Source organism: Psychromonas sp. (assembly GCF_041586535.1).
Classification (GTDB): Bacteria; Pseudomonadota; Gammaproteobacteria; order Enterobacterales; family Psychromonadaceae; genus Psychromonas.
Window position 1 is genome coordinate 1 of the sequence record NZ_JBFGZY010000006.1, and the last position, 44,385, is coordinate 44,385.

The following is a 44,385-nucleotide window of genomic DNA, read 5'->3' on the forward strand; positions in this document are numbered from 1 at the left end:
CTTTGTGGCCAGCTAAAGCTGTTCAAAATCGTTCCATACGATTTTGTGCAATTAGAACAACTAGTTACTGCAATCAATGCCTTGCTTTCATCCATTTTTCCTACGCCTAAATAGATCATCTAATTAACGGAATTGGTATAACCGGTACAACCGCTATTTTTATATTTCACATATCTCCAGCGGGAGATTATCCGGATCCTTAAAGAAGGTATATTTTTTGCCGGTATAGGGGTCAATACGCACAGGCTCGACATCAATGGCAAAGGATTGCAGGTGTTTACAAGCCAGATCCATTGAATCCACCACAAAAGCGAGGTGTCTTAAACCCAGTGCTTCAGGGTAACCAGCCCGAGGGGCAAAATCCGGAAAGGAGAATAACTCGATTTGCGTACCGTCGGGGAGCTGCAAATCAAGCTTGTATGAATCACGCTCCTGCCTGTAATTCTCATCAATAATCTTTAACCCTAATACAGTGCTGTAGAAATACTTGGATTTCTGATAATCAGAACAGATGATGGCGCTATGGTGTGTCCCTTTTAGCATCTTTTATTCCTTAATTGTCTTATACAGCTGAAAACCACAGGCTTGATAATTTGCCAACGCGCGCGGATGATCTAGTGAACAAGTATGTACCCAGACCCGCTTCGCATCACATAACTGCCAGGCACTTTTAACCGCCTCTGAGAGCAGATAAGCGCCGAATCCTTTACCGATAAACTTAGGTGCGAGTCCGAAATAGAGTATTTCCACCTCATTATTATCTGCAATTTCAAGTTCAAAATAACCTGCGATTGCCCCCTGGTAATAAGCAACCCAGGTTCGCAGTTGTTCCCGCTCAACATGCGCCTGCCATTGTTCGTCAGAATCACTGAGCTTATCAAACCACTGCCAGTTCTCTCCGACTAAGCTATAAAGGTATTTATTAAAACGAAACTCTTTCACTTGCGCTTCAATAATAGTTAATCCCGTAACTCCAGGCTTTTCAAGCAGCTGTTCGGGGCTGGTCATTTGTAAATAAAAAGTTGTTAAATCATTATTATTCACCTTAACTTGCTCAACACAACCAGGCTGATCAACCGGATCACTACAGCAACTTCCAAAATGCACCGCTTCTAACCAGGCTTTTAACTCTTCTTCCGTGGCCTTTTTATTATTCACGTATTCCCCTTATCACTTAGAAGTATCAGCAGACTAAGATATTAATGTATCATCAATACCTGTCACACCCCACTGATATCATCTAAGCTTGAAACACTATGATTCATGATTACAGCTATAGTAGGGTTGTAGTGGATCAAGCCGCGTAATATAAGAGGCTGTTTATGATAAAGATTTATAATATTGCCGAACCATCATCACAGATTAGTATGGCTCCCACCATTATCCACCCTCTGCAAAGTCTCTCGGATTTACAAAACATCGGGGTGAGCAATATTTATATCAGAATCGATCCTCTGTTAAATATGTACAATCTCAACGGAACGAAAATCGGGCAACTTGATATATTACTTTCAACCGATAACTTAAGTGTCATTCCGGTTTTATCCATTGAAGAGCCGGAGACTATCGAACCTTTAAGCAAACTATTAAAAACGGAAAACAGCTTCGATATTACCCTTATCTCCTCGCAGCCGGGGTTAATTAACCAGGCGCGCGACTTAATGCCGCTTATTCGCGGTGCTGTTGATTATAGCCGTTACGATTTTGCAGCGATAAAAGATCCATTACACTTTATAGCCCAACAAACACATCGCGCAAAAGCAAAAATAGCCCTGTTGCCCGCACAATTTAACAGTAAAAAACAAGTTGAAACCCTGCAAAAGCGGCTAATCACAGCATGGTCAGCAGATAGCGGCACCAGCCTCAGCGAGGCGGTGGCAATGTTATGCTCCGGAGTAAACGGCATCATCAGCGACAATCCCATTCAGCTGCAGCAAGCCATGGGATTGTTTAACCGGCACAGTTTATTAAGAAAGCCGCTTATTATCGGACATCGCGGCACCCCCTCGTTATTACCTGAAAATAGCTTAGAAGGTGCGATTAAAGCCTGTCAGCTTGGGGTGGATGCCATTGAATACGATATCCAGCTCAGTGCAGATAAGCAGATCGTTGCCATGCACGATGAAAATGTAAAAAGAACCACTAACGGCTATGGCCTGATCGAAAAAATGACCCTGGCGGAAATAAAAAACCTGCGTATAACCGACAGAGGGAAAACAACTGAATTTTTAGTCCCAACACTCGAAGAACTTTTTGCTCAATTTGCAAATACGTCATTGATTCACTTCATTGAAATAAAAAGTAATAATCCGGAAATAATACAGCCGTTAAAAGCAGCAATAGAGAAATATCAGCTCGCCGACCGGGTGGTGGTGATCAGTTTTAAAGAGACGCAATTAAGCAGGATGTACGACATGATACCGGAGATCCCGGTCGGTTTTTTAAGCGACTATCAAGCTTCACAGAAGACAGATCAAAATCTGCAGCAGATATTAACGGCAACGCAAAAGTTTTCCAGCACCTTTAATCCTGACTATAAAAATTTAACGGCAGAGACAATGGAAGCGGCTAAACATCGCGGCACCACTTTCTGGACCTGGACCTTTGCAGACCCAAAAAAGGCGCAATATTATTATGCGCGGGGCATGCACGGCCTAACCTGCGACTATGCCCAATGGTTTGCAGATTTCCCGGTGTCTTTAATCCCTGAGCGTAATAGTGAAACCATTAAGGTCGGGCAACCACTGAACTTAACCGTGGTTCTCATCACTCAAGCAGGCAAAAAAATGCCGGCCCAGTCAATTTATACGGTGCTAGAAAGTAGTGCCGAGTACAGTCACAAAGACGGTAGTCTGCTATTTACAACCCCCGGTCAGGCTGCGCTGTTATTATCCCATCGGCATCAGATGTCCGGGGGGGAGTATTATCATATCTATGCAGCACCAATTCTGGTCACAATCATTAATGCATAAATTAACATGCTTGTGCAGTTGGCTCAGGTAATAACAAATTTGTAGATAAACTGACCATGCAGCCTAAAGGCCGCGCCCCAAACCAGTTAGACAAAGAAAAGCTAAAAGATAAGCTTTTACACTCAACCTGAGTTACCTACATAAGCATGTAAATTAATCGCTACAAACCAAGACCTTCTATAATCTCTAAAAATACAGCTTCGCGGTTTTTATTGCTCAGGCGCGGATACAAACGGCACAAACGGATAGCCTGTGCAAACTTATCCTTGCCGATCACACTTAATACCCGGGTAAACAGCTGCTCGTCAAGATAGAAGGTTTTAACCGCATGGGTTACGGCACTGTCTAAATTCACGTAACGGGTACCGTCAAAATCAAAAGCCTGGTTTTCAGTGTCGATAATCAGCTTTTCATTATTTATCCGCAGCTCCCAGCCCTGATAATTAATGCGCGCCTGAATCAGTTCAAACATAAACCATGCACTGCGTTTAAACCCTTCAAAGGCACTGCCTTCCAGCTCAGAGTCTGCCAGCTCCTGCCTAGTCCAGTTCAAGCCGATGCTCAGGGTTTTCTGGTGTTTGACGGTTAAGGCCTGTTTAACCGCATCACGGTAGGCAAATAATGAACTGAATGCGCTGCGCTGGACAATGGTTGCACACTCATTACAGCTCGACAGGCAGAGCGGCGGATGGCTGATTAAACTCTCTTCACTGGCATATCTCGGGAAGTTAATCTCTTTATCTTTAGGTTCGCCGCAAAACCAGCACTGATGGCGGTTATTAAAGGGGATTTCAATCAGGGGATAACGATTCATCGGTGTCCGTTTCAGTATAAAATAGTCGCGCGGGCATGGGGAATAACAGTTGAAAAACAAAAAAGTATTGACCGGAGATCAATACTTTTTTGCAGTGAACGTTTTGCTTAGCTGTTACCAGCCTTTAACAACACCACCCTGGAAAATTTCCAAAGCAGCTTGATACACTTCTTCTGACTGATATGCATTAACAAAGTTTTTTACATTTTCTGCAGTAACATTCTCCTCACGCGCAACGATCAGGTTTACATATGGTGATTCTTTATCTTCTACGAAAAGACCATCTTTTTCCGGTGATAAGTTGATGCTACCGGCGTAGGTAGTGTTGATAATCGCAAGCTCAACATCATCTAATGAACGTGGTAGTTGCGCAGCTTCCAGCTCAACAATTTCGACGTTCTTAGGGCTGCTGACAATATCCAATACCGTTGCAGTCAGATCTGCACCCTCTTTTAATAGCAGCACACCTTGTTGCTGGAGCAGCAGCAATGAGCGACCTAAGTTTGTCGGGTCACTTGGTACAGCAATTTGAGCACCTTCAGGCAGTTCATCAAGTGATGTGATTTTGCTTGAATAACCTGCAATAGGGTAAACAAAGGTATTACCTGCTACTGCAAACTTATAACCGCGATCTTTAACTTGCTGATCCAGATAAGGCTTGTGTTGGAAGGCATTCACATCCAGCGAACCTTCATCAAGTGCCGCATTAGGGGTAATGTAATCAGAAAAAGTCACCAGTTTAACGTCTAAACCATATTTTTCTTTGGCAACTTGTGCTGCAACTTCAGCAACCTGTGCTTCAGAGCCGGCAATCACACCAACGGTGATTTTATTATTATCAACAACAACAGCTTCCTGCTCACCACAAGCGCTTAACAGCAGTGTAGAAGCCAGACCGGCAACAGCAAAAAGATTTTTAAGGTTAAAGCTCATCGTATTTCTCCTTTCAGGGCTTTCCCTGAATTTTAAGTAGTAAAATAGTTGTTATTTATTAACGGTGGTCAACATACTTAACCAAGTGATCACCCACTGATTGAATAATCTGTACCAGTAACACTAAGATAACCACAGTGATCATCATCACCGTGCCATCGAAACGCTGATAACCATAACGGATACCCACATCACCAAGACCGCCGCCGCCTACTGTTCCTGCCATAGCAGAGTAACCAATTAAAGTCACCAGGGTAATAGTAATGGCGTTGATAATCCCGGGCAGGGCTTCCGGTAACAGCACTTTCATGATGATCTGCTTGGGTTTTGCGCCCATTGCCAACGCAGCCTCCACGAGTCCTGAGGGAACTTCCAATAATGCGCCCTCAACCAGACGGGCAATAAAAGGAATTGCACCTATGGTCAGTGGCACAATTGCCGCTGCTGTACCGATCGTGGTACCAACCACAAAACGGGTAAAAGGAATAATTGCCACCAGAAGAATAATAAAAGGGATAGAACGGCCAATATTAACCACCACACCTAATATTTTGTTTAAAACCGGATTTTCCAGCAAACCATTTTTTTTACTTAAATGCAGTAAAACGCCAAGCGGGATACCGACAGCAAAACCGATAAAACCGGAAGCAAAGACCATCGCCAGGGTTTCCCCTAGTGCATCAATCAATAACTGTATAAGGCGCTCATTATGATTCCACCAACTCAATGCCGCATCAACTGACATAACCTAATACCTCTACTTCTACATTGTGGTTTTTAAGAAAAGTAATGGCTTCCAGAGACGCTTCTTCCGGGCCAAAAAACTCCGCCAGCATCAGACCAAATTTAACCCCGCCGACATAATCCATATTGGAGCTGATAATACTGATATCAATAGCAAACTGACGTGCAACCTGGCTGACTAAAGGTGCATCCACGGATGCACCGGTAAATTCTAAACGCACCAGCGGGAAACTATTTTCCACTCGCTCACTCAACAAACGCGCCTGATAATCAGCGGGAATGGTAAGATCCAGCGTTGAGCGAATAAACTGACGTGCTAATTCCGTTTTAGGGTGTGCAAAAATATCCCCCACAGAGCCTTCTTCAACCAGTTTTCCATCTCCAATAATCGCAACTTGTGAGCAGATACCTTTTACCACCGCCATTTCATGGGTAATTAACAAAATGGTTAAGTTTAATTCCTGATTTATCTTGCGCAGCAGTTCCAGAATTGATTGTGTGGTAGCCGGATCCAGCGCGCTGGTTGCCTCATCGCACAATAAAACAATAGGATCTGATGCCAGCGCACGCGCAATGGCGACCCGCTGTTTTTGCCCGCCACTTAAATTAGCCGGATAGCTGTCGCTTTTATCAGCCAGGCCAACCAGCACTAATAAACTGTCAACCTTCTCTTTAATCTTCTTTTTACTTACACCAGCTAACTCAAGCGGCAGCGCTACATTATCAAAAACCGTACGCGATGATAACAGGTTAAAGTGCTGGAAAATCATACCGATTTTACGGCGCATTAAGGTTAACTCTTGATTTGAGAGCAGGGTAAGATCAACACCATCAACTATGATACTGCCACTGGAAGGGCGTTCTAACAAATTAACACAACGAATTAAAGTGCTCTTACCTGCACCGGATGAGCCGATAACACCGAAAATAGTGCCTTGTTCAATATTAACGTTTATGCCGCTGAGTGCATTGATGGCCCGCCCGGCCTGATAAAACACCTTATTAACTTCTTTTATTTGAATCATCAAATTTCCTGAATTTTACTGTGGGGTGACGCATTTTTCTGTTTGCACTATGCGGAAAGCAGATGACAACAAAAAGAGGGTGAACAATAAGCCGTCTAGACGTCCAAGTCAACATTTACTTTACACAGCTCAAATATTCTGAACAGCAGTGTACGTCGGCAGCGAAAAAACGTCCTTATTCTCTACTCAAAAACTGTCGATCATGAAGAGGCAAACACCGTCAAGTAAAATAAGAAAGCAATCAACTTTTGTTATTGTTGCAATTTAGTTAACATAAATTGCTTAATTTTTTTGACTTTTGGGTTTTTTGTACTAAAAAAGCGAGCTGGATCTGAATAATTGGATCAATAATCGAGATTGAATCACCCTGTGCGTAGTATGGGCGATGAAAATACAAGTGACAGGTCTTTTACATAATTAAATGGAGTTTTAACTGTGAGTGAAAATAACGATAACCATCTATCTTCCTTAAGCCGCCGAAATTTTCTAAAAACAACCACCGGACTTGCACTTGCAGGAACAGCTTTAATATCCGGCACAGCCCAGGCTGCAGGTAAGTACCATTCTAATCATGGTGATTTCTGGGAAAATGTCAGTGATAAGTTTACGCTCGACCCTGCCACTACCTATATGAATATCGGCACAACAGGTTCCATGCCGCGTCAAGTACTCGATAACTATAACGAGAATAACCGCATTGTGGCCAGCAACCCGTGGGATATGCAGAATAAATTTGGTAGTTGGCCGCATACCACGGAAATGACCGATGCTATTGCCCCGGGTTTTGGCGCCAATGCAGATGAAATCGTGATCAGCCGCAATACCACAGACGGTATGGTCAGCATTCTCAACGGATTGGATTTTCAGCCGGGTGACGTGATCCTGACCACCCACCATGAACATGTTGCGGCAAATTCCCCCCTATATATTGCTGCAAAACGCAACGGTGTCGAGGTGGTTGAGTTAGAAATTCCGGTTTATACCGGTCATAACAAAATCACAGAAGATGATTTTGTGAAAGTGTTTAAAAAAGCAGTGAAAAAATATAAAAACAGCGTTCGTTTAATTACTTTCTCGCACATCACCTATAAAACAGGTACCACCCTGCCGGCAAAACGTATTTGTCAGGAAGTTGCGATTCCTAACCGTATTCCAACTTTAATTGATGGTGCGCATACGATCGGTATGCTTAATTTGGACTTTCATGATATTGGCTGTGATTTTTATGCGGGTTCAGGGCACAAATGGCAGTGTGGCCCCGGCTCAACAGGCATCCTTTATGTACGCACCCCTTCACGCTTTGATGATAGTGAAGAGAATTACTGGCCGGATCGCGACATGCCATTATGGTTTGTTAACTCATCTTTAGGGCACCTTGAATACTTCTCGGCACAATGGAAACTGCAGTATAAAGGCAATGATAACTTTCCGGCTCTGCAGGCATTAACCGATTCCTGTCTGATCTGGGATGAAATAGGCCGTGATAAGATTGAAGAGCGTGTGTTAACTCTGAGCGCATTGTGCAAAGATGAATTATCTAAAGCCTTTCCCCGTGCTTATTCCTACGCGCCAAATATCCCTGAACTGTCCAGCGGTATCACGACCATCAATCCCTTTGATGATCAGACCGATTTAACCATCTTAAATGAATTCAGGGACAGATTACGTGAGGAATACGGCTACATTATCAGAACCACTGATTTTAAAGTGGCGAAAGATGATGCGCTGGATTCACACGCACTGCGTATCTCCACACACCTTTTCCACAGCAAAGAGGATGTAATAGGTTTGGTTGAAGCCATGCAAGCTATCTATTTATCCATGTAATATTCGACACATCACCGCAACTTAGGTAAGCTCTAAGCTGCGGTTTTTTTTATCCACCGCTAAATGTCTTTTTAAACGCCTCTAAGGAACCCAAAATGCCAGCCAAAAGGATTTGCTTAATATCGCTACTATTCTCGGCTGTACTGACAATATTCAGCAGTCAGGCTAGTGCCAGAGATCTGGCTGAAATTCAACAAGCAGGTGTACTACGGCATATCGGCATTCCTTATGCCAATTTTGTCACCCACTATACACTGGGTGACAAAGTCATTAATAGCGGTATGGATACTGAGCTAATGCAGGCCTTTGCGGCTCATCTGGGGGTAAAATATGAATATGTCCCGGCAACCTGGACCAATGTAATTGGCTTAATATCAGGACGCAATGCACAATATATAGATAATCAAATAATCTATGATGATAAAGAAGAAACGATACAGGGTGACGTAATAGCCAACGGCTTCACAACGCTGGAATGGCGCAAAGAAGTCATTGACTTTTCCGATGATTATTTTCCATCAGCGGTATGGTTGGTATCACGTACGGATTCAGATTTACAACCTATCCGCCCCGGCAACAGTATTTCTGAAGATATTGTTGAGGTAAAATCACTGATTAAAAAACGCGATGTACTGGCACTACAGCATTCCTGCCTGGATCCTGCTCTCTATCAGTTAGAACTGACTGGTGCGAATGTTATTTTGCCTACTCAAGAGCGTAAATTAAATGAAATGATCCCCGCCATCCTTAACCGCGACGCGGAAAGTACTATCCTGGATGTTCCGGATATATTGATTGCACTTGAAAAATGGCCCGGCGAGATTAAAGTGATCGGCCCGATTTCACCGGAGCAGAGAATGGCCGTAGGCTTTCGTAAAGAATCTCCGCAATTGCGCAAAGCTTTTAACGCTTATCTAAAACAGATCCGCGCTGATGGCAGTTACAATAAAATAGTGCAGAAATATTACCCAAGTGTATTCCACTATTACCCGACATTTTTTACCAACGCGGTAACAGCAAATAAAAAATGATCTTACGCAAGTGGTTTAGCAGCAAAGTAGTGATCATCATAGCCGGCAGTTTACTGACGGCCTATCTTATTGTCATTCTTGCAGCAACCAATCTCGGGCAGAACCGGCTGCAGGAATCCCAGCATAACGAGTTAAATCTGAAGGTTGCTAATTATGCCGACGGCCTCAGTTTTTTCTTTGAAGTAAACCAGTATAACGTTTCCAATATTGCCAACGATAAAACCATCCGTACTTTTTTCGCTAATCTGGCTTCCGGCATGTCGATGGAATACGGGCTAGGATCCAGCCTGTTTAATTTAAAACAACTAATCAATAAATTTGCCCAGAATAGCAGTATCAATAATACCCCTATTTACGATCGCGTCGCGCTGGTTGATTTCAGCGAGAGTGTTATCTTCGATACAAAGTCAGGTCAGGCGTTAGACCTAAACCAGATTCCATTTACTGATATGGAGAAAAGCTCACCTGTAAAGACGATTCTCCCCCCCGCACTGGATAGTAATAAAAAAGACGCAAGAATCATCGCTATCCCCGGCCCCGATGGGTTAAAAATAAAACTATTAAAAACAGTTTTTTATCAAAATAATCCCAGTGCGCTGCTGATTGCCGAACTCAATACGCAATTGATTATCCAGCAGTTAAGCTCGCAGGGAGCTGCGGATAATGTCAACCGCCTGCAACTATCAACACCGAACGGCAGTATCCAGGCGTTGGACTCTTTCCAATCAAAATACCGCCAGGCTCAATTTTCACTACCTTACGAAACAGATAATCAAATCTATATTGAATACCCGATCGGCAACACAGAATTTAGTTTGAAAGGCTGGTTCGCACCGGTCAATGAGCAAGATATATTAACATCAGGCTGGTTTGTGGTGGCTATTTCAATATTGGCCTTTCCGGTACTCGCCGGGCTTTATTATCTGATGCGCATCAATAACAGCAATATTGTCCTGCAAACCCAAGTGACCCTGTCGGCCAGGCAGCAGCGTATTCTGGCCAAACAAAACGCCCAGTTACAAAGTGAAATAGCAAAACGTAAACAATCTGAAAAAGAGCTCGCGCACCAGGCTAACCATGATGCCCTGACGGAATTACCCAACAGAAGCTATAGCCAGGAACGGCTCAATCAGGCCATCTTTAGCGCGCAAAGACATAATACCCAGATTCTGGTGATGTTTATTGATTTGGACAATTTCAAACAGATTAACGATACCTTAGGCCATGACGCAGGCGATCAGATCCTCAAGCAGACCAGTACCCGCCTAATTAACTCAGTGCGTAATACCGATACGGTTGCCCGTTTGGGCGGGGATGAATTTTTGCTGATCATCCCTGAAATCACCGGCGAAGATACGGCAAAAATTTTAGCGGGTAAAATTCTTAGCGCCTTTGACAAACCTTTTATCATAGAAAACCAGGAGTTTTTTACCTCCACCAGTATCGGGATGTCACTCTACCCGCAGGACGGCGATAATCCGGACAGTCTGCTGAAAAATGCTGATACCGCCCTGTACCGGGTAAAAGATGCCGGCCGTAACGGTTTCAGTTTTTATGATCCTAGTATGAATATTGATGTGCAGCGTAATCTTTCCTTAAATAGCCGCTTACGCATGGCGATCAGTAATAATGAACTGGAGCTGTACTACCAGCCGATTATTGATCTGAAAACCCGCAAGATAATCGCGGCAGAAGCCCTTATGCGCTGGAATGATGGTGAGTTAGGCTTTATCTCTCCCGAAGAGTTTATTCCTTTAGCTGAGAAAAATGGCTTAATTCACGTGATCGGAGAACAAGCTCTCAGAGATGCTTGTTTTCAGGCTGCAGAGTGGCAGGCAATTACGCCCCTTCAAATCGCGGTTAACTTTTCCAGCGTGCAGTTCCGTTACTGCGATGAGCTGCTGCTAAAAATCACAAATATACTAAAAAACAGCGGATTGCCTGCCAACAGGCTGGAAGTTGAAGTAACAGAAAGCCTTCTAATCGACCAGCATGATGAACTGCTCAATATGCTGGATCAGCTTAAAGCACTGGGCGTTAAAATCTGTATTGATGACTTCGGCACAGGTTATTCAGCACTAAGTTACCTGCAGAAGTTTTCCTTTTCCAAACTTAAAATTGACCGGGCGTTTATCAATAATATGGTCACCAGTCATGCGGATATGGCCCTGGTGACGGCCATTCTGGCGATGGCCAACGCATTAGAATTAAAAGTGGTAGCCGAAGGGATTGAAAATGACTGGCAGGCAAACTTCCTGGAACGACGTCATTGTGAGTACGGTCAGGGGTATCTGTTCAGCAGACCGTTACCTGCTAAGGAATTTACTCAGCTGTTGTTACAAGATCAGAAAAAGGCACGTTTAGAAGTTTTGGAGCATCAAACCTAAGCCAACAGCCAACAGCCAACAGCCAACAGCCAACAGCCAAAGATAGAGTCGGCATCTCTTACAACACGTCAACTGCTAATTTCAAAAAACTGTCAGAAAAAGGATCTAGATTATTGTTATTTTATAGCGTTAGTCTAAACTCCCCCGCAAAAATATATTCGAAGAGGTTATTACATGTCCGATAAAGTATTTATTACTGCCCAACAATTACTTGAAGACTCATTTCGTCTTGCTGCACAAGTCTATGACAGCGGTTTCCGTCCGCAGTTTATTGTTGGCATCTGGCGTGGGGGCGCGCCCATCGGTATTGCCGTACAGGAATATTTTGATTATAAAAAAGTAGATACGGACCACATTGCCGTGCGTACCTCTTCTTATTACGGTATTGGCCAGCAAAGCAAGACGATAAAAGTACATGGTCTGCATTACATTATTGAAAATGCCAATGCTGATGACGGCCTGCTGATTGTCGATGATGTATTTGATTCCGGCCGCAGTGTCGTGGCACTGGTTGAGAGGCTGACTTCAGAGATGCGTTTAAATATGCCCAAAGACGTGCGCATCGCAACGCCATATTACAAGCCTAAAAATAAAGCGGTTTCCATGGTACCGGATTATTTCATCCATGAATCAGAAGAATGGCTAGTATTCCCGCATGAAGTATCGGGTTTATCCGTTGATGAGATTATTTCAGGGAAAGGTGATTTTAAAAACATTAAGCATTTATTCGCTGAATAAAGTAAAATCAAGCACCTTTCGGCATTGCCTAAGGTGCTTCATTGTTTACTGATGTACCCTGCTGTTTTATCCAATATATCCGGATAAAGCTGAAAAAATATCTCTGTTAATCTGTCATAATGCGCAACCAGTGCTTCACCGGTGAAGGCCAATGGTGCCATTCTGGGACTGCGTAATGCCATACGCTCCAGGCCATAACCAATATTCTCAATTTCTGCGTAGGACTCAAGCCACTTTTGCTGCCAGATCAATGTTGATACTCTACTGAAACGCGGCGGCAGTGTATTTGTTTCACGAGCTGATTCAGATTCAACCTGTAACTCTGCCTGCCGGCAAAAGCGCGCTAAAGATAAATCATGAAATTGCTGCCAGTATCTGGCCAGACAATGATCCCAGAACATATCCAGCGCAATCGGAGCATAGCGGCGCAACTCTCTGCTGAACAATGGCTTGGCTAATTTCACCAGCTCATGCTGATCCGTATAACTGTCAACAAAACGATGCAGACGAATACCCTGGACAATATCGGCATTAAATTGACCGAGCGGATTGCCTTTAACAAAATCACCCAACAAATTACCTAAAAAACTGCTGTTGTTATGTTGTGCAATATGCAGGTGTGCCAGAAAATTCATAATAAAACCCATGCAGCATGAAAGCAGCTGCTTAGTATACCTGAAAGAGTCAAGCAGCTAAACGAAGGAAAAGTAGTGAGAAGAATTTCGACAAATATAAGCGGAAAATTAACGAGTTAAAACAATCTAGATCCTGTACTCCTGCGCGCCTCAAGGACAAGCTACCGCGGCAGATTGAGCGACCTTGGCTATAATCATATCTAGCGCCTGTAAGTCTGTACTTATCTGAACACAATTTTGCTTATACCAATTCCGTTAATTAGATGATCTATTTAGGCGTAGGAAAAATGGATGAAAGCCAGGCATTGATTGCAGTAACTAGTTGTTCTAATTCTAAAATCAATAACAAAGACTAAAACGTAGTTTTATGTCTAGCTAGCATTCATTTTAACAAGCATAAATGAATAGATAATTATCGGATTTGGTATTATCACGATCAGGGGGGAAAGGAGCCATCATGACAGATCAAAAATATATTGTTGCGCTGGATCAGGGCACAACAAGCTCCCGCGCCCTGATTCTTGACCATGATACGAATATTGTCGCTGTCGCTCAACGCGAATTTAAACAGATTTACCCTCAGGCTGGTTGGGTGGAGCATGATCCCCTTGAAATTTATGCCTCACAACGTTCTGTTTTAGTGGAAACTTTAGCCAAAGCGGGCGTCCGCAGTGATCAAATTTCTGCTATTGGTATTACCAATCAGCGCGAAACCACCATCGTCTGGAATAAACAATCAGGTAAACCGGTTTACAATGCCATCGTCTGGCAATGCCGGCGCACGGCAGATATGTGTAAAGCATTAAAACAACAACCCGGACTGGAAGAGTATATACGCGAAAATACCGGTTTGCTGCTGGATCCTTATTTCTCCGCCAGCAAGATAAAATGGATTTTAGACAATGTAAAAGGTGCCCGTGAAGATGCGCAGGCCGGTAAATTACTCTTCGGGACCGTCGACAGCTGGCTGGTCTGGAAAATGACTCAGGAGCATATACATATTACCGACTATACCAATGCATCCCGTACCATGCTGTTTAATATCAACACGTTAAAATGGGATGAAAAACTACTGCAGGTGTTTTCTATTCCGCCTTCGATGATGCCTGAAGTACGCAGCTCTTCAGAGGTTTACGGCAAAATGAAGATCGGTGGTAATGTCGGTACAGGCATCCCTATTACCGGTATTGCCGGCGATCAGCAGGCAGCGTTATTCGGCCAGATGTGCGTCAGCAAGGGGCAGGCGAAAAACACCTATGGAACCGGGTGTTTTTTATTGATGAATACGGGGAAAGAGAAGGTAAGGTCAAAAAATGGCCTGTTGACCACCCTCGCCTGCGGTGAACGGGGTGAGATATCCTACGCCCTGGAAGGGGCGATATTTATGGCCGGTGCTTCCATTCAATGGTTACGCGACGAGATGAAATTATTAGCCGACGCAAAAGATTCGGAATATTTTGCCACCAGGGTTGATTCATCAAACGGTGTATATGTGGTTCCTGCATTTACCGGTTTGGGGGCGCCCTACTGGGAGCCTTATGCAAGAGGGATTATTGTCGGCCTAACCCGGGGAGTGAACAGCAACCATATTATCCGGGCGACCCTGGAAAGTATCGCCTACCAGACCCGGGATGTACTGGATGCGATGCAGTCTGATTCGGGCATAAAATTGGATTCATTACGCGTAGACGGCGGCGCGGTCAGCAATAATTTTTTAATGCAGTTCCAGTCTGACGTGTTAAATACCAGCGTACTGCGTCCCGCAGTAAGCGAAGTCACCGCATTGGGTGCGGCCTACCTCGCCGGGCTTGCTGTCGGTTACTGGAATAATCTGGATGAATTAAGCGGTAAAGCCGTTATTGAACATATTTTTCAACCTGAACAGGATCCTGCTAAACGTCAAAAACGTTACCGGGGCTGGCTGCGGGCGGTAAAATGCACACAGGCCTGGGCGGCGTTACACGACCCGGATGATGATTAGCCGGGCAGCAAACAGCGGACCATGATCAGCAGCAACTAGCGTTCTTTATTACCTTTTAATCAGTCTCCGGGAAACAACTTCGACGGTCGGATTATAAACCCCCTGCGCGGCTGATAAAGCAAGCTGCAGCGCTTTTTCGGCAATCACTTCTAACTGCTGCGGCAGCGACTGCACTTTAATCGGTAAAAAATCCAGCAGACGATTATCGCCAAAGGTTGCCAGCACGATTTTTTTCTGTAAATCCGGATGCGCTAATAAACATTCCAAAACCCCTTCAAACAACGCATAAGAGGTAATTAAAACAGCATCGGGAAAACTGCCCTGTTCCACCCACTGCCCCGCTAAATGCTGCCCCTGCTGCAGACTGAAGTTCTCACCATAGGCATAGTTAATTTCAAGCGCACCTTTATGGTTTGCTACTGCCGCATTAAAACCTGACTCCCGCTCTTTGGAAACCCCTAACTGCGGCACAGCGCCCAGCAAGCCGATACTGCTGATATTTTTCTCCAGCAGGGACTCGCATAATCGGTAAGCGCCCTCCAGATCTTCGCTAATTACACTACTGAAAAATTCATCATCCATACAGCGGTCGATCGCCACCACCGGCACCCCCTTCGCCTGAATATTACGGTAGAATTCATGATCACCGGGTAATGCACTGGCAACAATTAGTACATCAATGCTGCGCCGGATAAGATTCTCCGCAACGCTCATTTCCGTTTCAATCTGATCATCAGAGCAGCTGATAATTAACTGAAAACCGGATTTTCGCGCATCCCGTTCTAATAGTTTGGCCAGTTTTGCATAGCTGGAGTTTTCCAAATCAGGAATAATCAAGCCAAAAGTACGGCTGTTACCGGCGCGCAGAGAACTCGCCGCATAATTAGCTTTATAGTTATATTTATCCACCACCGCCATTACTTTCAGGCAGGTTTTTTCACTGATCCTATATTTATCCGCTTTTCCATTAATGACATAACTGGCAGTGGTGCGCGAGACACCGGCAAGCTTGGCTATTTCTTCTAATTTCATCAAAAATCCAATTCAAAAGGCAATTATCGAGATCCTTATCACAATATCAATAAGCGGCCAATAAATAAACACTGGCAAGTGGTTGCAATTTTAGATGAAACGGTTCAGCATAGCAACTGAATCGTTTCAGCTAAAAGATAAAGCAACAGTTAAGCAGTTATCAGGCAATTCAAAATCAAATAAAGGTCTAAAATGAAGGAAATGCCCAGCGGATCACGCAGGCAACTAACAACAGATATGAGCAACTGATTTTTAAACCATTAAATTGCACAACATCGAGCGGCTACTAAGCTCAAATAGCTGAACATTTTTAACCAGAGTCGTCTGCATTATGAATGCGCGACAGTAACTAACATTAGTAAGGTGCTCTGCATGTTATCAATTACCAACAACGATATTATTCTCTCGCAAGCTGCAGATAATAAACAAGATGCCATTAAATCTATCGCCAACAGTTTAGGTGACAAGGGGTATGTAGAAAGCGGTTATGTGGATGGCATGCTTGCGCGTGAAACACAAAACAGTACTTTTTTAGGTAATGGCATCGCCATCCCGCACGGCACAAAAGAGTCGAGTGATCAAATAAAACAAACCGGTGTTATTCTGCACCACTTCCCACAGGGAGTAAATTGGGGTAATGATGATACTGTTTATCTTGCAATCGGTATCGCGGCAAAATCAGATGAGCATTTACAAATTTTAAAAATGCTCACCACAGTGCTTTCTGCAGAGGGCGTTGAAGAGCAGTTAAGAGATGCAACCAATGCGGATACCATCGTTGATTTAATCACGGGTAAAGTACAAACCGAAATGCTCTTGACCGCAGACTTAATCGAACTGAACTCTCCAGCAGCAGATTTAAGTCAACTGACAGCAGCAGCTGCTGCTTTATTAAAAAATCAGCATGCGGTCAGTGAAACCTTTGTAAAAACAACGCTTGCTGACCAGCCTACTCATTTAGGACAAGGTCTGTGGTTAAGCGCAACTAATCAAGGCGTTAATAAAACAGCCCTTTCTTTTGTCACTGCTTCACAGGCAGCTGCCAATCAGGATAAACCTGTCAAAGGGTTAATATGCTTAGCAAGTAACAGTCAACTACATTTAAAAACCCTGGATCTGCTGGTTGAGCTGATGGCGCAACAGAAAATAGCATCTATTTTCACTTCCAACCGGCAGCAAATCATTAACTTGCTGACCAAAGAAACCGTTGATGGCAGTCAGGTAACCTTAACCATTAAAAATCCTCATGGTCTGCACGCCCGCCCCGGCGCAATGCTGGTTAATACGGCGAAAAAGTTTGCAGCAACAATTCAAATGGCCCGTGCCGACACGCCGGATAATGTTGTGAATGCCAAGAGTTTAATGAAGGTCATGACCTTAGGAGTCAAGTTTAAAGACCAGTTACAGTTTACCGCACAAGGTGCAGATGCCGATGCAGCGCTTGCCGCGATCGCTCAGGCAATTGAAGAAGGTTTAGGAGAAGCAATTCGATGAATAAAAATCTAAAGGTTGTCACTGTCACCTTAAATCCGGCTTTGGATCTTACCGGCTCACTTGAGCTGTTACAGACCGGTACGGTGAACTTAATTGAAACCGGCAGTCTGCACCCTGCAGGTAAAGGGATTAACGTTGCCAAAGTACTTGCTGAACTTGGGGCCGATGTCACCGTTACCGGGCTGCTGGGCGAAAATAATCAGGCTGCCTTTGTGCAGTTATTTGATTCGTTGGAGATTAATGATCAATTCATCCGCGTTCAGGGTGATACGCGCATTAATGTAAAAATTGTTGAAAAATCCGGTCAGGTAAGCGATCTCAACTTCCCCGGGGTAACCATTACGCAAGCTGAAATAGTTAAATTTGAGCAGACTTTATTTGCACTTGCAGAAACGCACGAGATCTTTGTTATTGCCGGAAGCCTGCCGAAAGGTGTGACGCCAGAAAAATGTGCGGACTGGGTTGCAGCACTGCAGAAAGCAGGTAAAAAAGTATTTTTTGACAGCAGCAACAAAGCACTGGCAGCGGGCGTCAATGCGCACCCTTACCTTATTAAACCCAATGATGAAGAGCTGAGCGCTTTACTTAACCTGTCATTAACCAGCAATGAGCAGATAAAAGACGCTGCGCAGCAGCTGCATCAACAGGGCTGTGAAAATGTGGTTATCTCTTTAGGCGAAAAAGGCGTACTTTGGCTGGATCAGGCAGGTTGGCTTAAATCAACACCGCCTAAAATGCAGGTAGTCAGCACCGTTGGCGCGGGCGATACCTTAGTTGCCGGCCTTTGTTGGGGAGAACTCAATCAATGGGATAAAGCACAACGTTTAAGTTTTGCCACCGCATTAGCTGCCCTTGCTGTGGGCCAGGTCGGGGTAGGCGTTGAAGATATTACCCAAGTTGAAGATCTGCAAAAAAGTATTCAAATCAGTCAGGTCTGATTAAGACCTGCTATTAACTTTATAAATGAATGGTTCGTGAGGATTTAAGAAGATGAAATTAGCCATAGTAACCGCATGCCCGAGCGGCATTGCCAACAGCATCATTGCTGCGGGCTTAATTGAAAAAGCGGTCAAAGAATTAAACTGGGAAGCAGCGATCGAATGTCAGTCTACGGTCAAACCTGCTGAAACTTTAACTCAACAACAGATCGATCAAGCCGACTGCATTATTGTGGCGGCAAATACAGAGGTGGATGTTGAACGTTTTGCAGGTAAAAAAGTATATCAGTCGGATATAACAGCCTGCCTGGAAAATACCAAAAGCTACCTGGAAAACGCAGTTAATAATGCGAAATTACTCGCACCATCAGCACAAGGGAAGACTACTATGCAATCAACTAAAAAAATTGTTGCTATTACAGCCTGTCCAACAGGTGTAGCACACACCTTTATGGCCGCAACCGCTCTAGAAAATAAGGCTAAAAAGCTTGGTTATGAAATCAAGGTTGAAACGCGCGGCTCAGTTGGGGCAAAAAACCAGCTGACGGCAGAAGAGATCAGTGCTGCTGATGTGGTTATTATTGCTGCCGATATTAGCGTTGATTTAGCCCGCTTTGACGGCAAAAAACTGTATAAAACCAGTACCGGTCTGGCACTTAAAAAAACTGAACAGGAGATCAACAAAGCGTTTTCTGATGCGGCTGTTTATCGCCACTCCGGCGGTGCTGCGGAAAGCAAAGATGAGAAACAGGTCAAAGGATCCTCTGCTATCTATAAACACCTTATGTCCGGTGTTTCACACATGTTACCAGTAGTTGTTGCCGGTGGTTTGTTAATTGCCTTATCTTTCGTATTTGGTATCGAAGCCTTTAAAGAAGAAGGCACCATGGCTGCAGCATTAATGAGCATCGGCGGCGCTTCCGCTTTTGCGCTGATGATTCCGGTATTATCCGGTTTTATCGCCTTCTCGATTGCTGACCGACCAGGCCTTGCACCCGGCTTAATCGGCGGCATGCTGGCAAGTTCAACGGGCGCTGGTTTCCTTGGTGGTATTATTGCCGGTTTCCTGGCAGGTTACACGGCAAAATTTGTTGCTGAGAAATTCCCGTTACCGGATTCTATGGCGGCGCTTAAACCAATCTTAATTATTCCGCTTATCGCCAGCTTAGTGACAGGTTTGGTAATGATCTACATCGTGGGTACACCAGTGGCAGCAATCATGGCCGGCCTGACTGACTTCCTGCAAAGCATGGGCTCAGCAAATGCCATCCTGTTAGGTATTCTGCTTGGTGCGATGATGTGTTTCGACCTGGGTGGTCCGGTTAACAAAACAGCATATACCTTTGGTGTGGGTCTGTTAGCATCACAAACTTATGCGCCGATGGCTGCGATTATGGCTGCAGGTATGGTGCCGGCGTTAGGTATGGGTCTGGCAACATTCCTGGCAAAATCTAAATTTATTCCAAGCGAAGCCGAAGCGGGTAAAGCCTCATTTGTACTGGGTCTGTGTTTCATCTCTGAAGGTGCGATTCCTTTCGCGGCGCATGATCCACTACGCGTAATCCCTTGTTGTATGGCCGGTGGCGCATTAACAGGTGCTCTTTCTATGCTCTTTGGTGCACAACTACTAGCACCTCACGGTGGTCTGTTCGTATTGCTTATTCCTGGCGCGATTAGCCCGGTATTCCTGTATTTACTGGCGATTGCCGCAGGTACAGCAGTAACAGGTATCAGTTACGCTATTGTTAAGAAAAGCGACCGTGAACAAGCTGTTGCAGCTTAATTGGACGCTATAAACAGCAACTAGCTAGAGCATAAAACCCGGCAACTATGCTGGGTTTTTTTAACGCTAAATATCGCTGCTGCAAAAAAAGCAGAACGTTTTTCAAGCAATTTATACCAATTCCGATAATTAGATGATCTATTTAGGCGTAGGAAAAATGGATGAAAGCAAGGCATTGATTGCAGTAACTAGTTGTTCTAATTGCAAAATCAATAACAAAGACTAAAACGTAGTTTTATGTCTAGCTAGCATAAATTTTAACAAGCATAAATGAATAGATAATTATCGGATTTGGTATTATACACTAAAAAGGTAAATAATATGAAAATAGCAATGGCCTGTGACCACGCTGGTTTCAGTTTAAAAGAAGAGATAAAACTCTTATTAGAAAATGCCGGACATACTGTTATCGATTTTGGCGCCAATAGTTTGGAGGCCTGCGATCTGTCCGATCATATCTATCCGGCAGCCTTGGCAGTGGCCAAAGGCGAGGCAGAACGCGGTATTTTTATTGATGGCGTCGGTTACGGCAGCGCATTAATCGCCAATAAAATTTACGGTTTATACGCGGCAGTCTGTCAGGACCCCTTCTGCGCACAGTTAGCCCGCTCTCATTCCAATACCAATATTCTCTGCATTGGCGCAAAAATCATTGGTTCAGGTATTGCGACAGAGATTGTAAGCACTTGGATGACAACGGAATTTCTCAGTGGTGAAGATAAATATGTAAAGCGGGTTAATAAAGTGATGGAGATATCAGAAAAGCACCTGAAAAAACTGTAGGCTGAATTTCGTGCAGCTTGGCCCGTTGACCTTTCCCATTCAAACCTTTTTAACCTGAAAGCGTTCAGGGTAAGGTTAGGGACTCCAGCATGCAGCAAGGGGACGCCCTTACTTGCCAGTTTACTTACATATACCGGCCTCTAAAAGGTCATCCGGCCAACGTATATCCGGGATAATTAAAGAATCAGGTCATAAGTTGATCGATGTCTCAAAATCAAGTTATCCGGCAGCAATTTTAGTTTTTGGCATTTTCATTGCCTAGTCTTTACACTATATTGTAATACAATAACTCAATAGTATAACGGTAACCATTCGAGTCAACCTTGATCAACACCGGACACTGGCTCTGCCCTGTATAAAGCACGATAAAATTTCTGCAAAAATGAACCAAAAGGTCAGCAGACCCTAAAGCTCTGCACAAACTTGGAAGATAATCGAATTCGATAAAGGATAGAAAATGATAACTCTCAGCGAATACATTATTAAAAAGCAGCATGAATTTCCGGAAGCGACCGGTGAATTAACGTCACTGTTAGGGTCGATTCAGTTAGCAGCAAAAGTTGTTAACAGAGAAATAAATAAAGCAGGTTTAGTGGACATTATCGGTACGACAGGTGTTGAAAATGTCCAGGGAGAAGTTCAGCAAAAAATGGATTTATACGCTAACGATGTCTTTAAATCAGCCTTAAAAGCACGCGGTGAAGTCTGCGGAGTTGCTTCCGAGGAAGAGGATGAATTCGTTACCTTTGATGATCAGGAGGGGATGAACAATAAATATGTGGTGTTAATGGATCCGCTCGACGGCTCTTCAAATATTGACGTCAATGTATCTGTCGGGACTATATTCTCCATTTACCGCCGGGTCAGTAAGATTGGTGAGAAGGTCATTTTAGATGACTTTCTGCAGACAGGAGACAAACAAGTTGCAGCCGGTTATGTAATATACGGTTCATCGACCATGCTGGTTTATACCACCGGATTTGGCACACACGGTTTTACCTGTGATCCCTCTCTGGGAGTGTTCTATCTTTCACATGAAAACATGCAGATTCCGGATGATGGTGCGATGTACTCGATCAATGAGGGGAATTACCTTAAGTTCCCACTGGGTGTCAAAAAATACTTAAAGTACTGCCAGGAAATAGACAGCGCGACAAAACGCCCTTATACCTCTCGTTATATCGGTTCTCTGGTTTCAGATGTGCACAGAAATTTACTTAAAGGCGGTATTTATATCTACCCTTCTACGGCCTCTTCACCACAAGGGAAGCTAAGAATATTATACGAATGTAACCCGATGGCGTTTTTGGTAGAACAAGCTGGCGGCAGAGCAACTGATGGTTTTAGACGCATTATGGAGATCGATCCGACAGAGCTGCACCAGCGTGTCCCGTTCTTCTGCGGTAGTCCAAACATGATGGATAAAGTAGAAGAGATGATGGCAGAATTTTCCCCGGAAGCTAACTATTTCCAGCCAGTTTAAAGAGCCGCCAGTCAATCTCTGCAGGCAGATAATCCTGAGATCAAAAACCGCTTTATAAGCGGTTTTTATTTTTCTGACAGGGGGAGAATTTAGTTAATATAAGCGGCTTTATTAATGCTATTATTAACAGCTAAATGATACCGGACTTAAGAACAAGGAAAGAAAATGGAAGCTGAATTACTGGAAATAAAAAACTTCCTGTTACAGTACCCCCCTTTTAGTGATCTGCCTGACGATGTTATCGATCATGTCACGCAATCTGTTGAGATTTCTTACTTCCGGCAAAACACGCCAATTATTCATTTTGGCGATCATATTCAGGATCTGTATTTGATCCGCAGCGGCATTGTCGAGGTCTTCCGCCATAATGGTGAACTATATAACCGTCTCACTCAGGGCGGTTTATTCGGACAGATGGGTTTATTAATCAAGAATCGCGTGCGCTTTCCCGTTACAGCAATCGAAGACACCTTAGTTTATTGTATTCCTGACGCGGTATTTCAGGAATTGTATAATAATTACGATAACTTCGCGGATTTTGTAGAAATAGAAAATAACGCCCGTCTCAGACAAGCTGTTTCAAGTAAAAAAGAAGAAAATGATCTGACCACTTCAAAAGTCAAAGCACTGCTCACCCGTGATGCCCCTTTTATTGATCAAAATTCATCGATACAACAAACCGCTATTAAAATGGCCGAAGAAAATATCTCCTCTATTTTAATTATCGATCCTGATCTTTTAAATGATAATGAGGAGGATATCAGTCCCGTTGTCGGCATTATTACTGACCGGGATCTGTGTACCCGGGTACTGGCCGAAGGTATTGATGCCAGTGCCCCGGTGAGCAGCGTTATGACCCATGAGGTTGTTTCTCTGGATCACAATGCTTATGTCTATGAAGCGATGCTGACCATGCTGCGCTATAACGTCCATCATATGCCCATCTTAAAAGATAAAAAAACCATCGGTATTCTCGAGGCGACGGATATTGTCCGTTACGAATCACAGAATTCTTTACTGCTGGTAAGCAGCCTTTTCCAGCAGCCGAGCATTGCTGATCTGGCGATTGTATCTCATGAAGTGAAAGATAGCTTTGTGCGTATGGTTAATGAAGATGCCAACTCGCATATGGTTGGCACGGCAATGTCTGTTATCGGGCGCAGTTTCACCCAGCGTATTATTGAATTAGCCGAAGAGCAGCTTGGTGCCGCGCCGATCCCTTTCTGTTTTATTGCGCTGGGCTCAATGGGGCGGGATGAACAGTTAATTGTCACCGACCAGGACAACGCCCTTATTTTAGACGACAGCTACGATGAGCAAAAACATGGTGAGTACTTTAAATCACTGGCAGAAATAGTCTGTGACGGTCTGGATCAATGTGGTTACAGTTATTGTACCGGGGAGATTATGGCAAGCAATCCGCAGTGGCGCATGACATTGCGTGAATGGGAAACCTGCTTCGCCGACTGGATAGATAATCCCAATCCCCAGGCCCTGTTAAATACCTCTATCTTTTTTGACCTTGATGGCGTTTATGGCCGCCTGAAATGGGCGGAGCAGCTTAACGGTTTTATTGTTCGCAGGGCACGTAAAAATAACCGCTTTCTTGCCTGCTTAGCGCGTAATTCCTTAAACAGAACTCCGCCACTTGGTTTTTTTAAAAGTTTTGTAATGGAAAATGATGGCCGCCATAAAAACTCCATTAACCTCAAACGCCGCGGGACGGCACCGCTTGCTGATCTGATTCGTGTTCATGCACTTGCAGTAGGTTCACGCGCCAAAAACTCTTTTGAGCGTCTCGATGATATTATCGATGCCGCCATTTTACCTAAAGGGCGGGCTCAGGATCTGCGTGATGCCATGGAGTTCATATCAATGGTGCGTATTCGCCATCAGGCTGACGATGTTGAACAGGGTAACGATCCGGACAATAATATTGAACCGGAAAACCTTTCGGACTTTGAAAAACGCAATTTAAAAGATGCTTTTCAGATTTTAAGCAATGCCCAGAACTTTTTGAAATTCCGCTATCAAGCCAATACTCACTTTAAGTAAGCTAATGATAAAAAAACTCTTCCAAACGCCAAGTATTGACTGGGTTAAGCGCTACGAGAGAAAGCACTCTGAGGCGACACACCCTTTACTGAAGGCCTTTTACGCGACGCCGCTGGCAACGGCGGAAACGCCTATTGATGAAATCAGGTTTGTCGCTCTGGATTTCGAAACCACCGGGCTTAATGCCAAAAAAGACGGCATTATCACCATTGGCCTGGTACCTTTTACCTTAAAGCGTATTTACATGAAGGACGCCCGGCACTGGATCGTCAGGCCCAGGCAGGCACTCGATGAAGAGTCTGTTGTCATTCACAATATTACCCACAACGATATTATTAATGCACCGGATCTGTCTAAAGTCATCGAACCTGTGCTGAATGCACTGGCCGGATCTATTATCGTGGTTCATTACCGTAAAATAGAACGAGAATTTCTTGATAGAGCATTAAAGGAGATAATAAATGAAGGTATTTGCTTTCCGGTGATTGATACTCTGCAGTTGGAGCTGCAAATTCAGCAGCGCTTATGCGGAGGATTGTGGAACCAGCTTAAAGGCAGAAAACCCCAGTCAGTGAGACTCGGGCAGGCGCGAAAAAGATACGGCCTGCCTGCCTATACACCTCATCACGCCTTGACCGATGCAATTGCTACAGCGGAATTATTACAAGCACAAATCGCCTACTATTATGATGCCAAACAACCGGTTCGCGATTTCTGGTTATAGTCTCAGGCAATCACCAAAGTGCTAAGGTTAAAAATTCTCTTACTCTTCGGTGATACTGCCGATCTCCAGCATCGGTGCTGCGGCAATGTTTTCAGCATTCATCATCGCCGATAAACGCTGTACCGAGGAGAGTAATAAACTCTGCTCCCAGTCTTTCAGCTCTCTGAATTGGTCAATAAAATTATCCTGCAGAGGCTGTGGCGCCTTATCCAAAACAGCATAACCTGCCGCCGTCAGGTGCGGGTGTACTTTGCGCTTATCTTCGACACTGCGGATACGCTGCACATAACCGTTACGCTCTAGCCTGTCGAGAATAGTGGTAGCGGTGGCCTGGCTCATATTGGTATGTTTCGACAGCGCCCTGATAGTTACCTCGCCGAGTTCTTCTATTGCACGCATCAAGATCAGTTGCGGCCCGGTTAAGCCGACCTCTTTACTGAGTTTTTTTGAATGCAGATCAATAGCGCGAATGATTTGCCGGATCGACAATAAAACTTCTTCGTGTTTTTCCAAATTATTTATTTCCCAAATAGGTCTGCTAAGCAGCTTCGAACATAGCGCAGTTATTTCGACTTGACAAGTATTGACAACGCTGATTATTTTGACGCGATTAAAATAATAAGTACCCTAAATATAAATCAGTACTGGCAATGCCATAGCTAATGAATATAAATGCTATTTTTCGACTGTTTTTATTTTATCCGCTTGATTTTGGCATTTTCACTAACGGATATGCTAGAATGCGCACCACTTTCACGATGAGAGTTACTATCAACACGAAACTATATTTTAGCAGCTAATGCGAATTTACTTCGTAGTAATGATTTTTAATCTCATTTATACCCATGATACATCAAGATGCAAAGTCAAAGTATTTTGAAGTAATTCCAAACTATCTTCAGAGAGGAAAAATGGCAAAAAATATTGATAAATACAGTATCGACAGCACCGACTACACCGTCGGTCAAGATAATGTACAAAGATGGGGTTTTGATGTTCATAACCCGGTTTTTGGTATAAGTGTTGCTTTGATCGCATTGTTTTTAATTGCAGCCCTGACAGTCGATCCTGATATCGCAAAAAGTACTCTGGATGGTATAAAATGGCAGATTATCGGTGCATTCGACTGGTTATTCATCTGGTCAGGTAATATTTTTGTATTGTTTTGTTTGGCACTGATAGTTTCTCCTTTCGGGAAACTACGCATAGGCGGCCATGACGTGGTAGCCGAATACTCTTTTATCTCCTGGCTTTCCATGCTGTTTGCTGCGGGCATGGGTATTGGTCTGATGTTCTGGAGCGTTGCCGAGCCTGTTGCTTATTTTACCGGCTGGTATGAAACGCCCCTCGCTGTGGAAGCAAATACACCGGAAGCAGCCAAGCTTGCGCTGGGTGCGACCATGTTCCATTGGGGCCTGCATCCCTGGGCAATTTACGCTGTGGTAGCCTTGTCACTGGCATTCTTTCATTACAATAAAGGCTTGCCTCTTTCCTTACGCTCTATCTTTTACCCGATTCTTGGAGATCGCACCTGGGGCTGGGCCGGACATCTTGTCGATATTTTAGCAGTCCTAGCGACTTTATTTGGCCTGGCGACCTCATTAGGTTTGGGTGCGCAGCAGGCTGCCAGCGGGATTCATCACGTGTTTGGTATTGATGCCGATATCGGACTGCAGATTATAGTGATTGTGGGTGTTACCTTACTTGCCGTCATATCAGTAGTTCGCGGTATTGAGGGTGGCGTAAAAGTGATCAGTAATATCAATATGATGGTCGCATTCCTGCTGCTCATTTTCGTTGCGCTGATAGCCTATGCGATAACATTAGGATCTATTCCGACAACCTTAATGGCCTATATTGAAAATATTATTCCTTTAAGCAACCCGCATGACCGTCCCGATGAGGCCTGGTTTCAGGGGTGGACAGTATTTTATTGGGCCTGGTGGATTTCATGGTCACCATTTGTAGGGATGTTTATTGCCCGCGTTTCCAAAGGCCGCACTATCCGCCAGTTTATTGTCGCTGTATTGCTTGTTCCGACGGCTGTAACACTAATTTGGATGTCAGTCTTTGGTGGTCTGGCCATAGATCAGGTAATTAACAATATCGGCGAGCTGGGTGCAAAAGGCTTAACTGAAGTGCCACTGGCAATGTTCCAAATGTTTGATGTCTTGCCTTATGGTACGGTTTTATCAATTATGGCTGTGGTATTGGTCCTGGTCTTTTTTATTACCTCTTCTGACTCCGGCTCCTTAGTCATTGACAGTATTACCTCCGGCGGAAAAGTGGATGTACCGGTACCGCAGCGTATCTTCTGGGCTTCGATCGAAGGAGCAATTGCCATCGCGCTACTCTGGATCGGAGGCACTCAGGCAATTCAAGCGCTGCAGGCGGCGGTAATATCTACCGCTCTGCCTTTTACCATCATCTTACTGCTAATGTGTGTGAGTCTGGTCTTAGGTTTGCGCACTGAGCTTGCCAAACAGTAAGTTAACAATGTAATAAACCGCAAATGAAAGCTCCGCTTTTTATAAGTGGGGCTTTCCGCTGACAGTAGTCAGCCGTATCCCCTGTAAATTCTGCGCATACAGTGCCCCTGATAAGCTGCTGTCCCAGTCAATTATGTTTTAATTTCAGAAACGGTGTAATACCAATCAGATTAATTATCTGATTGGTATAATATTCCTCTATTTTTTCTGATAAGTTTACTTTGCATCGGCACTAACTTTAATATCAACTAAAATATTCCTAAAGGTCATCTCATTCAAGGAATAGAAATATGAATAAACTGTTCTTGTGTCTCATTTTAAGTCTCTTATTACACACTTTTTCAGCTGCACAAGCCTCCGCAGAGACTAATAGATCAAACCGCCCTCTTGCTGCACAGGCAGGCTGGGAGTTGTCCTTAGGACTTAACCTTGCTTATAGTGACGGCCAGTCACAATTAAATACTGACGATGCTAATGCGATTACTGATGATCTGCACAATAACGGACAGGCGATCAACAACACTTTATTATTTCCTTCAGCCCGTTTGTTATATACATTTAAGGGGTTACAAACACAGGTATTTATTGCCGATAGCCGTGAACAGGTTTCCACGGCAGAGCTGCAATATGAACTGGGGTTCACCCATCTGCTTGATAATCGCAGTAAACTGACCGTCGCTTATTTTCCGCAATTGCCACTGTTTAATGACACCTGGGAAGATCCCTATTTAACCGGCATAGCCAGGACTAAAACGGATGAAAATACACAAGGTGGCAGACTTTCCTGGGAGCGTATTGGCGGTGGCCCGATTACCTTAAAATATGCTTTTGCACTGACCGAGGTAGACAATGAACAAAGCGGCCAAAGTGCCGGATTAGGGGATGCACAGTTGAAGCAGCTGCAGCGCGACAGTGTGCACCAGCGTATCGCGGTGGAAACAAGGTTTTCTGTCGCTTCAGGTATTTTTGTAAAACCGGCACTGCAGTATACAAAGAGATCAGCTGATGGTAAGGCGCACAGTTTTGATCAATACGGACTGCAATTGGCTATACAGGCATTCAGAGGCCGACATACCTTAATTACAACCCTCAGTGGCAGCAGTAAAAAATTTGCAGCGCTGAATCCATTATTTGGCAAAAAGCAAGATAGCGTAACGGTCAGTCTTTTTTCTGTCTATAGCTACGACCAGGCTTTTAACTGGCTGCCATTAAGTTTTAATATTCTGGCCGGTTATAACAACGAGGACTCATCGATCGACTTTTATGATAAAAATGGTGTATTTATAGCAACCGGCCTGACCTATAAATTTTAAAAGAGAAGCAACGATTAACCCTTTAATCACCTCCGCAATCCCTCCTTTTTCAGCCTCGATTATTAATCTAGGCTTGAACTGCATCAGCGATTAAACAAGCATTTTTACACCTTTAATCTATCCTTGAATAAAGGTGTCACATTTTTTCGCAGTGTTGCGTAGGAGAATAAAGATGGGTTTTCCTGAAATTAAAAAAGATTCTTTTTCAGCATCTCAGCATAATTTAATTAACTATGAAGATACTTATAAACAATTCAACTGGCAGCAGGCTGAGCAGCGTATTGCGGGTGATAAAAATGCGTTAAATATCGCTTATGAAGCACTGGATCGCCATGTTATTGAAGGGTTTGGTGAACAAATTGCCATTCGTTGGCTAAGCAAACAAGGGCTTGCTGTGGATATTAGTTATGCACAATTACAGGAGCAAACCAGCCGTTTCGCCAATATTCTGCAACGCTTTGGGGTTCAGACCGGTGATACTGTGTTTGGTTTATGCAGTCGGGTGCCGCAATTATATATCGCATTATTAGGCACGCTTAAATTCGGCGCAGTATTCTCCCCCCTGTTTTCAGCGTTCGGCCCGGAGCCTATTCGTTCGCGCATGGAGATAGGTGAAGCACGTGTTTTAATTACCAGTGAAGCGCTGTATCTGAAAAAGATCAAACCCTGGCGGGAGCAATTGACCAGCTTAAAATGGGTGTTGCTGTATAACGTCAGCGCCCCGCTGCCTGAAGGTTGTTATGATCTTGATGCCCTGCTAAAAGAAAGCGGCGCAGACTTTCCTACCCGTTGGTGCGATCCTGAACAACTCGCACTGTTACACTTTACCTCTGGTACGACAGGCAAACCTAAGGGTGCAATGCATGCCCACCAGGCGGTGGTATATCACAATATTTCCGGATTTTATGCTCTGGATCTGCACCCCGGAGACCGTTACTGGTGTACCGCAGACCCGGGGTGGGTGACGGGTACCTCCTACGGCATTATTGCGCCTTTATGCAACCGCGTTACCATGATCATCGATGAAGCTGAATTTGATCCTAACCACTGGTATCAATTACTGAGTGAAGAAAAAATCAATGTCTGGTATACCGCCCCCACCGCTATCCGCATGCTCATGAAAGCAGGCGGCGAGCTGGCTGCTGACTACGATCTCAGTCAGTTGCGCTTTATTGCCAGTGTTGGAGAGCCGCTTAATCCTGAAGCGGTAGTATGGGGACAAAAAGTATTTAACATGCCATTTCACGATAACTGGTGGCAGAGCGAAACCGGCGGGATCATGATCGCCAATTTTGCCACCAGCAACGTCCGCCCAGGTTCAATGGGCAAACCCTTACCCGGTATTGAAGTCGCCATTATGCAGCACGGTGAAGACGGGCAAAGTAAAGTCAATACAGAGGCAAACCAGATTGGTGAGCTGGCTTTAAAAAAAGGCTGGCCATCCATGTTCCGTGGTTACCTGCATGAAGAGCAGCGTTACCGGAAATGCTTTATCGGTGACTGGTATTTAACCGGCGATCTGGCCATGCGTGACGCTGATGGTTATTACTGGTTTGTCGGCCGGGCCGATGATGTGATTAAAAGCTCAGGACATTTGATCGGTCCTTTTGAAGTAGAAAGTGTATTAATGGAGCACCCTGCCGTCGCCGAGGTAGGTGTAATCGGTTTGCCCGACGAGGTAGCAGGCGAAATAGTGAAAGCCTATGTTGCCCTCAAGCCGGGGTATGAAGGTGATCAAAGTTTAGCGAAAACCTTATTGGGTCATGCGCGCAAACGTTTAGGTCCGGCCGTCGCACCAAGAGAGATTGTTTTTCGAAAAAACTTACCGAAAACGCGCAGCGGCAAGATCATGCGCCGCTTATTAAAAGCACGCGAACTCGGATTACCGGAAGGTGATATTTCCACTCTTGAAAGTGATGAAGCCTAAAGGTCAACAGACCCTACAGCCGGGGAGATAATCTTATGAGCAATAACAAACTGCATATTAACCGTCTTCATCTGCATTTCCTACTCAAGCAGATGATCCGCATCAGCCGCTTCGAAGAGCGTTGTGTCAGCCTCTACAATCAGGAAAAAATTCGCGGTTTTCTGCATTTGTATAATGGTGAAGAGGCGATTGCGGTTGGTGTTATGCAGGCATTAACAGATCAGGATGCCATCTTGTCTACTTATCGGGAACATGGTCACGCGCTCGCCAGAGGGCTCAGTATGAATGCCATTATGGCGGAGATGTTTGGTAAAGCCAGCGGCTGCAGTGGAGGACGAGGCGGATCCATGCACCTGTTTGACAGTAGTCTGCGCTTTTATGGCGGTAATGCCATTGTCGCCGGCGCGTTGCCTCTTGCGGTCGGTCTCGCATTAGCCGATAAGATGCAGCAGCGCAAAACGGTAATCTGCTGCTTTTTCGGCGAGGGTGCGGTCGCCGAAGGGGAATTTCACGAGAGTCTCAACCTGGCCAAATTATGGCAGCTGCCGATCTTATTTGTCTGTGAAAATAATCTTTATGCCATGGGTACAGCCATCGAATTTGAAGAATCCAACCCCAAAATTCATTTAAAAGCAGCAAGTTATGGTTTATCTGCACAGGTTGTTGATGGTATGAACGTGATTGACGTTGAAGCGGCTGCAAAGCTCGCCTGCAGCGCGATACGTAACGGTGCGGGACCGCATTTTTTAGAGTGCCAGACTTACCGTTTTCGCGGGCATTCAATGTTTGATACCCAGCTTTATCGCAATAATGCTGAAATAGAACAATGGAAGAAAAAAGGTCCCCTTACCCAGTTAAGCCACTGGCTAACAGGCAATCATCAAATCGAACCTGAAGAGCTGCAGGCTATCGAAAGCGCGGTCGAGAAAGAGATAGATGAAGCGGTACGCAGCGCAGATGCCGCAGAGATAGAGCCCGTCGAAAGTTTACTGAAACACGTATATAAAGAGGTTTCTCATGGATAAAATAACTTTCAGAGAAGCATTTAAAGCCGCCATGGTTGAAGCTTTAAATGAAGATCCACGGGTCTTTCTGATGGGGGAAGACGTCGGCAGATATGGCGGTTGTTATGCTGTTTCTAACGGTTTGATCGACACCTTCGGCGCACAGCGTATTATTGATACCCCCCTGGCTGAATCCGGCTTTGTCGGTGCAGGCATAGGTGCTGCGATGGGGGGGATGAAACCCATTGTCGAAATAATGACGGTAAATTTCAGCCTGCTGGCGTTAGATCAAATCCTCAACAACGCTGCCACCCTGCGCCATATGTCCGGCGGACAGATATCCGTCCCGCTGGTGATCCGCATGGCCTGCGGAGCGGGAAAGCAACTGGCGGCACAACATTCACACAGTTTTGAAGGCTTATATGCACATATTCCCGGATTAAAAGTGCTTTATCCCGGCACCATAGGTGATGCCCGCTATATGTTAAAAATGGCCCTGGATGATCCGGATCCGGTGATTATTTTTGAGCATGTCATGCTTTATAATCAGGAGGGTGAACTGCCCGAAAAAAATAGCATTGCGCCGATGGAACAGGCAGTGATCCGCAGGCCCGGTAGGGATTTATCTATTATTACCTGGGGAGGCTGTTTATATAAAGCACTGCAAGCAGCAGAACAACTGGCGGCTCTGGGCATCGATGCGGAAGTTGTTGATTTGCGCTGTCTGCGCCCGCTAGACAGAGCTACCCTTTTAGATTCAGTGCAGCGTACCCACAAAGCAATCATTGTTGACGAATCATGGAAAAGCGGCGGTATGTCAGCAGAAATAAGCGCCACCCTCGCAGAGTTTGGATTGTGGTATTTAGATGCCCCTGTTCAGCGCATCTGCACCGCTGAAGTGCCAATACCTTATGCACAACATTTGGAGCAGGCAAGCTTGCCGCAAGTCACCCAAATTGTCACCGCCGCACAACAGATGATGGCATCATCCGAATCAGCTGTAAGGGAGTAGTTATGAGCGACAATCAACATGACTTAACCATGCCCTCCTTTGGCTCTGATATGCGTAAGGGTACATTGGTTCAGTGGCGGGTAAAAGAAGGCGACAGCATTAATCGTGGTGATGTCATTGCTGTAATCGAGACTTATAAAGGCGCCATTGAGTTAGACGTTTTTGAAGACACCCGGGTTTTAAGCCTGTTGGTTAAGGAGGGTGATGAGATCGCCGTTGGTGAGCCTATTGCCAGATTGGGTTCGCTTGACCACAGTGATAAAAAAGACGCACCGGAAATAAATATTGCCGACCAGGAAGAGGCGGACAATCCCCCTGCGACAGCAGATATTAACGAAACAGAGAGCAGGGAAACAGCGCAACCATCCACCGTAAATATTCCCGAGCAAGCGCGCGCTGATCAAACCGGGCCTCCCGCTGAAGATATTAGCGCGGCTGAGCCTATTCCGGCACTTGCACCTGCCCTTCAGGGCAGCAGTAAATTAGCCGTGCCGAAAGGCTTTGTTTTAGCCACACCTGCCGCACGTTTTTTTGCCAGAGAACAGCAGTTATCTTTAACAGCACTGTTTCCTCATCATACAAAAAAAATTATCACCCTGGCTATGGTGGAAGAAGCAATAAAAGCAGCACCGCCAACTCAACAGGCGGATAAAGCCAACCAGACTCCCGGCTCAGCAGAAATCCCTACCGCCGCAACTAAAGGTTTTGACAAAAATGCCATGCGTCAGGCAATCAGTGCGACGGTAAGTCGTTCCAAACAGCAGATACCGCATTATTACCTGCGCCAGCGTTTAGATATCAGTGCATTGGAAGAGTATTTGTTAAAGGTCAACGCATCTTTAGCCGTAGAGCAGCGCTTACTCTTGGCTGCCCCTTTATTATCTGCCATTGCACGTACCCTAATCAATAATCCGCAGCTCAACGGCGAATATAGCGAAGATCATTTTGTTTCATGTGAAACAGTCAATTTAGCCAATGCGGTCAATTTACGTGGTGGCGGATTGATCATGCCGGTGATCCGGGATGCGCAAAGGCTTTCACCTGCAGCGATCATGGAGCATCTTAAACAGCAGGTAACCCGGGCACGCAATAACAGTCTGCTCTTTTCTGAATTAAGTGGCGGCAGCTTTACCGTAACCAGCATTGGAGAACGAGGCGCTGAGCAGATGTTCGCCGTTATTTTTCCGCCACAGGTGGCGATTATTGCTCTGGGCAGTGCCCATCAGGAAGCGTTGGTTGTTAATGGTGAAATACAGATACGCTCAGTCATTGAAGCCTCCCTGGCAGCCGATCACAGAGTCAGTGACGGGCGCACTGGGGCGCGTTTTCTTTACCAGTTGAACCAACTACTGCAGAAGCCGGCAGCCTTATGGAAAACAGCTACTCCATCAGGGCAGCCTGAGCATAATGAAACAGATTAACCAACACAACCGGAGGGTTTATGGACAGTGACGCAGTAAAAGCAGTCATCCTGAAAGAGTTAAGCAATATCGCCCCTGAAATAGAATCAGATGAAGTGCCCGCAGATCAGGATATGCGCGAAGCACTGGAGCTCGACTCTATGGATTTCCTTAATTTAATCATTGCCGTTTCCAAGCGCACCGGGGTAGCTATTCCTGAGGCGGACTATGCCAAAGTTCTTACTCTGGATGCAATGATCGCCTATCTGATGCGGGGTGACTGAGTTTTGTTTTACAGCCTGTATAATTTTAATGATGACCATATTCACAGCGCAGGCGCAGCAGTGAAATCTCTTAAGCCCCTCTACAATGGAGCGTTATATTATGATTATCGGCGTCCCGAAAGAGATTAAAAATAACGAATACCGCGTCGGTATGGTACCCGCCAGTGTGCGTGAATTAACTCTTCATGGGCATCAGGTTATTGTAGAGCACAATGCGGGAACCGGTATTGGTTTTTGTGATCAGGACTATATAGATGCTGGTGCTTCGATCTGCACAAATGCAGCGAAAATATACGCAGCTGCTGAAATGATAGTTAAAGTCAAAGAGCCCCAGGTGAATGAACGGGCATGGCTGCGCGCAGGACAAATTTTGTTTGCCTATCTGCATCTGGCGCCGGATCTAACTCAAACTGAAGATCTGATTAAATCAAAAGCTGTCTGTATCGCCTATGAAACAGTAACAGACAACCAGGGGGGACTGCCGCTTTTGGCGCCGATGTCGGAAGTGGCCGGCCGTATGGCGATTCAAGCCGGTGCCCAGGCACTGGAGAAATCCCATGCCGGTCGCGGTATCTTATTAGGCGGTGTGGCAGGCGTTCCTTCAGCCCGGGTTGTGATTATTGGCGGAGGTATAGTCGGTAACAATGCGGCACAAATCGCCGTTGGTATGGGCGCTGATGTGGTTATTCTGGATCGTAATATCCATGTATTACGCCGTCTTGATGCGCAGTTTGGCAATAGAATTAAAACCCTTTATTCCAACACAGAAGCACTTGAAAAACAGGTCATTGAAGCCGATCTGGTAATTGGCGCAGTACTCATTGCCGGTGCCGCTGCACCTAAATTGGTAACGGCTGAGCATATTAAAAAAATGAAAGCAGGCGCGGCGGTGGTTGATGTAGCGATTGATCAGGGAGGTTGTATAAGCACTTCAAAAGTAACTACCCATGCACAGCCAACCTTTATCGTGGATGGCGTGGTGCATTACTGCGTTGCCAATATGCCCGGTGCAGTCCCGATTACATCAACCTTTGCGTTAAATAATGCAACCCTGCCTTTTATTATCAAACTTGCCGATAAGGGTTATAAACAGGCGTTATTAAGTGATCCGCACTTTTTAAATGGCCTGAATATCATTAACGGCCAGGTAACCTGTGCCAATGTTGCTCAAAACCTGGGATTTAACTACGTAGATCCGAAAATAGCCTTAACATCAAGTTTGTTTTGACAATAAATAGTTCAGCTTAGCTGTTACCAATTAAGATTTGATTAGCTTCATTAGTTTCTGCGACCATAATTGGCTGCGGCAGCGATAACGATGATTATTCCTATTTAAGAATTTACCATGCCTCTCCTGCTGCACCAAAAGTAACTGTTTGGTTAGACGGTGAAGTTGCTTTATCCGGCGTTGATTATCAGCAGAGTTCCAGTGCTATTAAAGTAAAAGCAGTCTCTTGAGACTGCTTTTTTATTGTTGTTTATTGATCGCTATTTTCCCCCTGCGCCTGCTTAAGCGCGGATAAAACCTGCTCACTGCTTAAAATAGTTGCTAAAGGTATCCCTTGGGGGGCGCCCGGCCCATAAACAATATTAAAGGGCACGCCGTAACGGTTAAATGACTGTAAATAGGCTGTCACGGTATCAGAACGGACGGTCCAGTCGCCCTTCATTAACAAAATGTTTTCCGCCTGCAGGGCACTGTTCACCGGATCTTGCTGCAGCACGCCGATTTTATTAGCCTTACAGGTAATACACCAATCCGCGGTGACATCCACAAAAACCGTTTTACCCAATGCAACCTGTTGTGCAATTGACTGCGCATCCAGCGCTTGCCAGTGCAGATTATCAGCGAGCGGAGCTGCCCAGTTTTTGCTTGTTAAACTGCCCGCCAGAAAGCCCACTGCAGTGGTTGCCACTAGAGAGATTAAGATGATCAAGAATACGCGTTTGCCGTATTTTCTGACGGTTAATGTGAACAGCAATAGCAGCAGAATGACAACAATCATAATAGTCACTGGCATACCGATAAAATTAGCCAGTAAACTCAGCAGCCACAAACTGGTCGCCAATATCATTAAAGCGAACAATAATTTAACCGTGCCCATCCATTTACCCGGTTTAGGCAGTAACAAAACGCCGGAAGGAAAAAGGGAAATTAACAACCAGGGCAGCGCCATGCCCAGACCCAGAGCGGTAAAAATAGCAAACAGCTCAGGCAGCGTTCCACCCAGGGCAAACGCAACAGCTGTCCCTAAAAATGGCGCACTGCATGGCGTTGCCAGCAGAGTGGCAAACATTCCCTGCAGATAATGACCAAAATGAGATTGATCCCCTTTAGTGGCCAACCAGGTTTGTGCGCCAGCAGGAAGTTGAATTTCGAAAAGACCGAGCATATTCGCGGCGAATAAGGCTGTTATCACCACCATCACGGCAATAAAATAAGGATTTTGGAATTGAATTCCCCAGCCTAAAGCCTGGCCCGATAGTTTTAAAGCCATTAAAAAAACGGCCAATAACCAGAATGAAGTTAATATACCGGCCGAAGAAGCTAAAAAATGTGTTCTGATTTGGCGGCGCTCAATCCCCCGAGCGGATAAAATAGAGCTTAACTTCATGCCTAACACCGGCAAAACACAGGGCATTATATTAAGAATCAGACCGCCCAATAAAGCAATTAAAAACATTGAGACCAAACCGCCTGCTGCCGGAACGCTGATAATTTGATCCGAGGTTGTAGTGGTCAACTCTACGGCAAGGTCTTTATCCAGAATAGTGGCACGTATGCTTTTATGCGTTAAATTGACTTCACCGGACCAGCTTGAAACCTTAATGGTTGCCGTCATGGTATTATTCAGAGTGTTTATTTCAGGAGCCGAAAAAGTAATATAAGCGAATTCGGGATCACCTGAATCGATAAACAGATCCGGTGTAGACCAGCCGAATTGATTAGTGACCTGCACTACCAACTGCTGCTGTGCCTGATCCCAGGAGGAAGACACCTGCTTAATCACGGTGTTATTTTTCTGCTCAGACAGTTGCTGCTCAGTAATCACAAGCGGGATAGCTCCCTTTGCCCGGGCAAATTTAAAGGCCACGTCCGGATCAATAATCAGGTTGCCGGGATCAAAAAAGAGATTAATTTCATAATCACTTAAAACACAAATCGTGGTGCATGAAGCGAGGGTTAATACGCCTTTCAACAAAGCAGGTCGATTGATATCCTGTAACTCTATAATCAGCGGAAAATTAACTTCCCCCTTATAACCAAGGGTTTCGACACCCAATACAGGATAACGCCGCGGAGCCGGCCATAACCAGTTAACCTCTTTTATGTTGTGTGAATCTGCAATATTAAAGGTCGGCGCCACGCCGCCTTCGCCGGGAGAGCGCCAATAGGTTTTCCAGTCACCGGAGAGTTTAACCTGCAACAATGCATTAATACTTTGCGCCTCTTTATTCACTTCTCCGGTTAAAGCCGCTAATACACTTACAGGAGGATGATTCACGTCGCTTAACCAACCTGTCGATGTCTTCTCCTGAACAGGCGAAAAAAAAGCAGAGGCAGCAGCGCTGAATAGACACATAAGCAGTGATAAACAGATTAAAGATCGGCGCAGGATTAATTTTGGCAATTGCAGTTCTCCAGAGAATAAAAATACCGGCAAGCATAAGAGTTAAGTAATACAATATGGGGTGCCCGGTAATTTTTATTTTAACATCGAACTCCCTGCCGGCGCATTAAAAGATCAGCACAATAATGCGGCCTAAAATAAACAACCGGGGTGAAAAGAGAAGATCTTCATCTGCACTTGCAGCACAGATAAATAACACAAAGATCTCCTTAAGATCCTTGCTTATTAATGACGCTTCTATATAATCCACCCACCCTGACCACGTGTCTGGCGTGTACATTATGTTTAGCTGATTTAAGCTTGTGCTTATTTAAGGCAAAAATTTTAATGTCCCGAAAGAAGCATCTCTGATTGACTTTTAGTCGATCAATACATAGAATTCGCTCTCTTTTTAATCGGCTGACTGTTTTTCTTTATTATTTATGATTTGCTCAAGAAGTGATTTATCAATAATAAGCTAAAAATATTAGCTACTGTACCGAACTTAACAAGAAGTGGAAAAGAGCATGAAACGTACTTTTCAACCAAGTAACATCAAGCGTAAGCGTTCACACGGTTTCCGAACTCGTATGGCGACTAAAAATGGTCGCGCAGTACTAGCTCGTCGTCGTGCTAAAGGCCGCGCAAGCTTAAGCGCATAATCTACCAGACGTGGTGAATTATTCGTTCTCTCGGGAGTTGCGTCTGCTAACTCCCGAAGATTTTCAACCTGTTTTTAAAAATGCTATCCCGGCAGTTTCCCCCTATCTGACTCTTCTAGCTAGAAAAAATACTTTAGATCACCCCCGCATCGGCATGGCTATCCCTAAAAAACACATTAAACGTGCTGTAGGGCGTAACCGTATTCGTCGCATTGTTAGAGAGCAATTTCGCCACCAACAACACCAACTCCCTGCAATCGATATTGTTGTCATTGCTAAAGCGGGTATTGCAGATTTATCAAATCAAGAAATTAATAAAATATTGGATAAATTATGGCGAAAATTAGTGCAGCGCTGCAATGGGTAGTCATTAAATTCATTCGCGGTTATCAAGTATTTATTAGCCCGATGATAGGTCCACGTTGCCGTTTTACGCCGACCTGTTCACAATATGCGATCGAAGCGATAATATTACACGGAATAATAAAAGGTTGTTGGCTCGCGGCCTCGCGTATTATAAAATGCCAGCCTTTAAGTGAGGGTGGTTACGATCCTGTGCCTACTTGTTGTGCTAACAAAAATAAACCTAAATAAATAGAGAATAAGAAACGTTATGGAATCCCAACGCAATTTACTGTTACTTGCCCTACTGTTTGTGAGCTTTCTGCTTTTTCAAGCATGGGTCGAGGAAAAAAATCCCGAAGTGGCTCCGCAAGTGCAAACGGAACAAACTAATCCATCTGTTCCGGCTTCAGTTGCCAGTGCAGATTTAAGTGACGGTGTCCCGAATTCATCTCCATCAGGCACTAATGAAGCGCCAAATCAACTACCTGCAACTAAATCAATTACTCTGGAAAATGATCAGTTACGCTTAGCCATCTCTCTGGTTGGTGGTGATATCATTTCAGCTGATTTACTGCAGCACGATGACGAGCTTGATTCCGGCAACCCTTTCCGTCTATTGGATAGCGGTGATGGTTTTACCTATATCGCACAAAGCGGTTTGATTGGACAAGGTCCGGATGCTAATAAAAACGGCCGTCCTTTATATACTGCAAGCAGCACAGAAACAGTATTAGCCGGCGGTGAAAATGCCGTATCGACAGCACTGCGTTTTGTAGATGGCGATGGTAATGTTTTCACTAAAACCTTTACCCTTAAGCGCGGTGATTACGTTGTTAACGTTGCTTACAAAATTGAAAACAAAACAGCAAACCCAATCAATGTTCAGATGTATGGTCAGTTAAGAGAATCCATATCTGAATCATCTGGCAGTATGGTGATGCCGGTATATCGTGGCGGTGCTTTCTCATCAGGCGATACGCGTTACCAGAAATACAGCTTTGATGATATGAAAGATGCATCATTAAACAAAAGCACCGAGGGTGGTTGGGTTGCCATGTTACAGCATTATTTTGTATCGGCGTGGATCCCGGCTCCGACAGATAATAATGTTCTTTACAGTAACATTATTCAAAATAAAGATGCAGCTATTGGCTTTAAAGCACCGCTTAAAACCGTTGCTCCACAAAGTGCCGCCGAGCTTGAAGCGAATTTGTGGATTGGTCCTAAAATACAAAAAGATATGGCCGTTGTTGCCGAGCACCTTGACTTAACCGTTGATTACGGATGGTTATGGTTTATTGCTCAGCCGCTATTTAAACTGCTGCTGTTCTTCCAGGGTATTGTTGGCAACTGGGGCATCGCGATTATCCTGATCACCTTTACGGTAAAAGGTGCTCTTTATCCGCTTACCAAAGCACAGTATACCTCTATGGCTAAAATGCGTCTGCTGCAGCCTAAGATTCAGGCATTACGTGAACGTTTCGGAGACGACCGTCAGAAAACTTCTCAGGCAATGATGGAGTTGTACAAGAAAGAGAAAGTAAATCCGCTGGGTGGTTGCTTCCCTATCCTGTTACAGATGCCTATTTTCATCGCCTTGTACTGGTCATTGATGGAATCTGTTGAACTTCGCCATGCACCGTTTATGTTATGGATTCAGGATCTTTCGGTACAAGACCCTTATTACATCATGCCGATTCTAATGGGTGTGAGCATGTTCTTTATCCAGAAAATGTCTCCAACAACCGTACAGGATCCGATGCAGCAGAAAGTAATGCAGTTTATGCCGGTTATTTTCACCTTCTTCTTCCTGTGGTTCCCTGCAGGTCTGGTACTTTACTGGCTAATGAGTAATATCGTTACCTTGATCCAGCAAACGATGATTTACCGCAGCTTTGAAAGTAAAGGCCTGAGTGCGAAGAAAGTCGTAGCTGAAAATAAAAAATAATGTAGTTAAGCTATAACCATTGCTAAAAAGGCGACTATAATAGGTCGCCTTTTTTTATCTGATAATTTAAATTTTTGGGGTGCTCATTATGATCCAGGCGACTGATACAATTGTTGCTCAAGCAACCGCACCGGGCCGTGCAGGCGTTGGTATTATCCGGGTTTCAGGTCCGCATGTAGAGACAGTAGCAAAAGTTATTTTAGGCAAACTACCTAAACTGCGCTTTGCCGAATACCTCCCCTTTCACGACCAGCATCAGGAAGTGCTGGATCAAGGCATTGCGCTGCTGTTTAAAGCGCCAAATTCCTTTACCGGTGAAGATGTTCTGGAGCTTCAGGGGCATGGCGGCCCAATCGTTATGGATATGCTGATTAAAGCCATTTTAACTATTAAAGGTATACGCAGCGCCAATCCCGGTGAATTTTCTGAACGTGCCTTTATGAACGATAAACTCGACCTGGCACAGGCGGAAGCTATTTCCGATCTGATTGAAGCGACGTCAGAACAAGCAGCAAAAAGTGCGCTGCATTCTTTACAGGGTGAATTTTCAGAGAAAATCCATCATCTTGTTGAAAGCCTTATATATCTGCGTATTTACGTTGAAGCCTCGATCGACTTTCCCGAAGAGGAGGTGGATTTTTTAAGTGACGGCAAAATTGCCAAAGATTTATACCAGATTATTGATAATTTAGAGGCGGTCAAAGAGCAGGCCAGACAGGGTGCAATTTTACGTGATGGTATGAAGGTGGTTATCGCCGGTCGCCCTAATGCGGGTAAATCAAGTTTATTAAACAGCCTGGTCGGTAAAGAAAGTGCGATTGTCACCGACATTGCCGGTACTACACGTGATGTGATGCGTGAGCATATCCACATCGATGGTATGCCATTGCATATCATTGATACGGCAGGTCTGCGTGAAGGTGCTGATGAAGTGGAAAGAATAGGTATTGAGCGTGCCTGGCAGGAGATTAGCACAGCGGATCGTATCCTGTTTATGCTTGATGCGACTACCACCAGCGCAGAAGATCCGCGTGAAATCTGGCCCGACTTTATTGATAAATTGCCTGAATCAATAGGTTTGACTGTGGTGCGTAATAAAGCAGATTTAACCGGGGAAGCATTAACCATTACAGAAGATCATAACCACCCTGTTTACCGCATTTCAGCCAAAACAGGCCTGGGAGTAAACCTATTAAAAGAGCACCTTAAAGACATTATGGGTTATCAGGGTAATACCGGCGGTGGTTTTATGGCCAGACGCCGTCATTTAGAAGCTATCGATAATGCCCAGCGGCATCTCTTAGAAGGTAAGATCCAGCTGGAAGAGTATCAGGCAGGAGAGTTATTAGCGGAAGAGTTAAGGTTAACCCAGCAGTATCTGAGTGAAATTACCGGTGAATTCACATCCGATGATCTGTTAGGGCGTATATTTTCCAGTTTCTGCATCGGGAAATAACTCCCCCACCTTTTTGCCAATAAAAAGCCGCTATTTTGCGGTTTTTTTATGGCCCCATTGCTATTGATAATGATTACCATTAAGATTCGCTTGCTAATTAAGGGCGTTAGCACCTTTTGACGATGAACGATGAATGTGCACCTGTCACAAACTCGTAGTAAATCTTTCATAATTTCGTCACAGAGAATCTTTATGCTCTATCGCGCAACAAAGATTGCCCTGATAAAAACTATAACTAAAAAATTAACTTCTAAATAACAATGGAATGACTATGAAAAAGACATTATTAGCAACTGCAATTTTAACGGGTTTGGTTTCTACAGCTCAAGCTGGTGTAACAGTATTCAAAGACGATAGCAGTCAGGTAGATCTTAAAGGACGTATTTACGCAGGTTATATCAATCAAGATAATAACGATGCAGATAAAAGCAGAGGCTCTTCTGATGCTTATTTCCGTTTAGGTCTTGATGGAAAATCGCAGCTAACTGAGGATCTTAAAGCGATTGGTAAGTTGGAAATGCAGTGGGCGATTGCCGATGATGACAAACAGGACACAACAAGAACACGTTTGGCATACGCGGGTGTGCAGAGTGCTTTAGGTACAGTTACTTTTGGTCGCCAGTATGCAACAGATGAGATGGTGGCCGACTGGACAGACAGTGCTGTTTCAAATGTTCCTGGTAATGATGCATTGAATGAATTTGGTCGTGAATCAAGTGTATTAAAATTTGAAAATACATATATGGATGCGCTAACCGTTGGGGCGCATATGCAACTTGAAAATAGTTACGATGCTGATGAAAAAGACGACACAGACGAGAAATCTGGTTACGGTATTGGCGCTGTATTTGCGACCGATTTAGGTCTGGAGCTGGGTGCAACTTACGGTATCGAAACAAAAGGTGATATTGATACAGACACTATCTTACTGGGTGCGCAATACAAGATCGCAGACCTAACCGCTGCTGTTGTATATGATATTACGCATAAAGATAAAGATGAAGCTAGCCATAATGCACTTGAAACCTCACTAGCATACGGATTTGGCAAAGCCTCTGTTGTTGGACGTTACTTACAAAAAGATGTTGATGGTAAAGCTGATTACACTGTAGAGCAATTCACATTCGGTGCTGCCTACAAATTCAACAAAAACTTCCGTGTGGTTGCTGAATACGTTGCCGACCAGGTTAAAGATCAAGATGATTTGTACACTTTTGCTGCCCGTTACGATTTCTAAAAAACAGAGAACAACCTGATTTTTAAAACAAGCAACACAATCATTTGATAATAGCAGGGATGGCAATTATCACGGATTTGATAAAATAACACTAAGGGCAGCTTCGGCTGCCCTTTCTTTTACTTTTTACGCACCGATATAGCCACCACTTACCAGCACTGCACAGCTGATTAACAGTAATACCAAATCCGATAATTATCTATTCATTTATGCTTGTTAAAATGAATGCTAGCTTCGTTATTGATTTTGCAATTAGAACAACTAGTTACTGCAATCAATGCCTTGCTTTCATCCATTTTTCCTACGCCTAAATAGATC

Annotated in this window: 38 protein-coding genes; 28 read left to right on the plus strand and 10 right to left on the minus strand. The window is 44.5% G+C overall.

Translation table 11 applies throughout. The features are described 5' to 3' along the window. Positions 1 to 159: 159 nt before the first annotated feature. Positions 160 to 543, minus strand: a complete 384-nt coding sequence (locus ABZA00_RS01470) for a VOC family protein (protein WP_372880367.1) — start codon at positions 541 to 543, stop codon at positions 160 to 162. A gap of 3 nt (positions 544 to 546) precedes the next feature. Beyond that, positions 547 to 1,158 (minus strand): GNAT family N-acetyltransferase, encoded by a 612-nt coding sequence (locus tag ABZA00_RS01475; RefSeq protein WP_372880368.1) that lies wholly within the window; start codon positions 1,156 to 1,158, stop codon positions 547 to 549. A gap of 164 nt (positions 1,159 to 1,322) precedes the next feature. Between ABZA00_RS01475 and ABZA00_RS01480 the strand changes: the two genes are divergently transcribed. Next, positions 1,323 to 2,972: a glycerophosphodiester phosphodiesterase gene (locus ABZA00_RS01480; protein ID WP_372880369.1), complete on the plus strand. Its 1,650-nt coding sequence runs from the start codon at positions 1,323 to 1,325 to the stop codon at positions 2,970 to 2,972. Positions 2,973 to 3,132: 160 nt separating this feature from the next. Here the strand turns inward: ABZA00_RS01480 and ABZA00_RS01485 are convergent, their stop codons facing one another. The 4 genes from ABZA00_RS01485 to metN form a co-directional block, all read right to left on the minus strand. Then, a complete protein-coding gene (locus ABZA00_RS01485; RefSeq protein WP_372880370.1) occupies positions 3,133 to 3,786 on the minus strand; it encodes a hypothetical protein in 654 nt (217 codons plus the stop codon). Positions 3,787 to 3,900: 114 nt separating this feature from the next. Beyond that, a complete protein-coding gene (locus ABZA00_RS01490) occupies positions 3,901 to 4,719 on the minus strand; it encodes a MetQ/NlpA family lipoprotein (RefSeq protein WP_372880371.1) in 819 nt (272 codons plus the stop codon). Positions 4,720 to 4,777: 58 nt separating this feature from the next. Continuing rightward, complete coding sequence (locus tag ABZA00_RS01495; protein WP_372880372.1) at positions 4,778 to 5,464, minus strand: methionine ABC transporter permease; 687 nt, start codon at positions 5,462 to 5,464, stop codon at positions 4,778 to 4,780. Further along, on the minus strand, positions 5,454 to 6,488 hold the full coding sequence (gene metN, locus ABZA00_RS01500) for a methionine ABC transporter ATP-binding protein MetN (RefSeq protein ID WP_372880373.1): 1,035 nt from the start codon (positions 6,486 to 6,488) through the stop codon (positions 5,454 to 5,456). The genes ABZA00_RS01495 and metN overlap by 11 nt, the downstream gene beginning before the upstream one ends. Positions 6,489 to 6,923: 435 nt before the next feature. Between metN and ABZA00_RS01505 the strand changes: the two genes are divergently transcribed. The 4 genes from ABZA00_RS01505 (at position 6,924) to ABZA00_RS01520 (ending at position 12,471) form a co-directional block, all read left to right on the plus strand. Further along, positions 6,924 to 8,315, plus strand: a complete 1,392-nt coding sequence (locus ABZA00_RS01505) for an aminotransferase class V-fold PLP-dependent enzyme (protein ID WP_372880374.1) — start codon at positions 6,924 to 6,926, stop codon at positions 8,313 to 8,315. Between the two features lie 95 nt (positions 8,316 to 8,410). Then, positions 8,411 to 9,346 (plus strand): transporter substrate-binding domain-containing protein, encoded by a 936-nt coding sequence (locus ABZA00_RS01510; RefSeq protein ID WP_372880375.1) that lies wholly within the window; start codon positions 8,411 to 8,413, stop codon positions 9,344 to 9,346. After that, positions 9,343 to 11,733 (plus strand): putative bifunctional diguanylate cyclase/phosphodiesterase, encoded by a 2,391-nt coding sequence (locus tag ABZA00_RS01515; protein WP_372880376.1) that lies wholly within the window; start codon positions 9,343 to 9,345, stop codon positions 11,731 to 11,733. The genes ABZA00_RS01510 and ABZA00_RS01515 overlap by 4 nt, the downstream gene beginning before the upstream one ends. Before the next feature lie 174 nt (positions 11,734 to 11,907). Then, complete coding sequence (locus ABZA00_RS01520) at positions 11,908 to 12,471, plus strand: phosphoribosyltransferase (RefSeq protein WP_372880377.1); 564 nt, start codon at positions 11,908 to 11,910, stop codon at positions 12,469 to 12,471. 38 nt (positions 12,472 to 12,509) lie between these two features. Here ABZA00_RS01520 and ABZA00_RS01525 read toward each other — a convergent pair whose 3' ends face one another. Next, on the minus strand, positions 12,510 to 13,106 hold the full coding sequence (locus tag ABZA00_RS01525) for an ACP phosphodiesterase (protein ID WP_372880378.1): 597 nt from the start codon (positions 13,104 to 13,106) through the stop codon (positions 12,510 to 12,512). A 457-nt stretch (positions 13,107 to 13,563) separates the two neighbouring features. Here ABZA00_RS01525 and glpK point away from each other — a divergent pair, with 457 nt between their 5' ends. Further along, entirely contained in the window at positions 13,564 to 15,087 is a 1,524-nt protein-coding gene (gene glpK / locus ABZA00_RS01530) for a glycerol kinase GlpK (RefSeq protein WP_372880379.1), read from the plus strand. Positions 15,088 to 15,135: 48 nt separating this feature from the next. On the opposite strand, the gene cra is transcribed toward glpK, so the two are convergent. Next, positions 15,136 to 16,119 carry a catabolite repressor/activator gene (gene cra / locus ABZA00_RS01535; RefSeq protein WP_372880380.1) on the minus strand — a complete coding sequence of 328 codons (984 nt, stop codon included), beginning with the start codon at positions 16,117 to 16,119 and terminating at the stop codon, positions 15,136 to 15,138. Positions 16,120 to 16,491: 372 nt separating this feature from the next. On the opposite strand from cra, the gene fruB reads away from it, so the two are divergent. The 7 genes from fruB (at position 16,492) to ABZA00_RS01570 (ending at position 25,379) form a co-directional block, all read left to right on the plus strand. After that, entirely contained in the window at positions 16,492 to 17,613 is a 1,122-nt protein-coding gene (gene fruB / locus ABZA00_RS01540; RefSeq protein ID WP_372880381.1) for a fused PTS fructose transporter subunit IIA/HPr protein, read from the plus strand. Continuing rightward, entirely contained in the window at positions 17,610 to 18,551 is a 942-nt protein-coding gene (gene pfkB / locus ABZA00_RS01545; protein ID WP_372880382.1) for a 1-phosphofructokinase, read from the plus strand. Before fruB ends, pfkB begins: the two co-directional genes overlap by 4 nt. A 52-nt stretch (positions 18,552 to 18,603) precedes the next feature. After that, positions 18,604 to 20,334, plus strand: coding sequence for a PTS fructose-like transporter subunit IIB (locus ABZA00_RS01550; RefSeq protein WP_372880383.1), 1,731 nt, complete (start codon positions 18,604 to 18,606; stop codon positions 20,332 to 20,334). Positions 20,335 to 20,655: 321 nt separating this feature from the next. Continuing rightward, positions 20,656 to 21,117 (plus strand): RpiB/LacA/LacB family sugar-phosphate isomerase, encoded by a 462-nt coding sequence (locus ABZA00_RS01555; RefSeq protein WP_372880384.1) that lies wholly within the window; start codon positions 20,656 to 20,658, stop codon positions 21,115 to 21,117. Positions 21,118 to 21,574: 457 nt separating this feature from the next. Next, the gene (fbp, locus tag ABZA00_RS01560) at positions 21,575 to 22,600 is read left to right on the plus strand and encodes a class 1 fructose-bisphosphatase (protein WP_372880385.1); all 1,026 of its coding nucleotides are present in this window, start codon (positions 21,575 to 21,577) and stop codon (positions 22,598 to 22,600) included. A gap of 165 nt (positions 22,601 to 22,765) precedes the next feature. Continuing rightward, positions 22,766 to 24,655, plus strand: coding sequence for a DUF294 nucleotidyltransferase-like domain-containing protein (locus tag ABZA00_RS01565; RefSeq protein WP_372880386.1), 1,890 nt, complete (start codon positions 22,766 to 22,768; stop codon positions 24,653 to 24,655). 4 nt (positions 24,656 to 24,659) lie between these two features. Next, positions 24,660 to 25,379: a 3'-5' exonuclease gene (locus ABZA00_RS01570; RefSeq protein ID WP_372880387.1), complete on the plus strand. Its 720-nt coding sequence runs from the start codon at positions 24,660 to 24,662 to the stop codon at positions 25,377 to 25,379. A gap of 39 nt (positions 25,380 to 25,418) precedes the next feature. Here ABZA00_RS01570 and ABZA00_RS01575 read toward each other — a convergent pair whose 3' ends face one another. Next, positions 25,419 to 25,892: a MarR family winged helix-turn-helix transcriptional regulator gene (locus tag ABZA00_RS01575; protein ID WP_372880388.1), complete on the minus strand. Its 474-nt coding sequence runs from the start codon at positions 25,890 to 25,892 to the stop codon at positions 25,419 to 25,421. A 398-nt stretch (positions 25,893 to 26,290) separates the two neighbouring features. On the opposite strand from ABZA00_RS01575, the gene ABZA00_RS01580 reads away from it, so the two are divergent. The 9 genes from ABZA00_RS01580 (at position 26,291) to ABZA00_RS01620 (ending at position 36,266) form a co-directional block, all read left to right on the plus strand. Further along, on the plus strand, positions 26,291 to 27,868 hold the full coding sequence (locus ABZA00_RS01580; RefSeq protein ID WP_372880389.1) for a BCCT family transporter: 1,578 nt from the start codon (positions 26,291 to 26,293) through the stop codon (positions 27,866 to 27,868). Positions 27,869 to 28,158: 290 nt separating this feature from the next. Further along, positions 28,159 to 29,181, plus strand: a complete 1,023-nt coding sequence (locus ABZA00_RS01585) for a DUF2860 domain-containing protein (protein ID WP_372880390.1) — start codon at positions 28,159 to 28,161, stop codon at positions 29,179 to 29,181. A 172-nt stretch (positions 29,182 to 29,353) separates the two neighbouring features. Beyond that, entirely contained in the window at positions 29,354 to 31,108 is a 1,755-nt protein-coding gene (gene acsA / locus ABZA00_RS01590) for an acetate--CoA ligase (protein ID WP_372880391.1), read from the plus strand. Positions 31,109 to 31,143: 35 nt separating this feature from the next. Continuing rightward, complete coding sequence (pdhA, locus tag ABZA00_RS01595) at positions 31,144 to 32,133, plus strand: pyruvate dehydrogenase (acetyl-transferring) E1 component subunit alpha (protein WP_372880392.1); 990 nt, start codon at positions 31,144 to 31,146, stop codon at positions 32,131 to 32,133. Beyond that, on the plus strand, positions 32,126 to 33,124 hold the full coding sequence (locus ABZA00_RS01600) for an alpha-ketoacid dehydrogenase subunit beta (RefSeq protein WP_372880393.1): 999 nt from the start codon (positions 32,126 to 32,128) through the stop codon (positions 33,122 to 33,124). The genes pdhA and ABZA00_RS01600 overlap by 8 nt, the downstream gene beginning before the upstream one ends. Positions 33,125 to 33,126: 2 nt before the next feature. Then, positions 33,127 to 34,545 (plus strand): dihydrolipoamide acetyltransferase family protein, encoded by a 1,419-nt coding sequence (locus tag ABZA00_RS01605; RefSeq protein WP_372880394.1) that lies wholly within the window; start codon positions 33,127 to 33,129, stop codon positions 34,543 to 34,545. A 20-nt stretch (positions 34,546 to 34,565) separates the two neighbouring features. Continuing rightward, positions 34,566 to 34,808, plus strand: a complete 243-nt coding sequence (locus ABZA00_RS01610) for an acyl carrier protein (protein ID WP_372880395.1) — start codon at positions 34,566 to 34,568, stop codon at positions 34,806 to 34,808. Between the two features lie 100 nt (positions 34,809 to 34,908). Continuing rightward, positions 34,909 to 36,036: an alanine dehydrogenase gene (ald, locus tag ABZA00_RS01615; RefSeq protein ID WP_372880396.1), complete on the plus strand. Its 1,128-nt coding sequence runs from the start codon at positions 34,909 to 34,911 to the stop codon at positions 36,034 to 36,036. 110 nt (positions 36,037 to 36,146) lie between these two features. Next, positions 36,147 to 36,266, plus strand: coding sequence for a hypothetical protein (locus tag ABZA00_RS01620; RefSeq protein WP_372880402.1), 120 nt, complete (start codon positions 36,147 to 36,149; stop codon positions 36,264 to 36,266). Positions 36,267 to 36,286: 20 nt separating this feature from the next. Here the strand turns inward: ABZA00_RS01620 and ABZA00_RS01625 are convergent, their stop codons facing one another. Continuing rightward, entirely contained in the window at positions 36,287 to 38,392 is a 2,106-nt protein-coding gene (locus ABZA00_RS01625) for a protein-disulfide reductase DsbD family protein (RefSeq protein ID WP_372880403.1), read from the minus strand. Between the two features lie 554 nt (positions 38,393 to 38,946). On the opposite strand from ABZA00_RS01625, the gene rpmH reads away from it, so the two are divergent. From rpmH to ABZA00_RS01655, 6 genes are all read left to right on the plus strand, one after another. After that, positions 38,947 to 39,081 (plus strand): 50S ribosomal protein L34, encoded by a 135-nt coding sequence (rpmH, locus tag ABZA00_RS01630; protein ID WP_028869407.1) that lies wholly within the window; start codon positions 38,947 to 38,949, stop codon positions 39,079 to 39,081. Between the two features lie 10 nt (positions 39,082 to 39,091). Beyond that, positions 39,092 to 39,448, plus strand: a complete 357-nt coding sequence (rnpA, locus tag ABZA00_RS01635) for a ribonuclease P protein component (RefSeq protein WP_372880397.1) — start codon at positions 39,092 to 39,094, stop codon at positions 39,446 to 39,448. After that, the gene (gene yidD / locus ABZA00_RS01640; RefSeq protein ID WP_372880398.1) at positions 39,415 to 39,675 is read left to right on the plus strand and encodes a membrane protein insertion efficiency factor YidD; all 261 of its coding nucleotides are present in this window, start codon (positions 39,415 to 39,417) and stop codon (positions 39,673 to 39,675) included. Before rnpA ends, yidD begins: the two co-directional genes overlap by 34 nt. Before the next feature lie 19 nt (positions 39,676 to 39,694). Beyond that, positions 39,695 to 41,374, plus strand: a complete 1,680-nt coding sequence (yidC, locus tag ABZA00_RS01645; protein WP_372880399.1) for a membrane protein insertase YidC — start codon at positions 39,695 to 39,697, stop codon at positions 41,372 to 41,374. Between the two features lie 88 nt (positions 41,375 to 41,462). Further along, positions 41,463 to 42,830, plus strand: a complete 1,368-nt coding sequence (gene mnmE / locus ABZA00_RS01650) for a tRNA uridine-5-carboxymethylaminomethyl(34) synthesis GTPase MnmE (protein ID WP_372880400.1) — start codon at positions 41,463 to 41,465, stop codon at positions 42,828 to 42,830. A 271-nt stretch (positions 42,831 to 43,101) separates the two neighbouring features. Further along, positions 43,102 to 44,067 carry a porin gene (locus ABZA00_RS01655; protein ID WP_372880401.1) on the plus strand — a complete coding sequence of 322 codons (966 nt, stop codon included), beginning with the start codon at positions 43,102 to 43,104 and terminating at the stop codon, positions 44,065 to 44,067. Positions 44,068 to 44,385: the final 318 nt, after the last annotated feature.

Excerpts from the sequence above, each read along its gene's own strand:
- ald (WP_372880396.1), top strand. The coding sequence starts at position 34,909 with ATGATTATCGGCGTCCCGAAAGAGATTAAAAATAACGAATACCGCGTC.
- ABZA00_RS01655 (WP_372880401.1), top strand. The coding sequence starts at position 43,102 with ATGAAAAAGACATTATTAGCAACTGCAATTTTAACGGGTTTGGTTTCT.
- ABZA00_RS01570 (WP_372880387.1), top strand. The coding sequence starts at position 24,660 with ATGATAAAAAAACTCTTCCAAACGCCAAGTATTGACTGGGTTAAGCGC.
- fbp (WP_372880385.1), top strand. The coding sequence starts at position 21,575 with ATGATAACTCTCAGCGAATACATTATTAAAAAGCAGCATGAATTTCCG.
- ABZA00_RS01480 (WP_372880369.1), top strand. The coding sequence starts at position 1,323 with ATGATAAAGATTTATAATATTGCCGAACCATCATCACAGATTAGTATG.
- ABZA00_RS01510 (WP_372880375.1), top strand. The coding sequence starts at position 8,411 with ATGCCAGCCAAAAGGATTTGCTTAATATCGCTACTATTCTCGGCTGTA.
- ABZA00_RS01610 (WP_372880395.1), top strand. The coding sequence starts at position 34,566 with ATGGACAGTGACGCAGTAAAAGCAGTCATCCTGAAAGAGTTAAGCAAT.
- mnmE (WP_372880400.1), top strand. The coding sequence starts at position 41,463 with ATGATCCAGGCGACTGATACAATTGTTGCTCAAGCAACCGCACCGGGC.
- yidD (WP_372880398.1), top strand. The coding sequence starts at position 39,415 with ATGGCGAAAATTAGTGCAGCGCTGCAATGGGTAGTCATTAAATTCATT.
- cra (WP_372880380.1), bottom strand. The coding sequence starts at position 16,119 with ATGAAATTAGAAGAAATAGCCAAGCTTGCCGGTGTCTCGCGCACCACT.
- pfkB (WP_372880382.1), top strand. The coding sequence starts at position 17,610 with ATGAATAAAAATCTAAAGGTTGTCACTGTCACCTTAAATCCGGCTTTG.
- fruB (WP_372880381.1), top strand. The coding sequence starts at position 16,492 with ATGTTATCAATTACCAACAACGATATTATTCTCTCGCAAGCTGCAGAT.
- ABZA00_RS01525 (WP_372880378.1), bottom strand. The coding sequence starts at position 13,106 with ATGAATTTTCTGGCACACCTGCATATTGCACAACATAACAACAGCAGT.
- ABZA00_RS01520 (WP_372880377.1), top strand. The coding sequence starts at position 11,908 with ATGTCCGATAAAGTATTTATTACTGCCCAACAATTACTTGAAGACTCA.
- rpmH (WP_028869407.1), top strand. The coding sequence starts at position 38,947 with ATGAAACGTACTTTTCAACCAAGTAACATCAAGCGTAAGCGTTCACAC.
- ABZA00_RS01605 (WP_372880394.1), top strand. The coding sequence starts at position 33,127 with ATGAGCGACAATCAACATGACTTAACCATGCCCTCCTTTGGCTCTGAT.
- ABZA00_RS01600 (WP_372880393.1), top strand. The coding sequence starts at position 32,126 with ATGGATAAAATAACTTTCAGAGAAGCATTTAAAGCCGCCATGGTTGAA.
- ABZA00_RS01555 (WP_372880384.1), top strand. The coding sequence starts at position 20,656 with ATGAAAATAGCAATGGCCTGTGACCACGCTGGTTTCAGTTTAAAAGAA.
- pdhA (WP_372880392.1), top strand. The coding sequence starts at position 31,144 with ATGAGCAATAACAAACTGCATATTAACCGTCTTCATCTGCATTTCCTA.
- ABZA00_RS01485 (WP_372880370.1), bottom strand. The coding sequence starts at position 3,786 with ATGAATCGTTATCCCCTGATTGAAATCCCCTTTAATAACCGCCATCAG.
- metN (WP_372880373.1), bottom strand. The coding sequence starts at position 6,488 with ATGATTCAAATAAAAGAAGTTAATAAGGTGTTTTATCAGGCCGGGCGG.
- glpK (WP_372880379.1), top strand. The coding sequence starts at position 13,564 with ATGACAGATCAAAAATATATTGTTGCGCTGGATCAGGGCACAACAAGC.
- ABZA00_RS01495 (WP_372880372.1), bottom strand. The coding sequence starts at position 5,464 with ATGTCAGTTGATGCGGCATTGAGTTGGTGGAATCATAATGAGCGCCTT.
- ABZA00_RS01565 (WP_372880386.1), top strand. The coding sequence starts at position 22,766 with ATGGAAGCTGAATTACTGGAAATAAAAAACTTCCTGTTACAGTACCCC.
- ABZA00_RS01550 (WP_372880383.1), top strand. The coding sequence starts at position 18,604 with ATGAAATTAGCCATAGTAACCGCATGCCCGAGCGGCATTGCCAACAGC.
- yidC (WP_372880399.1), top strand. The coding sequence starts at position 39,695 with ATGGAATCCCAACGCAATTTACTGTTACTTGCCCTACTGTTTGTGAGC.
- ABZA00_RS01515 (WP_372880376.1), top strand. The coding sequence starts at position 9,343 with ATGATCTTACGCAAGTGGTTTAGCAGCAAAGTAGTGATCATCATAGCC.
- ABZA00_RS01490 (WP_372880371.1), bottom strand. The coding sequence starts at position 4,719 with ATGAGCTTTAACCTTAAAAATCTTTTTGCTGTTGCCGGTCTGGCTTCT.
- ABZA00_RS01470 (WP_372880367.1), bottom strand. The coding sequence starts at position 543 with ATGCTAAAAGGGACACACCATAGCGCCATCATCTGTTCTGATTATCAG.
- ABZA00_RS01580 (WP_372880389.1), top strand. The coding sequence starts at position 26,291 with ATGGCAAAAAATATTGATAAATACAGTATCGACAGCACCGACTACACC.
- ABZA00_RS01625 (WP_372880403.1), bottom strand. The coding sequence starts at position 38,392 with ATGTGTCTATTCAGCGCTGCTGCCTCTGCTTTTTTTTCGCCTGTTCAG.
- ABZA00_RS01585 (WP_372880390.1), top strand. The coding sequence starts at position 28,159 with ATGAATAAACTGTTCTTGTGTCTCATTTTAAGTCTCTTATTACACACT.
- acsA (WP_372880391.1), top strand. The coding sequence starts at position 29,354 with ATGGGTTTTCCTGAAATTAAAAAAGATTCTTTTTCAGCATCTCAGCAT.